General features: G+C 45.8%; 54 protein-coding genes and 1 other annotated feature (2 of these 55 running past the window's edge). Of the genes, 28 read left to right on the forward strand and 26 right to left on the reverse strand.

The window, feature by feature from the left end; translation table 11 throughout:
* Both FN782_RS07410 and FN782_RS07415 read right to left on the reverse strand, forming a co-directional pair.
* Positions 1-223, reverse strand: partial view of a CBS and ACT domain-containing protein gene (locus FN782_RS07410; protein ID WP_142505148.1) — the start only. 434 nt of this gene lie to the left of the window's left edge; 223 of the gene's 657 nt are visible here — the first part of the coding sequence; the start codon lies at positions 221-223; the stop codon falls past the left edge of the window.
* A gap of 26 nt (positions 224-249) precedes the next feature.
* Positions 250-882 (reverse strand): GNAT family N-acetyltransferase, encoded by a 633-nt coding sequence (locus FN782_RS07415; protein WP_142505326.1) that lies wholly within the window; start codon positions 880-882, stop codon positions 250-252.
* 266 nt (positions 883-1,148) lie between these two features.
* On the opposite strand from FN782_RS07415, the gene acsA reads away from it, so the two are divergent.
* Positions 1,149-2,861: an acetate--CoA ligase gene (gene acsA / locus FN782_RS07420; protein WP_425462696.1), complete on the forward strand. Its 1,713-nt coding sequence runs from the start codon at positions 1,149-1,151 to the stop codon at positions 2,859-2,861.
* A 135-nt stretch (positions 2,862-2,996) separates the two neighbouring features.
* Here acsA and FN782_RS07425 read toward each other — a convergent pair whose 3' ends face one another.
* Entirely contained in the window at positions 2,997-5,624 is a 2,628-nt protein-coding gene (locus tag FN782_RS07425; protein ID WP_142505150.1) for a transglycosylase domain-containing protein, read from the reverse strand.
* Positions 5,625-5,728: 104 nt separating this feature from the next.
* Positions 5,729-5,956: a binding site (T-box leader), on the forward strand.
* A 66-nt stretch (positions 5,957-6,022) separates the two neighbouring features.
* On the opposite strand from FN782_RS07425, the gene tyrS reads away from it, so the two are divergent.
* On the forward strand, positions 6,023-7,279 hold the full coding sequence (gene tyrS / locus FN782_RS07430; RefSeq protein WP_142505151.1) for a tyrosine--tRNA ligase: 1,257 nt from the start codon (positions 6,023-6,025) through the stop codon (positions 7,277-7,279).
* Between the two features lie 59 nt (positions 7,280-7,338).
* On the opposite strand, the gene FN782_RS07435 is transcribed toward tyrS, so the two are convergent.
* The 3 genes from FN782_RS07435 to trmB all read right to left on the reverse strand — a co-directional run bounded on the left by FN782_RS07435 (position 7,339) and on the right by trmB (position 9,411).
* Positions 7,339-7,737 (reverse strand): cytidine deaminase, encoded by a 399-nt coding sequence (locus tag FN782_RS07435; RefSeq protein WP_142505152.1) that lies wholly within the window; start codon positions 7,735-7,737, stop codon positions 7,339-7,341.
* A gap of 163 nt (positions 7,738-7,900) precedes the next feature.
* The gene (gene rpsD / locus FN782_RS07440; protein ID WP_142505153.1) at positions 7,901-8,500 is read right to left on the reverse strand and encodes a 30S ribosomal protein S4; all 600 of its coding nucleotides are present in this window, start codon (positions 8,498-8,500) and stop codon (positions 7,901-7,903) included.
* A gap of 260 nt (positions 8,501-8,760) precedes the next feature.
* A complete protein-coding gene (gene trmB, locus FN782_RS07445) occupies positions 8,761-9,411 on the reverse strand; it encodes a tRNA (guanosine(46)-N7)-methyltransferase TrmB (protein ID WP_142505154.1) in 651 nt (216 codons plus the stop codon).
* 184 nt (positions 9,412-9,595) lie between these two features.
* On the opposite strand from trmB, the gene FN782_RS07450 reads away from it, so the two are divergent.
* Entirely contained in the window at positions 9,596-10,063 is a 468-nt protein-coding gene (locus tag FN782_RS07450) for a hypothetical protein (RefSeq protein WP_142505155.1), read from the forward strand.
* Between the two features lie 11 nt (positions 10,064-10,074).
* Here the strand turns inward: FN782_RS07450 and FN782_RS07455 are convergent, their stop codons facing one another.
* Positions 10,075-10,632, reverse strand: a complete 558-nt coding sequence (locus FN782_RS07455; RefSeq protein ID WP_142505156.1) for a GNAT family N-acetyltransferase — start codon at positions 10,630-10,632, stop codon at positions 10,075-10,077.
* 152 nt (positions 10,633-10,784) lie between these two features.
* Here FN782_RS07455 and FN782_RS07460 point away from each other — a divergent pair, with 152 nt between their 5' ends.
* The 4 genes from FN782_RS07460 to FN782_RS16765 all read left to right on the forward strand — a co-directional run bounded on the left by FN782_RS07460 (position 10,785) and on the right by FN782_RS16765 (position 14,408).
* Positions 10,785-11,993, forward strand: coding sequence for a hypothetical protein (locus FN782_RS07460; RefSeq protein ID WP_142505157.1), 1,209 nt, complete (start codon positions 10,785-10,787; stop codon positions 11,991-11,993).
* A 22-nt stretch (positions 11,994-12,015) separates the two neighbouring features.
* Positions 12,016-12,633, forward strand: coding sequence for a histidine phosphatase family protein (locus FN782_RS07465; protein WP_142505158.1), 618 nt, complete (start codon positions 12,016-12,018; stop codon positions 12,631-12,633).
* A 117-nt stretch (positions 12,634-12,750) separates the two neighbouring features.
* On the forward strand, positions 12,751-14,199 hold the full coding sequence (cls, locus tag FN782_RS07470; protein ID WP_142505159.1) for a cardiolipin synthase: 1,449 nt from the start codon (positions 12,751-12,753) through the stop codon (positions 14,197-14,199).
* 59 nt (positions 14,200-14,258) lie between these two features.
* Positions 14,259-14,408, forward strand: a complete 150-nt coding sequence (locus tag FN782_RS16765) for a hypothetical protein (protein WP_185956122.1) — start codon at positions 14,259-14,261, stop codon at positions 14,406-14,408.
* Here the strand turns inward: FN782_RS16765 and FN782_RS07475 are convergent.
* Together FN782_RS07475 and FN782_RS07480 are read right to left on the reverse strand one after the other, a co-directional pair.
* Positions 14,400-15,287 carry a metal-dependent hydrolase gene (locus FN782_RS07475; protein WP_185956123.1) on the reverse strand — a complete coding sequence of 296 codons (888 nt, stop codon included), beginning with the start codon at positions 15,285-15,287 and terminating at the stop codon, positions 14,400-14,402. The two genes, FN782_RS16765 and FN782_RS07475, sit on opposite strands and share 9 nt — an antisense overlap.
* Positions 15,288-15,464: 177 nt before the next feature.
* Complete coding sequence (locus FN782_RS07480) at positions 15,465-16,169, reverse strand: Crp/Fnr family transcriptional regulator (RefSeq protein WP_185956124.1); 705 nt, start codon at positions 16,167-16,169, stop codon at positions 15,465-15,467.
* 196 nt (positions 16,170-16,365) lie between these two features.
* Here FN782_RS07480 and FN782_RS07485 point away from each other — a divergent pair, with 196 nt between their 5' ends.
* The 5 genes from FN782_RS07485 to FN782_RS07505 are packed head-to-tail and all read left to right on the forward strand — an operon-like array spanning position 16,366 to position 24,011.
* Positions 16,366-20,043, forward strand: coding sequence for a nitrate reductase subunit alpha (locus tag FN782_RS07485; protein ID WP_142505162.1), 3,678 nt, complete (start codon positions 16,366-16,368; stop codon positions 20,041-20,043).
* Entirely contained in the window at positions 20,033-21,511 is a 1,479-nt protein-coding gene (gene narH, locus FN782_RS07490) for a nitrate reductase subunit beta (protein ID WP_142505163.1), read from the forward strand. The genes FN782_RS07485 and narH overlap by 11 nt, the downstream gene beginning before the upstream one ends.
* Positions 21,511-22,071, forward strand: a complete 561-nt coding sequence (gene narJ / locus FN782_RS07495) for a nitrate reductase molybdenum cofactor assembly chaperone (RefSeq protein WP_142505164.1) — start codon at positions 21,511-21,513, stop codon at positions 22,069-22,071. Before narH ends, narJ begins: the two co-directional genes overlap by 1 nt.
* The gene (narI, locus tag FN782_RS07500) at positions 22,068-22,790 is read left to right on the forward strand and encodes a respiratory nitrate reductase subunit gamma (RefSeq protein WP_142505165.1); all 723 of its coding nucleotides are present in this window, start codon (positions 22,068-22,070) and stop codon (positions 22,788-22,790) included. The genes narJ and narI overlap by 4 nt, the downstream gene beginning before the upstream one ends.
* Before the next feature lie 30 nt (positions 22,791-22,820).
* Positions 22,821-24,011 (forward strand): MFS transporter, encoded by a 1,191-nt coding sequence (locus FN782_RS07505; protein ID WP_142505166.1) that lies wholly within the window; start codon positions 22,821-22,823, stop codon positions 24,009-24,011.
* A 236-nt stretch (positions 24,012-24,247) separates the two neighbouring features.
* On the opposite strand, the gene FN782_RS07510 is transcribed toward FN782_RS07505, so the two are convergent.
* The gene (locus tag FN782_RS07510; protein WP_142505167.1) at positions 24,248-24,766 is read right to left on the reverse strand and encodes a DUF2249 domain-containing protein; all 519 of its coding nucleotides are present in this window, start codon (positions 24,764-24,766) and stop codon (positions 24,248-24,250) included.
* A 193-nt stretch (positions 24,767-24,959) separates the two neighbouring features.
* On the opposite strand from FN782_RS07510, the gene FN782_RS07515 reads away from it, so the two are divergent.
* Together FN782_RS07515 and ric are read left to right on the forward strand one after the other, a co-directional pair.
* Entirely contained in the window at positions 24,960-27,275 is a 2,316-nt protein-coding gene (locus FN782_RS07515; RefSeq protein ID WP_142505168.1) for a nitric-oxide reductase large subunit, read from the forward strand.
* Between the two features lie 186 nt (positions 27,276-27,461).
* Entirely contained in the window at positions 27,462-28,190 is a 729-nt protein-coding gene (ric, locus tag FN782_RS07520; protein ID WP_142505169.1) for an iron-sulfur cluster repair di-iron protein, read from the forward strand.
* On the opposite strand, the gene FN782_RS17275 is transcribed toward ric, so the two are convergent.
* From FN782_RS17275 to FN782_RS17280, 3 genes are all read right to left on the reverse strand, one after another.
* Complete coding sequence (locus FN782_RS17275) at positions 28,187-28,315, reverse strand: hypothetical protein (protein WP_281285922.1); 129 nt, start codon at positions 28,313-28,315, stop codon at positions 28,187-28,189. The genes ric and FN782_RS17275 overlap by 4 nt on opposite strands.
* 73 nt (positions 28,316-28,388) lie before the next feature.
* Positions 28,389-28,754 carry a YybH family protein gene (locus FN782_RS07525; RefSeq protein WP_142505170.1) on the reverse strand — a complete coding sequence of 122 codons (366 nt, stop codon included), beginning with the start codon at positions 28,752-28,754 and terminating at the stop codon, positions 28,389-28,391.
* Positions 28,755-28,977: 223 nt separating this feature from the next.
* Entirely contained in the window at positions 28,978-29,106 is a 129-nt protein-coding gene (locus FN782_RS17280; protein ID WP_281285923.1) for a hypothetical protein, read from the reverse strand.
* Between the two features lie 193 nt (positions 29,107-29,299).
* Between FN782_RS17280 and FN782_RS07530 the strand changes: the two genes are divergently transcribed.
* The 4 genes from FN782_RS07530 (at position 29,300) to FN782_RS07545 (ending at position 34,289) form a co-directional block, all read left to right on the forward strand.
* Positions 29,300-30,694, forward strand: coding sequence for a sigma-54 interaction domain-containing protein (locus tag FN782_RS07530; RefSeq protein ID WP_342778370.1), 1,395 nt, complete (start codon positions 29,300-29,302; stop codon positions 30,692-30,694).
* A 338-nt stretch (positions 30,695-31,032) separates the two neighbouring features.
* Complete coding sequence (locus tag FN782_RS07535) at positions 31,033-32,457, forward strand: GntP family permease (RefSeq protein WP_142505171.1); 1,425 nt, start codon at positions 31,033-31,035, stop codon at positions 32,455-32,457.
* Between the two features lie 28 nt (positions 32,458-32,485).
* Positions 32,486-33,253 (forward strand): 3-hydroxybutyrate dehydrogenase, encoded by a 768-nt coding sequence (locus FN782_RS07540; RefSeq protein ID WP_142505172.1) that lies wholly within the window; start codon positions 32,486-32,488, stop codon positions 33,251-33,253.
* A gap of 127 nt (positions 33,254-33,380) precedes the next feature.
* Positions 33,381-34,289, forward strand: coding sequence for a hotdog fold thioesterase (locus FN782_RS07545; RefSeq protein ID WP_185956125.1), 909 nt, complete (start codon positions 33,381-33,383; stop codon positions 34,287-34,289).
* Between the two features lie 340 nt (positions 34,290-34,629).
* Here the strand turns inward: FN782_RS07545 and FN782_RS07550 are convergent, their stop codons facing one another.
* Positions 34,630-35,931: a DUF3238 domain-containing protein gene (locus tag FN782_RS07550; protein WP_185956126.1), complete on the reverse strand. Its 1,302-nt coding sequence runs from the start codon at positions 35,929-35,931 to the stop codon at positions 34,630-34,632.
* Between the two features lie 105 nt (positions 35,932-36,036).
* On the opposite strand from FN782_RS07550, the gene FN782_RS07555 reads away from it, so the two are divergent.
* Complete coding sequence (locus FN782_RS07555; protein WP_142505175.1) at positions 36,037-38,808, forward strand: DNRLRE domain-containing protein; 2,772 nt, start codon at positions 36,037-36,039, stop codon at positions 38,806-38,808.
* 44 nt (positions 38,809-38,852) lie between these two features.
* Here the strand turns inward: FN782_RS07555 and FN782_RS07560 are convergent, their stop codons facing one another.
* Both FN782_RS07560 and FN782_RS07565 read right to left on the reverse strand, forming a co-directional pair.
* The gene (locus FN782_RS07560) at positions 38,853-39,251 is read right to left on the reverse strand and encodes a hypothetical protein (protein ID WP_142505176.1); all 399 of its coding nucleotides are present in this window, start codon (positions 39,249-39,251) and stop codon (positions 38,853-38,855) included.
* Positions 39,252-39,878: 627 nt separating this feature from the next.
* Positions 39,879-40,376 carry a GAF domain-containing protein gene (locus FN782_RS07565; RefSeq protein ID WP_142505177.1) on the reverse strand — a complete coding sequence of 166 codons (498 nt, stop codon included), beginning with the start codon at positions 40,374-40,376 and terminating at the stop codon, positions 39,879-39,881.
* 102 nt (positions 40,377-40,478) lie between these two features.
* Between FN782_RS07565 and FN782_RS07570 the strand changes: the two genes are divergently transcribed.
* Positions 40,479-41,591, forward strand: coding sequence for an aminopeptidase (locus FN782_RS07570; RefSeq protein ID WP_142505178.1), 1,113 nt, complete (start codon positions 40,479-40,481; stop codon positions 41,589-41,591).
* Between the two features lie 62 nt (positions 41,592-41,653).
* Here FN782_RS07570 and FN782_RS07575 read toward each other — a convergent pair whose 3' ends face one another.
* Entirely contained in the window at positions 41,654-43,036 is a 1,383-nt protein-coding gene (locus FN782_RS07575) for an alanine/glycine:cation symporter family protein (RefSeq protein ID WP_142505179.1), read from the reverse strand.
* Positions 43,037-43,312: 276 nt separating this feature from the next.
* On the opposite strand from FN782_RS07575, the gene FN782_RS07580 reads away from it, so the two are divergent.
* From FN782_RS07580 to FN782_RS07590, 3 genes are all read left to right on the forward strand, one after another.
* Positions 43,313-44,368, forward strand: a complete 1,056-nt coding sequence (locus FN782_RS07580; RefSeq protein ID WP_142505180.1) for a M42 family metallopeptidase — start codon at positions 43,313-43,315, stop codon at positions 44,366-44,368.
* Positions 44,369-44,434: 66 nt separating this feature from the next.
* Positions 44,435-44,908 carry a PaaI family thioesterase gene (locus FN782_RS07585; protein ID WP_142505181.1) on the forward strand — a complete coding sequence of 158 codons (474 nt, stop codon included), beginning with the start codon at positions 44,435-44,437 and terminating at the stop codon, positions 44,906-44,908.
* A gap of 145 nt (positions 44,909-45,053) precedes the next feature.
* Positions 45,054-46,589, forward strand: a complete 1,536-nt coding sequence (locus FN782_RS07590) for an aldehyde dehydrogenase family protein (protein WP_425462693.1) — start codon at positions 45,054-45,056, stop codon at positions 46,587-46,589.
* Positions 46,590-46,683: 94 nt separating this feature from the next.
* Here FN782_RS07590 and FN782_RS07595 read toward each other — a convergent pair whose 3' ends face one another.
* The gene (locus FN782_RS07595; RefSeq protein WP_142505183.1) at positions 46,684-47,052 is read right to left on the reverse strand and encodes a molybdopterin-binding protein; all 369 of its coding nucleotides are present in this window, start codon (positions 47,050-47,052) and stop codon (positions 46,684-46,686) included.
* Positions 47,053-47,150: 98 nt separating this feature from the next.
* Here FN782_RS07595 and glsA point away from each other — a divergent pair, with 98 nt between their 5' ends.
* Positions 47,151-48,062 (forward strand): glutaminase A, encoded by a 912-nt coding sequence (glsA, locus tag FN782_RS07600; RefSeq protein WP_142505184.1) that lies wholly within the window; start codon positions 47,151-47,153, stop codon positions 48,060-48,062.
* 115 nt (positions 48,063-48,177) lie between these two features.
* On the forward strand, positions 48,178-48,471 hold the full coding sequence (locus FN782_RS07605; protein ID WP_142505328.1) for an Fpa/YlaN family protein: 294 nt from the start codon (positions 48,178-48,180) through the stop codon (positions 48,469-48,471).
* Positions 48,472-48,543: 72 nt separating this feature from the next.
* On the opposite strand, the gene FN782_RS07610 is transcribed toward FN782_RS07605, so the two are convergent.
* Positions 48,544-49,437 (reverse strand): LysR family transcriptional regulator, encoded by an 894-nt coding sequence (locus FN782_RS07610; RefSeq protein ID WP_142505185.1) that lies wholly within the window; start codon positions 49,435-49,437, stop codon positions 48,544-48,546.
* Positions 49,438-49,544: 107 nt separating this feature from the next.
* On the opposite strand from FN782_RS07610, the gene FN782_RS07615 reads away from it, so the two are divergent.
* The gene (locus tag FN782_RS07615; protein WP_142505186.1) at positions 49,545-50,639 is read left to right on the forward strand and encodes a citrate synthase/methylcitrate synthase; all 1,095 of its coding nucleotides are present in this window, start codon (positions 49,545-49,547) and stop codon (positions 50,637-50,639) included.
* 42 nt (positions 50,640-50,681) lie between these two features.
* On the opposite strand, the gene FN782_RS07620 is transcribed toward FN782_RS07615, so the two are convergent.
* Together FN782_RS07620 and cax are read right to left on the reverse strand one after the other, a co-directional pair.
* Complete coding sequence (locus FN782_RS07620) at positions 50,682-51,143, reverse strand: DinB family protein (RefSeq protein ID WP_185956129.1); 462 nt, start codon at positions 51,141-51,143, stop codon at positions 50,682-50,684.
* Positions 51,144-51,388: 245 nt separating this feature from the next.
* Positions 51,389-52,486: a calcium/proton exchanger gene (gene cax / locus FN782_RS07625; protein ID WP_142505188.1), complete on the reverse strand. Its 1,098-nt coding sequence runs from the start codon at positions 52,484-52,486 to the stop codon at positions 51,389-51,391.
* A 242-nt stretch (positions 52,487-52,728) separates the two neighbouring features.
* Here cax and FN782_RS07630 point away from each other — a divergent pair, with 242 nt between their 5' ends.
* Positions 52,729-53,103 carry an Asp23/Gls24 family envelope stress response protein gene (locus FN782_RS07630; protein WP_142505189.1) on the forward strand — a complete coding sequence of 125 codons (375 nt, stop codon included), beginning with the start codon at positions 52,729-52,731 and terminating at the stop codon, positions 53,101-53,103.
* A gap of 46 nt (positions 53,104-53,149) precedes the next feature.
* Here the strand turns inward: FN782_RS07630 and FN782_RS07635 are convergent, their stop codons facing one another.
* Entirely contained in the window at positions 53,150-53,491 is a 342-nt protein-coding gene (locus FN782_RS07635; protein ID WP_142505190.1) for a YugN family protein, read from the reverse strand.
* A gap of 273 nt (positions 53,492-53,764) precedes the next feature.
* On the opposite strand from FN782_RS07635, the gene FN782_RS07640 reads away from it, so the two are divergent.
* On the forward strand, positions 53,765-54,940 hold the full coding sequence (locus FN782_RS07640) for a M20 metallopeptidase family protein (RefSeq protein ID WP_342778371.1): 1,176 nt from the start codon (positions 53,765-53,767) through the stop codon (positions 54,938-54,940).
* Between the two features lie 48 nt (positions 54,941-54,988).
* On the opposite strand, the gene FN782_RS07645 is transcribed toward FN782_RS07640, so the two are convergent.
* The 4 genes in view from FN782_RS07645 to FN782_RS07660 are tightly spaced (at most 2 nt apart) and all read right to left on the reverse strand, a layout consistent with a single transcriptional unit that may run on beyond the window.
* Complete coding sequence (locus tag FN782_RS07645) at positions 54,989-55,942, reverse strand: ABC transporter permease (RefSeq protein WP_142505191.1); 954 nt, start codon at positions 55,940-55,942, stop codon at positions 54,989-54,991.
* Entirely contained in the window at positions 55,935-56,864 is a 930-nt protein-coding gene (locus FN782_RS07650; protein ID WP_142505192.1) for an ABC transporter ATP-binding protein, read from the reverse strand. The genes FN782_RS07645 and FN782_RS07650 overlap by 8 nt, the downstream gene beginning before the upstream one ends.
* A 2-nt stretch (positions 56,865-56,866) precedes the next feature.
* A complete protein-coding gene (locus FN782_RS07655; protein ID WP_142505193.1) occupies positions 56,867-57,583 on the reverse strand; it encodes an ABC transporter ATP-binding protein in 717 nt (238 codons plus the stop codon).
* Positions 57,570-57,671, reverse strand: partial view of a GntR family transcriptional regulator gene (locus FN782_RS07660; protein ID WP_142505194.1) — the 3' end only. Its footprint extends 294 nt past the window's final position; only the last 102 of its 396 coding nucleotides appear in the window; its start codon lies off the right edge, out of view; it ends in the stop codon at positions 57,570-57,572. Before FN782_RS07660 ends, FN782_RS07655 begins: the two co-directional genes overlap by 14 nt.

The following is a 57,671-nucleotide window of genomic DNA, read 5'->3' on the forward strand; positions in this document are numbered from 1 at the left end:
CGGAGACTGGGCGTTTCAATAGCTCCTGCAGTTCCTTGGGAGCGAGCGTAGAGGGGGAGGCGCTTCGCAGATCACGGTCGGTAACGAGTCCTACAAGTTGGTCTCCATCGATGACAGGAAGATGACGGACATGGTGTTTTTTCATTTGTTTTAGGGCTTCCTGGATGGAAGTACAGGGGGTAACTGAATAAATCTTTGAGTGCATGATCTCTTCTACGAGCATGATTCGTTCCTCCAATTTTCAGATATTTAATAAAAAAAACGGGAACGAAGACGAAGACGATCAAAGGTTTCAATGGATTCTGCTGGAACATTTTTGCCGATACGGGCCATCAAACAATTGGCGGGATGGGCAGTAATTTCCGGGTCATCGGTGGCAAACCACTCCAATCCGGCAGAGGACATTACCTTTTCCATGATATCCCGGTATTCCCAGATGGAAAGACCTGTTCCTTTCAGATCCCAATGCCAATAGTATTCTGTGGAGATAACAATATAGTTTTCCATAAAGGAATCCATAAAGGCAGTGTTCAAAAGGGCACGGGCAACGCCATATTTTCTGTACGGAGCAGCCACCTCAATGGCCCCTAGTTCCAAAAGATCCTTCATATTGCCCTCTGACCAGTATTCAAGCGGGTCTGGATAAAGAAAAGTAACATAAGCAACAATCTCTGTTGCCTTTCGGGTGATGATGATCCGTCCTTCGGGAAGCTGGGCGATTTCAGTGATGGCTTCCTGTTGTTCCCTTGGATGGCGGAAGGCGGTGAGCCCAGGGTGAAAGGAGTGTTTTTTTAGAGATTCCGGTGATACAGGTCCTTCCACAATCAGCTTTCCCTTGTCGGTTTGCAGGATTGTTTGATGATATTTCTTCTGATGCTCCATGGCAAATGATGCCACCTCCATCCGGGGCTGGGCGGTAATGTCCATATCATTTAGCATAATGTTATCACAATCCATTGTTTAACGATGGGTTCAATTATGGAAAAACAGTAAAGATTGTATTCCCTCGCAAGACTGGCAGTTTTCTGATACAATAAAGCAAAAACAGGTAACAGGGTAGTCTGGATCAGCGATGATTTTTCCCATAGTCTGAATGCGCTTTCATCTCATGCTTTTACAATAAGAGGAGGGAGTCTGAAATGAAACAGATGCAACCCCTAAAAGTGATGACCCAAGATAATAACCTGAGCTCTTACGAAGATACCTATAACAACTTTGATTGGAAAGAGGTTGAGAAAGCCTTTTCTTGGTACGAAACCGGAAAAGTGAATGCAGCTTATGAAGCGATTGATCGGCATGCGGAGTCAGAACGGCGCGACAAGGTTGCTCTTATTTACAGTGATGCCAACCGGGAAGAGCAGTACACATTTGAGAAAATGAAAGAGCAATCCAATCGCTTTGGAAACGTTCTCAGAAAAATTGGCATCCAAAAAGGGGATCGTGTATTTGTTTTCATGCCCCGCAGCCCGGAATTGTACTTCAGTTTATTTGGTATTATCAAAATCGGAGCCATTGTTGGACCGCTTTTTGAAGCGTTTATGGAAGCGGCGGTACGTGATCGTCTGGAAGATAGTGAAGCGGTTGCTTTAGTGACAACTCCCCAGCTTCTGGAACGTGTTCCAGTGGACGAATTGCCTGCTTTGAAGCATATCATTCTGGTTGGAGCGGAAGAAGAAAATCTCAAGGAAAATACCTACAGCTTTGAAAAAGAGATGTCCACTGCTTCACCTGAACTGGATATTGAGTGGGTGGACCGGGAAGATGGAATGATTATGCATTACACTTCCGGTTCCACTGGAAAGCCGAAAGGTGTTTTTCATGTTCACAACGCGATGATTCAGCATTACCAAACAGGGAAGTGGGTGTTGGATCTAAAAGGGGATGACATCTATTGGTGCACGGCTGACCCAGGTTGGGTGACGGGAACTTCCTATGGGGTATTCGCTCCGTGGCTAAACGGAGCAACGAATGTTATTCGCGGTGGACGGTTCAGTCCTGAAGACTGGTACGGTACCCTTGAAAAATATGGTGTTACCGTCTGGTACAGTGCTCCCACAGCGTTTCGGATGCTTATGGGTGCGGGTGCGGATGTGGTGAATAAGTTTGACCTGTCCAGCCTCCGTCACATTCTGAGTGTCGGCGAACCATTAAACCCTGAAGTGATTCGATGGGGATTGGAAACGTATAACCGCCGAATCCATGATACTTGGTGGATGACAGAAACGGGTGGAATCCTGATTTCCAACTATCCCTGCATGAAGATGAAACCCGGATCTATGGGCAAGCCGTTCCCAGGGATCAAGGCAGCGATTATGGATGATCAGGGAAATGAGCTCCCACCATACCAGATGGGTAATCTGGCCATTCAGGCTCCTTGGCCATCAATGATGCGGAAAATTTGGAAAAATGAAGCAAAATATAAGGAATACTTCCGTATTCCGGGATGGTATATTTCCGGGGACTCCGCTTACCGCGATGAGGAAGGGTATTTTTGGTTCCAAGGTCGAATCGATGATGTCATTAATACTTCCGGTGAGCGGGTCGGTCCCTTTGAGGTGGAAAGTAAGTTGGTTGAACACCCAGCGGTGGCGGAAGCAGGTGTGATCGGAAAACCGGATCCAGTCCGGGGTGAGATTATCAAGGCATTCATTGCCCTGCGCGATGGCTATAAACCTTCTGATGAATTGAAGGAAGAAATTCGCAGCTTCGTCAAGAAAGGACTGGCGGCCCACGCTTCGCCCAGGGAAATTGAATTTAAAGAAAAGCTTCCAAAAACCCGTTCCGGAAAGATTATGCGTCGCGTATTGAAGGCATGGGAGTTAGATCTTCCCACAGGAGATCTGTCCACTATGGAAAATTAAAAAGCAGTTGCAAAAAAATTGGAGCCCCCACAAGTCCTATGTTTGAGACCGGTTGGGGGCCGAGGGATCCGTTTTAATTTCCTTCGCTGTTTTCGTTCTCCATATTCTTGGTGTGCCCCTTTGGGCATGCCTTTTTTATGGAGAACGTTTGGGGGTGTTTAGGATTGATGGAATTCCATCTTCCGATTCCACTCCCGCTATGTCTACAGCACGAATGGTGTAATTTCCGGCTGGACCGGAATAGGACATTCTCTCCTGAAGCTGGATACTGGCTACATGTTTTCCGTCACGGTAAATCCGATAACCAACCACGGAGTAATCACCTGTATGGTTCCAAACGAGTCGAACGGCGTTGGGTTCAGAAATGGCGAAAACCTTGGGTGAAGTGGGTGTTCCCATGCTGGTTCGCGGGTCCCATTCCATGGGAAGCGTTGTTCCCTTGTAATGTTGATAACGTTCCTTTTCTTCTTCCGGAATTCTAAGACCTATTTTCTTTTCCGTTAAATCCTTTGGGGTTCGAGGATCGGCCAAATATTCCTTTCCTTGAAAGGTGACGACCCGTTCTTCTCCATGTAAGAGACAGATTTCATCAGGAATCTGGTTAACAGGAAATACCTCCATTACGGTACTTTTTGCTGATCGGCAAGCGTCGGTGGCGATTTGGCCGGTTATTTTGCAAATCTCCTGTTCTTCCAGCCCCTCCGGTCTCGCAAAATCCACCTCCTTGGGAGCCAGGTCAGGTCTTGTTTGGATGGCGGACCGGAAAACACGGGACCAGACGCGCTTGGCTCGCCTGTTGTTCGGAAGCGGATGATTCTGATCATATCCCACCCATACTCCGAGGGCCATTCGGGGAGTGTATCCTATAAACCAGACATCATATCCTTTTTGGGTGGTACCTGTTTTGCCGGCAAGGGGGGTTCCGGGAGTTTGGCTTTTCACCCACCGGCCGGTTCCGCGTTTCATGACATCCTGTAACATGTCTGTGACAAGCCAGGATGCTTGTACAGATAAGATTCGTTTGGATTGGGATGGATGTTTGTAAACAACGTTTCCTTGAGGGTCCTCAATCCAATCGATCAGATGAGGTGGATGATAAACGCCTTTATTTGCCAACATGGCATATCCTGAGGTGATTTCTTCCACAGTAAATCCACGGGTGAAACCACCAATCGCGGAAGCTTCTCCATCTTTCGGATCAAGGGGAAAATCAAGCTCTTTCAGGTAGGAGAAACCTTGATGAATGCCGATTGTGCGAAGCAGTTTGATCGCTGGGATATTGAGAGACCATTTCAGGGCTTCCCGTGCGGTAACCGGTCCTTGATATCGGTTGTTATGGTTTTTATATGTTTTATTGTCGCTTCCGTTGGCTGTCAATGGTTCATCCACCAGGATGCTGCCTGGTGTAATGTAATGTTGATCCAATGCCGGTCCGTAATCGAGAAGAGGTTTAATGGTGGACCCAGGTTGTCTCCTGCTGTTTAGAGCATGGTTTATCTGTGCTTGGCCAAAGTCTCGTCCGCCCACAAAAGCGAGAATTCCACCGGTACGAACATCGATCAATGTAACCCCCACTTCTTCCAATGCATGATGAATGGTCTTTTTTCGGTTTCCTGATTGCACCGTGTAGGTAATGGGGGAGGCATATAAGTGTTCATCTTGGGCTGCTTGGTTGATGGCTTGATAGAGCCTGGAGTCCAGCGTGGTATGGATTCGATAGCCCCCCGTCAAAATCCGTTTTCGATATTGTTCCAGTGTGGTTCGATAAAGTCCCTGCTGGCTCAAACGTTTTCCATCAAGGCCATCTGCTTTCATCAATGCGATGGCGGCTCTTTCTTCCACTGCTGACATCAGAAAGGGATGACGGGAATAGACATTTCTTTTTTTCTTTTTGGCCAATGAGGATTTCAAATCAAAATGCAGAGCTTCCGCCTCGGCCTTTGCTGTGATTTTTCCGGTTTTCCGCATTCGGGACAGGACGGTTTTCATCCTTTTTTGTCCCGCTTCAAAGGTTTGCTCCTTAAAGGGGTGAAAGGCTGCAGGTCGTTGAATCATCCCTGCAAGGTATGCCGCTTGGGCGAGGTTTAAGTCTTTGGCATCTACAGCAAAAATCCCTTGTGAAGCAGCCTGTACTCCTAAAAGGTTTCGTTGGTGGCTTCCTTTTCCAAAAAAGAGGCTGTTCAGGTAGAACGTCAGGATTTCATCTTTGTTAAACAGCCGCTCCAACCGTAATGCAATCCCCACTTCTTTGATTTTTCGTTCCAGAGCTTTTTTTCGGTTTTCAAGGATGACGTTTTTTACTAACTGTTGAGTGATGGTGCTTCCCCCGCTGGCAACTGTGCCCTTGGTGATATTTTGATAGGCGGCCCGAAGAATCCCCCGGACAGAGATACCCTGATGCTGATAAAACTCATGATCTTCTGTGGCAATCAAGGCATCGATCAATTTTGGACTGACCTCTTCTTTTTTCACCCATTTTCTGTCTGCGTCCGTTCGCATTGCTCCGATCAAGGACTGATCCTGATCATAGGCATAACTGGTTTGTGTCCAACTGTTCATTTGTTGTTGAATGGTTGCCTTGGTCTGAGTGGGTTCCTCTTTCATAATAGAGGCCATATAGCCAACTAGGAGACCGGTTCCTGCAAAGGTACATATTATAAGGAAAGTGAGCAAGAATACCCCAGTCATAAAGATACGTCGGAACCATTTAAGGTAAGGTCGGGTTGGTTTGCGATTGGAATCAGAAGGATATTTCCGTTTCATCCTTGATAACCCCCATTATTTTGGGTAAGATGAGTTTGTTAACTGCTATATGATACAAGCCCAAAATCTTTCAGGAACGCAGTGGATACTGTTTCATATATATTTTTCAGGCAATGATCAGGTCAAAGTAGTCAGACAAGGGTTTTTTCAGAGAGCTGGTGGTTGGTGTAAACCGGTAGCCCTGTCCGGATGAATTACAGCTTGTGAGCCTTCGTGCGGAGACTGTTATGTCAGCGCGCGACGGGTGAAAGTCCCGTTATCCAAAAAGTGGCAAGCTTGGTTACAGCTTTCAACAAGGGTGGTACCGCGGGCAAGACAACCTCGTCCCTTACAGGGGTGAGGTTTATTTTATGGAAAATGTCCCTTTTTTAACAAAATGATTGGCAGGTGAAGGAGCAATGGAACAAAATCAAGCGCTTACTGCTGAACAGGAACGAAAAGTGGAAGAGCAACTGAAGATTATTAGCCGGGGAGTTGCAGAGATCATTCCCAAGGCAGATTTGGAGACAAAAGTAAAACGCTCGATTCAAACGGGAAAACCATTAAAGGTTAAGCTGGGCCTGGACCCTTCTGCACCGGATATTCATATAGGACATACGGTGGTATTGAATAAACTGCGTCAATTTCAGGAATTGGGTCATCTTGTTCAGTTGGTGATCGGAGATTTTACAGGAATGATTGGAGATCCGACAGGAAAGTCGGAAACCCGGAAGCAGTTGACTGAAGAAGAGGTAAAGAAAAATGCTGAAACCTATACGGAACAACTCTTTAAAATCCTGGATCGGGAGAAAACGGAAATCCATTTTAACAGCAGGTGGCTCAGTCCCTTGGATTTTGCGGCGGTCGTTGAGTTGGCGGCCAAAACTACGGTAGCTCGGATGCTGGAACGGGATGATTTTGCCAAACGCTACAATAGCGGGCAGGCCATCAGTGTTCACGAGTTTTTCTATCCCCTGATGCAGGGGTATGATTCCGTCGCTTTAAAAAGCGATATTGAATTGGGCGGAACGGACCAAACGTTCAATCTGTTAATGGGACGTCAATTACAGCATCAATATGGTCAGGAAGAGCAGGTGATCCTCACCATGCCTTTGCTGGAGGGGCTGGATGGGGTAAAAAAAATGTCCAAGAGTCTTGGAAATTACATTGGAATTGATGAACCGGCACGGGAGATGTATGGAAAAGCAATGTCGATCCCTGATGAATTAATGATGAAATACTATGAACTGGTAACAGATCTAAGTTTGGAAGAATTGAATCAGTTGCAGCAAGGACTGAAGGAAGGAAGCATTCACCCCAGGGACGCCAAAATGAAACTGGCCCATCGATTGGTGGAAATGTATCACAATAAGGAAGCCGCTGATGAAGAGGAAAATTATTTTCGGCAAGTCTTTCAAAAGAGGGCTATACCGGAGGATATACTGGAAAAGAATATACCGGAGTCAGAGTTGGAAGACGGGGTGATCTGGGTGGTTCGTCTTCTCAGCTTGCTCGGTCTTGTTTCTACGAATGGAGAAGCCCGTCGCATGATAAAACAGGGAGCGGTAAAAGTGGATGGAGAGAAAGTGTCTGATGTGGATGCTCGCATCACCATCCAGGATGATATGATCATCCAGGTCGGAAAGCGAAAGTTTGCCAAAGTGAAACAGGGTTGAGAGAATATAGATCCGGATGGCAAAAGCGACCTCAATCAATGTGAGGTCGCTTTTATTTGTCACTTGTATGCATTCAACCAATGAAAGGGTTGGATTTCATCCAGTGTCTTGTAAGTCAGGTCTCCATTCTGTGAAGATAGGGCAGCTTTTACTTTGGGACCCCAGTAAAACAATCTTTCCTGACAAACCCCACAGGGCGTCAACACCTTGAAAGGAGACATTTCATCATCACGAACCACACAAATGGAATGAGTGATTCTTGTGTTCAATTTGTGAGCTTCCAATATGGCACCTGTTTCGATACACAATTCGGTTGAGGCATTGATCACTTCCGGTGCTACACTGGTTAAAATCGTTCCGTTTTCGGTGTACATTGCTGCTGCCCCACCCCAACCTTTCGGATATCTTCTTTGAATCAGTTCAATCGCAGCTTGATATAAACGTTGTTCAATATCCAATATTCCTCCTCCTCTGAAAAAACAATTTGCATGTTTAGAACGCGGGTGGTCAAGGAAAATGGTTATAAACTAATGATAAAATCCCCCCTGCCTAACTACACAGGGGGGACAAGACAAAAGGTGTCCTTCTTTTGAGACGAAGGTTGCTTACCTTTGTTTTTAATTACCGGGAGTAGAACTCAACGATTTGACGCTCGTTGATTTCAGCCGGAAGTTCTTCCCGTTCCGGAAGACGGGTGTATGTGCCTTCCAATTTATTTTCGTCAAAACTCAAGTACTCAGGAAGGAAGTTGCGCTCCTCCAGAGCTTCCTTGATGATGGTCAGGTTGCGGCTTTTTTCCCGCAGACCGATGACATCACCAGGTTTCACTTGGTAGGAGGGACGATCCATTTTCCGACCATTGATGGTGATATGACCATGAACGACCAATTGGCGGGCCTGTGCACGGGTCCTGGCGAATCCGAGACGGTATACCAGGTTGTCCAGACGGGATTCCAACAGCTTCATAAAGTTCTCACCGTGAACCCCTTTTAACTTGCCGGCGCGCTCAAAAAGGGAACGGAATTGTTTTTCATTCATTCCATACATAAAACGCAACTTTTGTTTTTCCTGAAGTTGCAAACCGAATTCAGAAAGCTTCCGTCGCTGATTGGGACCGTGTTGTCCTGGTGGATAGGGGCGCTTCATTTCTTTTCCGGTTCCGGAAAGAGAAATTCCCAAGCGACGGCTTAGTTTCCAACGAGGTCCTGTATAACGTGCCATTTATAAAGTTGCTCCTTTCTTTTCATGCATGCAGTTTATGTCGCAAAACAGGGGATGACGACCCGCTGAGGTTGCCCACGCTTTCCGGATAGCGGCGAAAAGAGGGACACTTCAGGGGAAAAATCAGCCGCTGTCCCTGAAGGCGGATCGTTGAGGGTGACGTTTCACCACCTGACTTGCTGGGCTATCCTCAAGTTCCCTTTATGAAAGGAACAATTTGAGCCATACAAAACCATATTATCTTGAATCAGAACCGGTTGTCAATGTGCACCTTTTACCGGTTGGGCTAAGAGATAATAAATGGGGAAGCCCTTGGCGACAAATTTTTCTTCATATTCAGTTGCAATATTTCCTTGTATATAGGGAGAATTGTAAAGATCGCGGGTGTACTCCAATATACGGAACCCCGATTGTTCCAACTCTTCTACGGAAAAGTCGAAAAGCAATTCATTATCCGTTTTCAGCAAAATGTGGCCGTCTGCCTTCAGAACGTTTTTATACCGCTCAAGAAAGCTGTGATGGGTGAGCCGTCGTTTGGCATGTCGTTTTTTCGGCCAGGGGTCACTGAAGTGGAGATGGATTTTGTCCACTTCCCCCTCATCAAATACTTCATCCAAATGGTTGACATCCATCCATAAAAAACGAAGGTTTGTACATTCCGTTTTATCTGCTTTTGCGAGGGCTTGAAGGAGAACTTCTTCAATTCGTTCCACCCCGATCCAATTCACATGGGGATCGGAGATGCAGGCATTGGATATAAATTGTCCTTTCCCTGTTCCCAATTCTAGATAGATCGGATTCTCATTTTGAAAAAGTTTCTTCCATCTGCCTTTGTAACTGACTGGCTCCATCACAACCCTGGGATGTTCACAAACCGCTTTTTTGGCATAAGGTTTTCGTCTGATGCGCATGGATTTCTCCTTCTCCTTTGTTTTTGGTCTCAATAGTATAGCCGATTTAATGGCTATACAGGGAAGCGATCTGTATCTTTATCGATCATGCCTTCGACTGTTGAGAGTGTCAAATATTCGTCAGCTTTGAACAGCAAAACTGTTTTATAATGAAAAATAAGGAGTGAAAAGGAGGACGAAATCAATGAAATGGTTAAAGTATATTTGGATGTTTTCATTATGCTTTATCTTGGTTGCCTGTGGAAATTCCCTCACTCAACCGAGTCTGGAGAGTGATTTAGAGGACGCCGTCTTAAAACTGGAAAAAAGCAAAGGGGGTGGACAGGGAAACGGGATTTTACGGATGAATTATGTCACCCGGTTTTCATGGGATCAGTTATTTATTTTTGGTCCGGGAACCTCCTTAGATAAGATGGAGCAGGCTTTGGGTTTTGAATGGCCTGATGGTGAAGCGTTAGCCGCCGACCTGAAAGAAGGCGAAGATCTCCTTGTTTTTGTAAAGGAAGACAAAGTGGTGCGTTATGTACACTTTAAAGGAACACAAGGGGATTTTGCTGAGTGGCCCAAATCTTTGTCTCCTTCCCATGCTGTCTTTCAGGGTGTAAGCGAGAAGGGAAGTATGGTGATCCGACCGGTCAGTTCCTTTGAGTGAAGGGTCCGGGGTTATGGATTAGCGGGTTCGGCAAACTCTGAAGAAAGGAGACCATAGATGATCAAATCGTCCGTTCCCCGTGCGGTTTGAAGGGCTTCCCGCAGGATTCCTTCTTCACGGAAGCCGGCTCGAATGGCCACATGCCGACTGGAGTGATTGGTTGCCTCAGTCCGGATTTCCAACCGATGCATCCTATGCTCTTGGAAAAGATAGGATGCAATCCCTTGAACAGAACGGGTGACGAGACCCCGTCCGGTTTGATCGCGGGAAAGCCAGTATCCTAGCTCCGCTACTTTGTTGAAGTGATCCATTCGCTCAACCGTGATGGACCCGATCAATACGCCCTGATTCCAGATTCCAAAGTGTGCTTCATGGCCTTGGCTGAAAGAGGTGAGCGAACGTTGAATATAGCCTTTGATTCCGTTTATATCTCTTATTCTTCGTATCCAGGGAAGCCACGGTTCCAAGAGCGAGCGGTTCTTTTCTATCAGGTGAAATAGGGCGGAGGCGTGATGTGACTGAAATAAAATCAGATATAGGTTTTCTCCAGCCTGTATGGTAAGGTTCATGGTGACTCTCCATTTCCGGCTTTTGGTTTAGTTTTTTACAGAATTTACAGCTGTATGCCCATACTGAACGGAAATCAATCGAAATTGGACGATAGTCAAAAGGGGCTTGGTTTCGTTAAGATAGATATATTACGGATGGGGAGTGTGGCATTGTGCCGCGATGGGTGAAAGTTGGCCTTCTGATCTGTCTGGTCGGATGTATTCTCTTTTTTTTGAGTCAGGAGAATGGTTTCTCGGCTCTGAAACCCTTGCTTGGATTTGATAAGAAATACCGGATGGAGGAATTTTTGCAGGATCAGCATGGAGTTCCCCGACTGAGAAGTTTAGTCGGACAGGATGAATTCAAGAAATATATTAAGGATAGTCCATATCTACTGGGATACAGTTATGATGGAACCTATGTGGCTGTTATGGTTTATGATCCAAAAGCAAAAGCGTATCGCATCAATCTTTTTCATACGGGAAGGCAAAAAAGCGAGGAGACCGTTTATGCACCGCTCAAGCAACCGAGTCAGCAAACAGAAGCTTCTGAGTCCAGTGTGAAACATCCAAATGCACAAGAGGAGCTCTTGTCTCTGACTCAAGAAATCCTGGACCTGGGTTATCAGATTAAAGTTCCTTCCAGCCCTCGTGAGGTTCCGGTGAATGAATCAATTGCGGTAAAAGGAGAGAAGCCTTGGGAAATATCAATCAAACAGGATGACCGTTTTGCTGTTTTAACCGCTCAGCGGGGAAAAAATCAGTGGGAGTTGGTTCGGTTTCCATTGGAGGAAGATGAAGTGCTAGCCCCCCGCTGGTCGATCAGCTCGCCTCCTTCTCCCGGAAATAAAGTGACCGTAATCGCCGGAGCACGTTCATCCAAGCGAGGATTGCGATCGCTTGTTTATACCATTGATCCTTCTCTGTTATCCTCCAGCTGGTCGGAAAGTCATTTAAATGAACGATTGACAAAGGTGTTGGGGAAATCGGCCCGAATTGTACATAGGGGAGAGATTGAAAACCGCCAGGGACCTCAGTCCATTTTGGCTGTTCAAGGTGGAAAAACCTTACCCTCTGATTCAAAGGAAATATTGTATCGGGGAATAGTGGACCGATTTGTCCTGTTGGATCAGAAAAAGAATGTTTATTTTAAAGGGACACCTGATGGTCTGGTCGGGAAAAAAGATCACTTTTTGGACCCTTCTCTTTCACGGAGTGGTAAAGCCCGGTTTCGATTGTTACTGATTGGAAAAAAAGTAGACGGGGAATCAGTCCGGATCTTAACAGTGGATCAATTGAATGGTCAGGGACAAACGATTAAAACATATGAATTGAAATGGAACGTGGAAAAAAAGGTGTTTCAATGGATAGGCAAAGGGTGAAATCATCAAGGAGGAAAAGGGTATGGAGACAGAGATCTTTCTGATTCGGCATGGACAGACACACTGGAATAAGATCAAGCGTGTCCAGGGGCATCAGGATGAGCCCTTGTCTCCGGAAGGGATGGAACAGGCCCGGCTTTTGGGGAAGTTTTTGAGAAGTGTTACCTTTCATGCCATTTATTCCAGTGATTTGAAGCGTGCGGTTCAAACAGCGGAACAGGTAGCCACAGGGAGAGATCTGTCGATACATACTTCTTCTTCTCTTCGGGAGCGATGTATGGGAGAGTGGGAAGGACGTATGCTCGAAGAAGTCAAGGAGAAGCATTCTGATGATTGGTCGACTGTCTGGTATATGGGTGGAAAATATGGAGTGGAGGCTGCCGAAAAGATTCGGGCTCGAATGTTGGCTACATTGGATCACATTGTTCGCGAGCACACAGGACGGCGCGTCGCTGTCATCAGTCATGGAGGAAGTATCAACACCGTATTACAGGCGATCAGTGGTGGACTTTACGGTCCTGGGCGCAACCGGATTCAGAACACATCCGTTTCCCATTTGGTGCATCATTCAGATACGGGATGGCGTGTGGAAAAAGTGAATGATGTGGCACACTTGAGGTCAGAGGGGACCTCCATATAATGATGATACGATTCCGGTTCGTTGATCGAGCCGGCTTTTTATTGATAAAGAAGGTTATTCCATTTTTTGAAGGGAAACGTGATATACTATAGGAAATAAATCAAGAGAGGACCAGAGATGGATTTTATTACTATACTGTTGAGTGTTTTATTTATACTAAACTTGCTGTTTGCTGCAATTGTAATCTTTATGGAACGAAGAGATGCCAGCTCGACATGGGCCTGGTTGTTGGTGATGTTTTTTATTCCGATTTTGGGATTCATTTTGTACCTTATTTTTGGACAAAACCTAAGCCGCAAACGATTGTTTGACTGGGAAGATATCAATAAGATTGGGATTGAAGATTTGATATCCAAGCAGATTCAATCGTTGAAAGACGGCAGTTTTCATTTTCTGGATCGCTGTGCAAAAGAAAACCGGGATCTTATCTATATGCAATTGATCAACAATGAAGCGGTCTTAACACAAGATAATCATGTAAAATTGTTTACAGATGGAAAGAAGAAGTTTCATGCATTATTTCGTGACATCGAAAGGGCAAAAGAGCATATTCACCTGCAATATTATATTTTTCGTAATGATCGTCTTGGGAAGAAACTGATTCAAACCTTGACCCGAAAAGCGAAGGAAGGGGTAAAAGTCCGGATTCTTTATGATGATTTGGGATCAAGAAAGCTGACGAAACGGGCTTTTCGCCAATTGATAAAAGCAGGGGGAGAGGTAGAGACATTTTTTCCTTCCCGGATTCCGTTTATCAATCTTCGGCTGAATTACCGTAACCATCGTAAACTGGGGATCATTGACGGAGAGATTGGTTATGTGGGAGGCTTTAATATCGGCGATGAATACCTTGGATTAAAGCCGAAATTTGGTTACTGGCGGGATACGCATATGCGTGTAGAAGGAAGAGCGGTCCATGCGTTGCAAACGCGGTTTATCCTGGATTGGAATCAAGCGACGGAACAGCATGAGATTCGGTATTCTGCTGGGCTCTTTCCGGAGTCTCAGGTAAGTGGAAATGTGGCGATGCAGATTGTTTCCAGCGGTCCTGACTCCGAGTGGGAGCAGATTAAAAACGGATATATCAAGATGATCTCTTCCGCCAAGCGTTCTGTCTATATTCAAACGCCGTATTTTATTCCGGATGCCAGTTTGCTGGATGCACTGCGTATTGCGGCAATGTCCGGTGTAGATGTTCGTGTGATGATTCCAAACAAACCGGACCATATGTTTGTTTATTGGGCTACATACTCCTATATTGGGGAACTTCTGAAAACCGGCGCGAAAATCTATATCTATGAAAATGGATTTATTCATGCGAAGACCATTATGGTGGATGAAGAAATCGGATCTGTAGGAACGGCGAATATTGATGTACGGAGCTTTCGATTAAATTTTGAAGTGAATGCTTTTATTTATAATCGACCGACTGCAATGCAAATGGCCTCTATTTTTCGAAAGGATATGGAGCAGTCGCGTGAGTTGACATTGGAAGACTATCAGCAACGTTCGCTGAAGATCCGGTTTAAAGAGTCGATATCCAGGCTGTTATCACCCATTCTGTAAGAATATGAATCTCTATCTGGTTCGTCAAATAAAGGCCGAACGGGTGGTCGTTGTTACCCATGGCGGCCTTTAACGTTCTGTTAAAATACTTCGATGTTGAAGTTGGATTTGAACAGTGGAGTGAGCTTACCAATCCTAATGTGTATGAAGTAGGATGGCCTGATTTCACAGTCAAGCGAATTTGGGAAGAAGAAAAAATCTCATTTTGATGGTTCTTCCTTTGGCACCTTGACTTCCGTGCTCAATAAAAAGGGGTTTTGCAACCGGAAACGGGGATCGTAGAACAGGACCTGATAGGCTTTTTTCGTTTCCTTGACTTCTGTTCCGTAGACGGAGAGGAAACGGGTCAAGGCTTTAGCTTCCCCATTGGAGGCCAGAGCTTTTTTTACTGCGGGATGATTTTCTGTTCTGGTTTTACCTACTTTTTGGAGACCGTTGAGAAAGGAGCCGTCGTAATAGTGGAATTCATCCCCTTTTTGTGCCACCATATGGTATTGGGTAGGCATTAGCGTGGCACTGACAGTAACCGAATCAAATCCGTCCAATTGGGACTTCAACCAGGCTGCGTGTCCTGCTTGAAAAACGATGTAAAGGATGAGAGCGACTCCAACACCCCGAAAGACCCAGGCGGTTTTAAATTTCCGCTTGAGTAGAAAGCCGACGGTAAAAATCAGAAGGATGATCACATCAACAATGGGAAGGATTCCAAGGGAATAGCGCTCTTGGACAAGAGGTTCCAGAAGACCGGTTCCCCAAGTATTGGCCCAATCGGAACCAATATGCGTCAGGGTGGCGACCCAGGCCAGTAACCATGCTTTTCCCCATCGCAGTGATCGATTAAACAAAAAGACAATCGCAACAGCCAGCAAGGCGATCACGGGAGAAAATAGAATGGAATGGGTAAATGCCCGGTGCCAGGTGAGATAAATTTCCGGTCCCATGAAGGTAGTAAATCCTTCAATATCCGGTATTTCCGCACCGACTACTGCAACCGTTGCATATCCCACCTTCTCTTTGTTACTTTCCTCTTCTTTGCTGGAGGCTGCATAAACCATATACCCAAGAAGACCATGCGTCAGGTTGTCCATTGTGGCCCATCTCCTTTTCGATGTTGATTCACGCCACATCAGGCAAATAATGTTTACAGTTAAAAGCCGCGAAGAACCCTCTTCGCGGCTTTTGGCTGTATTTCAAAGACCCGTGGAATGCAGCCAATTCTATTATATCGCAATACAGGGATGTTCAGCAATGAATAGGAAGAAGGGTTATAATACGCAGATATCGATGGGGCACTCTTCACATTGAATGAGGTCTTTTAAGTATTGAATGTTATGAATGAAAATGCATCCGTTGTTTATAGACAGTACCTGATCAGTCTTCCATTTTCCCAAAATTCGGTTGACGCTTTCCCGCGTAGCTCCAATAAAATAAGCTAGGTCCTGATTGGTAAGCTTGATATCGATATAAATCCCATCTTCAGTGGGGGTTCCAAAGGTATTGGCAAGGCGGATCAAAGTGGAACAAAGGGCCCCGGATTTACCATAGAGCATCAGATCGCGCATTTTGGATTGCATAATCCGTTGTTCCAGTGCCATCCAACGCATAAATTCAACGGACAGATCCGGATATTGACGCCACAAATTTTCTAAGTCTTGGAATCGGATCACTCCGACAACTGTATCCAGGAGCGTCAGAGCAAAACATGTACAGTACTGTGTCCCCCAGAAGGCGGACGTTTCCAATAAATCACCAGCCTGTTTCAGAGCAAAGGTTAATTCCATTCCTTGATCGGTAATCTTGGTGACTTGAACCCGACCGTCCACGATTAAATACAGATTATTCGTAAGATCCTGGTCATGAAACAGGTAATTTCCAGCTGGGATATTTTTAATGGTCATGATTTCGGTTATTCGTTCCCGATTTTTAGGCGTTAGATGATCCATAAACCGCTTGGGCTTTTGATTCTGCATTCCACCACTTCCTTTTTTATGGATCTCTTTCTGAACAGTTTGTGACCATTCAGATATTTCATTGGATCGAGAGGATAGATTGTGAAAAAAATCACAGATGCCATTGCGAGACCTGTAATACGCTGTTACTAACCAATTTATCATATCCAAATTGGTTGACGGCAGATTGGATCTGTTTTTGGAAGGGGAATCATCAATGAAAAAGAAACGGGCGATTTCAAGTCCACTTCGTTTTTTCAAAGAGCGGGAACGAATGGCAAATCATTGGAGTGAGATATCTGACCGAGGAAGAAATTGGGAAGAGGTATACCGCAGACGCTGGCAACATGACAAGGTGGTTCGTTCCACTCATGGAGTCAACTGTACAGGTTCCTGCAGTTGGAATATTTATGTGAAAGATGGACTGGTCACTTGGGAGGGACAACGAACCGATTACCCTTCCACTGGACCCGATATGCCTGATTTTGAACCGCGGGGATGTCCTCGGGGGGCCAGCTTTTCCTGGTATTTATACAGTCCCCTTCGTGTGAAATACCCCTATATACGCGGATGTTTGCTTGAAATGTTCAGAGAAGGGATGGAAAAAAAAGGTGATCCGGTGAAGGCTTGGTCTTCCATCGTAGAAGATCCGGAAAAGGCCCAGCGTTTTAAATCTGCCAGAGGAAAAGGCGGATTGGTTCGAGTGACATGGGAAGAAGCGTTGAAACTGATTGCTGCTTCCATGATCTATACCATAAAAAAGAAGGGGCCGGATCGGATTGTTGGATTCTCACCAATTCCTGCGATGTCGATGGTGAGTTACGCATCCGGGGCACGTTTTCTCTCGTTGATCGGCGCCCCGCTGCTAAGTTTTTACGATTGGTATGCGGATTTGCCACCCGCTTCCCCTCAGATATGGGGGGATCAGACAGATGTTCCGGAAAGCAGTGATTGGTACAATGCCGGGTATTTGTTGGTTTGGGGTTCCAATTTACCGATGACCCGGACACCGGATGCTCACTTTATGACAGAAGCTCGATACCGGGGCGCAAAGGTGGTTTCCATCAGTCCGGATTATGCGGAATACGTAAAGTTTGCCGATCAGTGGCTGTCCATCCGTCCAGGAACGGATGGAGCACTGGCAATGGCCATGGGGCACGTCATATTAAAAGAATTTTATGTTGAAAGGGAAACTCCTTCCTTTATTCAATATGCAAAAGATTATACGGACTTTCCTTTTCTTATTACTTTAAAGCCTGACGGAAATGGTTTTGTGGCCGATCGATTCCTTCGGGCCAGCGATTTGGATAAGAAGATGGATCATCCAGAGTGGAAAACAGTCGCGGTTGATGAAAAAACGGATGATCTGGTAACCCCTCATGGAAGTATGGGGTTTCGTTGGGAGGAAGGGGGCAAGTGGAATCTAAAGCCCTTGGATGCAGAAAGCGGGAAAGATGTCAATCTGCGGCTGAGCTTGCTCGGTGTGGAAGATGAGCGGGTGATGGTAAAAGTGCCTTGTTTTGATCCCAAAGGGCGCCGTATTGTGGAACGGACGGTTCCTGTAAAAAGGGTGGAGAAAGAGAACGGATCTCTGCTGGTAACAACCGTGTATGATTTGACTTTGGCTCACTATGGAGTAGACCGGCAACTGGGTGAAAAGGACGAACAGGAACCGGAGAACTGCCCCTATACGCCCGCTTGGCAGGAGGCAATTACAGGGGTGGACCGCGAAATGGCGACACGGATTGCCCGCGAGTTTGCCCAAAATGCGGTGGACACGGGTGGAAGATCCATGATTATTGTCGGAGCGGGAATCAACCATTGGTATCACTCGGATACCATCTACCGGGCCGTTCTCAATCTAGTGCTGATGACAGGGTGCCAAGGGGTGAATGGAGGCGGATGGGCTCATTATGTTGGACAGGAAAAACTTCGCCCGGCAGAGGGATGGCAAACACTCGCTTTTGCCAGGGACTGGACCGCCCCACCACGCCTTCAGAATGGAACATCATTCTTTTACTTTGTGACGGATCAATGGCGTTATGAAGAAACACCCGTTGAAAAACTTGTCTCTCCTCTGGAAAAAGCGCGGTATGCTCATTATGCCGACTATAATGTGATGGCTGCACGACTGGGCTGGTTGCCTTCCTATCCGCAATTTAATCAGAATTCATTGGAACTCTACCGGGAAGCTGAAGAAGCAGGTGCGAAAAATGTGAAAGAAGTGGGATCTTATGTGGCAGAAAAGTTGAAGAAAAAACGTCTCCAGTATGCCATCGAAGATCCCGATGATCCAGACAATTTTCCAGGTGTTCTCTTTGTTTGGCGCGCCAACCTGATTTCCAGCAGTGGAAAAGGACATGAGTATTTTTTGAAGCATTTGTTGGGCACCAGCCATGGATTGATGAATGATGATGAAACGGGGTTGCGTCCGAAAGAAGTGAACTGGCGCGAGAAAGCAGCTGAAGGCAAGCTGGATTTGTTGGTTGATGTGGATTTTCGGATGTCAGGAACCGCTCTTTACTCGGATGTCATTCTTCCGGCAGCGACCTGGTATGAAAAGCATGATATGAGCAGTACGGATATGCACCCCTTTGTACATCCCCTCAATCCGGCAGTGGCACCGCAGTGGGAGTCCCGCTCGGATTGGGATACGTTCAAGTCGTTGGCCAAGGTTTTTTCAGAGATGGCAAAAACGCAATTTGCCGGTCCACAACGGGATGTAGTGGCGACACCGTTGTTGCATGATTCACCGGGTGAACTGGCTCAACCTCTTGGTCATATTCAGGATTGGAGTCAGGGGGAAGTCGATCCCATTCCAGGTGTTACCATGCCTCAGATCCATATAGTGGAACGGGACTATGCCAAGGTATTTGAAAAAATGACCTCTCTGGGTCCCAATGTAAAAAATAAACCGATCGGCATCAAAGGGATTTCCTGGATGGTGGATGAGGAATATGAGAAGCTGAAGCGGTTGTTGGGAACAGTGAAGCGCGGAGCGGGTCAAGGGTGCCCGGACCTCTCCACGGATCGGCGGATGTCAGAAGCGATTCTGGCTTTATCCAGCACGACCAATGGGAAGTTGGCGGTAAAAGCTTGGGAGGCGTTGGAGAAGAAAACGGGACTAACCCTTAAAGATCTTGCCGAAGAGCGAGCAGAGGACCAATTTACATTTGAGAAAATTACGGCACAGCCTCAGACGGTGATTACCTCCCCGGCATTTAGCGGGTCGGAAAAAGGAGGGCGCCGATATTCTCCCTTTACCACCAATGTGGAGCGAAAGATCCCGTGGCGTACATTAACCGGTCGGCAACAATTTTATTTGGATCATGAACTGATCAAAGAATTTGGTGAGCAAATGGCTACATTCAGGCCAACCTTTATGCATGATCCCTTTCATCCTGAAGCGAAACGGCCGGTTGCAGAAGGAAAGGAAATTACACTCAATTATCTGACTCCCCATAACAAATGGTCGATACACAGCATGTTTTTTGACAACCAGCATATGCTTACCCTGTTTCGCGGGGGTCCTACGGTTTGGATGAATGATGGGGATGCTAGGGAAATTGAGGTTCAGGACAACGACTGGATTGAGTGCTTTAACCGGAATGGAGTGGTTGTCGCCCGTTCGGTGGTCTCCCATCGAATCCCTAGGGGGATGGCCTTTATGCATCATGCCCAGGATCGACATATTAACGTACCAGGAAGTAAGCTGACCCAAAATCGGGGTGGGACGCACAACAGTCCGACACGGATTCATGTGAAGCCGACGCATATGATCGGAGGATATGCCCAGCTGAGTTACGGATTTAATTATTATGGTCCCACAGGGAACCAACGTGATTTAAATGTGGTGATTCGAAAGATGAAAGAGGTGGACTGGCTTGAAGATTAAAGCGCAAGTCGCCATGGTGATGAATCTGGATAAATGCATCGGTTGCCACACCTGTAGTGTGACCTGTAAAAATACATGGACCAATCGGCAGGGTGCCGAGTATATGTGGTTTAACAATGTGGAAACCAAACCGGGGGTCGGTTACCCAAAGCGTTGGGAGGACCAAGAACAATATGGGGGAGGCTGGGAACTAAAAGGTGGGAAACCGGAACTTCGTTCCGGTTCCCGTGCCCATCGTCTGCTCAATCTGTTTCATAACCCCTATCAACCTACGATAGAAGATTACTATGAACCTTGGATTTATGATTATGAGAAACTGACAGACAGCCCTCAAAAGCGGCATCAGCCCGTTGCCCGACCACATTCGGTGGTTACTGGAGATCCCATGGAAATTCTGTGGGGTCCCAATTGGGAAGATGATTTGGCGGGAGCTCATGTTACCGGAATGGAAGACCCGGATATGAAGGGGCTGGAAGAATCTATCCGGATGGATTTTGAGCAAGCATTTATGATGTACCTTCCCCGGCTGTGTGAACACTGTCTAAATCCGCCCTGTGTGTCTTCCTGTCCATCTGGGGCGATGTACAAACGGGAGGAGGACGGGATCGTTCTGGTGGATCAAGACGCCTGTAAAGCGTGGCGCTACTGTGTGTCCGGATGTCCCTATAAAAAAGTTTATTTTAACTGGGAAACGCATAAAGCGGAGAAATGCACCTTGTGCTTCCCCCGGATTGAGGCGGGAATGCCCACGATTTGCTCTGAAACGTGTGTCGGTCGGATTCGCTATATGGGATTGCTTCTCTACGATGCAGACCAGGTGGAATTGGCTGCTTCCGTTACAGACGAAAAAGACTTATATCAGGCTCAGCTGGATGTATTTCTTGATCCCTCTGATCCCAAAGTGATCGAAGCGGCTCGGAAAGAGGGGATTCCAGAGGATTGGTTGGAAGCAGCCCGCCATTCGCCGGTATACAAAATGGCTGTAGACTGGAAGATCGCTCTCCCATTGCATCCTGAATACCGGACGTTACCAATGGTCTGGTATGTTCCACCCCTGAGTCCGATTCTGCAATGTTTTGAGGGGGAAGGAAGTGATGCCGAACCGGAAGATTTGTTTCCGGGAATTGATCAGATGCGTATTCCGATCCGTTACCTTGCCAATTTGTTGTCAGCGGGGGATGAGCAAGTCATCCGGACAGTGTTGAAGAAAATGGCAGCGATGCGAATCCACATGCGTGCACGCAATCTAGAACAGGAACCGAAGATGGAATGGTTGTCGGAAACGGGTCTGGATATGGAGACCGTGGAAGAGATGTACCACTTGTTGGCAGTGGCGAAGTACAGCGACCGCTTTGTCATTCCGCCAGCTCATCGGGAAGAGGTGTCCGATCTCATGTCGGAACAGGGAAGTTGTGGTTTGGACTTTGCGAGTGGTCCAGGTTCCTGTGCTGGAATGGGGGATTGGTGATGGATTTAGAAGCGATTCGTCGCGTCTTTCAACTTGCCTCCTTTTTTCTGTTGTACCCTGACCAAAAGTGGTGGACCTCCCTGGACTGGGTCAGGAAAGAAGTGAATGACCTACAGGAATGGCCTGAAGTCTTTTCTTCCTTCAACCAGTTTCTGGACAGGTTTGCTCAGGTTGAACAAGACGAGTGGTGTGCCCGGTATGTCCAGACGTTTGATTTTGGACGTTCCACCAATCTGTATGTAACCTATGCCCGTTTTGGAGAACAGCAGGAACGGGGTTCGGTACTTCTGAAAATGAAGCAAAAATATCGTTTGGCCGGATTGGAACCCACAGAAAATGAACTGTCAGACTATCTACCTCTTATGCTGGAATTTGCTTCGGCTGTAGACGTCGATACGATTTCCGACGTTTTTGGTGAACATGTGGAGACAATTCGTTTCATTCGGGATGAGCTGGATCAAATGAAAAGTCCTTATGTCCATGTGTTGGATGCATCGATTGCTGCTTTGGAGGCTGTGGGTGTTTCATCCACGGATCGAAAGGGGGAAGGGTGCAAATGAGTGGAATGCCGCTGTTTCTGTGGGGAGTGTACCCCTATCTAGTGCTGACCGTATTTGTGATCGTGTTGATCGTTCGCATGAGAAATGATCCCTTTGGTTGGACATCCAAGTCCAGTGAATTCCTGGAGAAGAGATGGCTTCGTTGGGGCAGTCTGCTGTTCCATTGGGGAATATTGTTTGTTGTTGCCGGGCATGTTGCGGGTCTGTTAATCCCGATACAGTGGCATCGGGGAATGGGCATATCGGATGAAATTTATCACGCCATAGCTGTATGGGCAGGAAGTTTGGCCGGCTTGGCGGCGGGAGTTGGAGCATTGATCCTCTTGTTTCGCAGATTGCTGGATCGCCGTATCCGCGTAACCAGTACCCCAGGGGATCTGTTGTCCATTGTCATGATTACTCTGGTAATCATGACGGGGATGACCGCAACTCTCTTCAATGGTTTAGATCATTCCGGATTTGATTACCGCGAGACCATCAGTCCCTGGTTGCGAGGTGTCCTCCTTCTTCAACCAGATCCGTCATTGATGGAGACCGTGCCGATCACCTTTAAAATCCATATTGTGTTGGCTTTTGCTCTGTTCGCACTCTGGCCCTTTACTCGGCTGGTTCATGCGTTCAGCTTTCCGCTCTGGTATTTACGCAGAAGTTATGTCGTTTACCGACGTCGAGGTCATCGCCCTTCTTCTCAATCAATGGAGAAAAGCGTTACCCACTGATTTCCAATGAACGAAACGGAGGGTTTATCAATGGAAACATTGAAGGGACGGACGTCCGCACTCTGGTTTTCCACAATCGCTATGGTTGTATCCTTCGCTGTTTGGGCCGTTTTTTCTCCAATGGCCAATACATTGCAGGAGATATACAGATTAAGTGCTACGGAAAAAAGCGTTTTGGTTGCCACGCCCGTTTTGCTTGGTTCCATCATGCGGATTCCGCTTGGAATTCTAACCGATCGGTTTGGAGGCAGACGGGTTTATACCCTGATGATGCTGTTTCTAACCCTTCCCATGGCGGGAGCGGGATTTGCTGATTCTTATGCAATGCTTCTCTTTTGGGCCTTTTTCATTGGGATGGCAGGGACCACATTTGCGATCGCCATCGCCTATGTTTCTCGTTGGTATCCTCCAGAAAAACAAGGGCTTGTTTTGGGGATCACTGGAATGGGAAACTTTGGGACGGCCGTTGCCGGTTTTACAGTTCCCACCATTGTGGCCTCACTCGGTGTCTCATGGGCATTCTGGACTTGGGGGATTTTGGTGGGGATGATGGCTCTCCTTTTCTGGTTGGTGACCCAGGATTTGCCCCGGCCCCCAAAAACCCGTACCTTGAAAGACGCCTTATCCGTTGTCCAAATCCGTGATACATGGGTGCTTTCTTTCTACTATTTCCTCACGTTTGGAGGGTTTGTCGCATTTGGGATCTATTTACCCACGTTATTGCAGGATCTGTTTTATCTGACGCCTGTAGATGCGGGACTTCGTGCAGCCGGTTTTGTCGCCATCGCTACCTTTGTCCGTCCGGTAGGGGGATATCTGGCGGATCGGTGGGGGGCTGGAAAGGTTTTGACCGCCCTGTTTGCCGGAATTTTGAGCTGCGCTTTGCTGATCAGCTTTTTTACAGAAAATATCATCGCGTTTACCTTAGGCTGTCTGATTGGTGGTGTGATGCTTGGAGCGGGAAATGGAGCTGTCTTTAAACTGGTTCCTGAAGTGGCACCCGAACAGACGGGAGCGGTAACAGGGATTGTGGGAGCAGCTGGTGGAATCGGTGGATTTTTTCCGCCGATCCTGATGGGAATGGTAAAAGATATGACTGGTAATTACTTTCTTGGATTTGTTCTGTTGGCGGTTTATGCGTTGATCTGTCTCATTATGAATAGGCGTTTGTATGATCGTCACCATGGAAATGACTCCCAGATAAAAGCAAAATGGGGATAGAGGATAACCATTTGCTTGAAAAAACGATGACAAAGTGGTGAAGGCTTCAACAAAAAGAAGTGGAAACAGTCCGCTTCACCTCCTCCGGTCCCAACCAGCGGACAAAATATCCGCTAAACGGTGATCTCCAGGGGTTCTGCTGGGTCGTCGAAAAAGAATACTTCACTGGAAATTTCCCTCTTAATTACCTTTGTCAGCAGTCTCACGATGCCAATCGGCATCGTCTTTGTTTATCGTTATCTTTCTGGGACTGCCAACTTTTTAACCGTTAAGTAAGAGGGTTGATTCGTTTTTTGTTCAATCCGGCATTCCACTCCCAAGGACTCCAGTTGTTCTTGGAGGGAATCGGAAATCTGATTGACAGGAAAGGAACAGCTGTCCCCAGGGTTTGCACGTTGAAGAAACTGAATGATCCTGGCAACCGCTCCACAAGGGTTTTGCTCGCTTGAGCGGATGAGATCGGCTTCCGAGGGCAACGATGAAGAGGCTTCATATTGATCCGGGTGCTGTCGGTTTTTATGAACAAATGTGGTGATCCAGTGCTCTGTTGTCACTTCTTTGGAATGACCGCCATACCCTTTCATCTCCATCAGGCTGATTAATGGGTATGGCTTAAAGGTGGTATGGAGAATAAATGTTTGGTGCTCCTGCAACTGTTTAACGCTGTCCATGATCTTATCGAACGGGTCTTGTCCATTTTTCAGTTCCATACGAACATCTAATTCCAGCCTTTCGGATTGATTGGTGAAAACCATGATCTTTCCCCTCCTTTAAAAGGTCCTGCAACTATCTTACACGTTATGAGGCATATATTTGTGATTTTTTTCACAAAAATGGTGTGGCAGATTGATGAACCTTTCTCCATTGTGCTGTTCATCACAGCTTCCCCTTTTCATTGTTACCTATACTCAAATGGAAAGCAAAACCATTCCTAAGGGGGCGGGGGAAATGGAAACCCGGTTGAACACTCAGCCGCAGAAAAAGCGGCTGTCCATTTTGAAACAGTCCCTGATCCTGACATTGATTTTTGGTTTTTCCGTGTTGCTGTTGGGAGGCTATTGGATTTATGAGTCCAAAGCTCCACGACCGACGGAGGTCGTCGATCCGTCTGGCGAAGTGGTAATGACGGTGGAAAGTATCAAAGGCGGGCAAGCGGTTTATCAAAAATACGGTTTGATGGATTATGGCTCGGTGTTGGGGCATGGTTCTTACCTAGGACCGGATTATACAGCGGAGACATTACACCTGATGGTGGATGGCATGCGGGAGTATCATGCGAAGAAAGATTTTCAGCAATCCTTTAAGGAACTGAATCAAGCGGACCAGTTGGTGATTGCTGAGAAGGTGAAGGAAGAGATCAAGAAAAACCGATACAATTCGGATCAAGACCGCCTGACGTTGACTGCATCCCAAGTATACAGCCTGGAGAAGATCCGGGATCATTATGCTGAACAGTTTACGGATGGAGACGGGTATGGGATTTTGCCGGGGCTGGTGAAGGAAGAACATATGCCTGTTGGTGTGCGGGCATGGGTGGCAGAAGGAAATCAATTGGAGCAAATTGCGGATTTCTTTTTCTGGACAGCTTGGCTGTCGGGAACGGAACGTCCTGGAGAGGATCACACATATACAAACAACTGGCCCTTCGATAAGGAAGCCGGAAATGGAATGGATTATTCGGCCGTATGGTGGAGCGCTGCCAGTGTGGCTCTTCTGATCGGGTTTGTTGCCTTGATCCTCTACCTGTATCAACGATATCAACTGGATATGCACGATGCCTATGAACCAGGGAAGTTTCCGACATTTAATCTAGATCGGATTCCTGTTACAACAAGTCAAGTGAAGACGGGGAAATACTTTGCGGTTGTGGCGGTTCTCTTTTTGATCCAAGCCACCTTTGGGGGATTGTTAGCCCATTATTATCTGGAGCCAGACAGTTTTTACGGTTTGGATCAAGTGGCAGAAATCATGCCCTTTAACATCGCAAAAGGTTATCACTTGCAACTGGCCATTTTCTGGATTGCAACGGCTTGGCTGGGAATGGGGATCTATGTGGCTCCCTTGGTCAGCGGGCGTGAACCTCGAAGGCAAGGCCTTCTTGTGGATATTCTGTTCTGGGCTTTGGTGGTTCTGGTCTTTGGCAGTATGATTGGTGAATGGTTAGGAGTAAAAGGGTATCTTGGAAACCAGTGGTTTTTATTTGGTCATCAAGGATGGGAATACCTGGAGTTGGGTCGTTTCTGGCAGTATCTGTTGGCGGCAGGAATGGGAATTTGGCTGGTCATTGTCTGGAGAGCACTGAGAAGCTCCTTGCGAAGTGAATCAGACAAAGGCGGGCTGGTTCACTTACTATTCTATGGGGCGATTGCTGTTCCGTTGTTCTATGTTTTTGCCTTTTTGATCAACCCAGGAACCAACATTACCTATGCGGACTACTGGCGTTGGTGGATTATCCACTTGTGGGTGGAAGGTATATTTGAAGTGTTTGCGGTGATTGTGATTGGCTTTTTAATGGTTCAAATGGGACTGGTGACAAAGAAATCCACCGTTCGTGCCCTTTACTTTCAGTTGATTCTCCTTCTGGGCAGTGGAGTAATCGGGACGGGTCACCACTATTACTGGATTGGAGCTCCGGAAGCCTGGATTGGGTTGGGTGCCGTCTTTTCCGCACTGGAAGTGATTCCTCTTACGTTGTTGATCTTGGAGGCCTATGGACAATATCGGGTACTGAAACAGGGAGGCGTTCACTTTCCTTACCGGGCGTCCTTCTGGTTCTTGATCTCCACGGCCATTTGGAATTTAGTGGGTGCTGGGGTTCTCGGTTTTCTGATCAATCTCCCGGCCGTTTCCTATTTCCAGCACGGTTCTTGGCTGACCCCCGCCCATGGTCACGGAGCATTGATGGGCGTATATGGGATGTTTGCCATCGCGGTATTGCTGTATACGTTGCGAAACTTGGTAAAACCGGAGAAATGGAATGATCGGATCTTAAAGGTTTCCCTGTGGGGACTAAATCTGGGATTGGCAGGGATGATCCTTATTACGCTGTTGCCGGTAGGAATGATCCAATTGGAAACCTCCTTTACCCAAGGGTTTTGGGTGGCGCGTGATCCTTCTTTCTACCAGGACGGTATGGTCCGTCTGTTTCTATGGCTGAGAATGATCCCGGATGTGGTCTTTTTGCTCATCGGGGTGGTTCCACTTGTCTGGTTTTCTCTCCGGGCGATGTTTTCTCTCCGAAAGCCTGAATCACCCAATGGATGAAATTTATCTCATTACCTGTGATCGGAATCACTGTTTTGGTTTAATTGGTATGGAACAATAAGGGCGGAAGGGTTGGTCTTGGTTTGAAACAGTTTCTCTACGTTTCCATGTGTTTATTAAGCAAAGTGAAGACGGAATCAGGCCCATGCTACATTGCCTTGCGATTCTCTCAGGAGGGGATATGAAATGAGTGTAAAATTTAACGGAAATGAGCCCATCGGAGATATTGTTACCGTCTTTCCCCACGCGGCGGACCTCTTTAAAGCGCATGGAATTGATTTTTGTTGCGGTGGACACCGCACTTTGCAGGATGCACTTCAAAAAAGCAGTGTGGATCAGGAACAAATGCTGGCCAAACTAAATGATGCCTATGCAGAATGGAATACGAATCATCAGGAAGTGGACTGGACTCAGGCAGATCTTAGCCGTCTGATCGATCATATTGTGGACGTACATCATGCATATACGGTGAGAGAACTTCCTCTGATTGAAGCCTGGATGTCCAAAATTACCAAGGTCCATGGTCATCGTCACCCGGATCTTTATGAAGTGAAGCGTCTGTTTGATGAAATGAATATGGAATTAAGTTCCCACTTGGTAAAAGAAGAAAAAATCCTCTTTCCATTGATTCGTCAGTTTGAAAAAGAGGCATCGTTGCCTATTCTGAACCAAGTGATTGTCATTTTGGACAAGATGGAGGCAGAACATGATGAAACGGGAGAGAACTTAAAGACGATCAGGAAAATTACCAATGGCTATCAGGCACCTTCAGATGCATGTCGGAGTTATCAAGTGACTTATGGAAAACTGGAGGCTTTGGAAGAAGACCTTCATCGACATATTCATCTGGAGAACCATATTCTCTTTAAACGATTGCGTGATCAACAGATGTCGGATGCTGAACGTGCTAACTAACTGACTGCAAAAGAAAAGAAGCCGAATTTTTCCGGCTTCTGAGGTTCATGACAAAGTGGTGAAGGGGAGATATCCGTTTCCGCATCTCTATCCTCCAGCAAGGAAGTGGAAGGAGTCTGCTTCACCGGATATCCCCCTCTTATTTTCCTTTGTCAGCAGTCCATAAAAAAAGAAGCCGGGTTTTTCCGGCTTCTTTTTTTATGGACTGCTCAAGTGCTCATGAATGAGCTTCCATGCCCCATCGTTATCTTTTACAAAAACATTTGTTGCTCTCCCACGACCCGAAACAAAATTCCCTTTATGATAACCTTCGTAATGGTAGGTATACGTACAGGTTGCCGAGTTTTGATCCGTAACGAACCAACGTACATCCGTTGCTGAATACACTTCATCTTGAATCATATCCCAAGCATTCTTAAAATAGTTTTCAATTTCTTCGATTGTTGTACAGGTTTGATCTGTAAACCAATATAATGCCTTTTCGTGCAATACTTTTTTTACATTTGCAAAATCATGTGTATTTGTCGCTTGGATATATTCATCTAGAGCCTTTTGATAACCCATATTGACCCTCCTTCTTACAATTTGGACTGCAAAGGTATGCCTTCCACCCGTCCAACCATCATCACCCAGCACATGATCCCCTGATGACCATCTATAACTTACCAACCCCCATTTGTCCTCTTCTCCATTTTCCAATTCTGAGAAGGGGAATAAAAAGAGATGGCACAAGCCATCTCCTATAGATATAACATCCTTCTATGGGTATTGGAGAACATTTTTTGACTTAATCAAGTTCAAATTCAATTCCATCTTCGCTGATTTCAATTTCAAAATCACCAATTTCAATTTCCAATTCTCCGTCTTCAATTTCCACTTCAATCTCATCGTTTGGGTCATTTACCAAGTAAATCATGCGGAATCACTCCTGTAACTTTTGGTTAGCCAGTTGATGAATGTTTTACGAGTGTTTACCCGTTATTTTCATACTATCAAAAGCTTATCAATATTAAAAGAAAGGGTTTTCTTTTTGTGAATCACCAAGGGTTCCCCATTTCTGAAAAAATAGATAATATGGGATTAAACGTTGATAGGGAAAAGGTGATGTTGTGAACTCCCTTGAACAAGTACTGGATGCATATAAAGCGTGTAGGAATTCCAAGGAGATGATTGAAGCCGCTTTTGAAAGTGCCTATGAAGGGATTATCATTACCGATCCCAAAGGGTTTGTGCGAATGCTCAACCAGACCTATGCGAAGTTTTTACAGGTGAACGTGGAAGATGCCATCGGCCGCCATGTGACAGAAGTGGTGGAAAATACCCGTATGCATATTGTCGCCCGAACGGGTGAAGCGGAGATTGCCCAGATACAGAAACTGCGGAACACAAATATGCTGGTACACAGAATCCCCATTACCAGAGATGGTAAGGTGGTTGCCGTGGTAGGAAAGGTGTTGTTCCAGGATGTAGGTGAATTGCATGCCCTTTCCGCCAAGGTACTTCAACTGGAAGAGGAATTGGATTACTACAAGGGGGAGTTGATCAAACATCTGGGGGTCAAATACGGGTTGGAAGACATTATCGGACGCAATCCAAAGCTAAAAGAAGTAAAGGCTGTTGCCCGGCGTGTGGCCCCCAGCGACTCCACGGTTTTTATCGGTGGGGAGAGCGGAACAGGGAAAGAATTGTTTGCTCATTCCATCCATCGACTGAGTCGCAGGAGTTCAGGGCCGTTTATCAAGGTAAACTGTGCTGCGATTCCAGAAACACTGATTGAATCGGTGCTGTTCGGATATGCGGAGGGCGCTTTTACCGGTGCGGTCAAAGGAGGGCGGAAAGGGAAATTTGAAATGGCGCACCGGGGAACGATTTTCTTGGATGAAGTTGGAGAATTGCCCGTAACCATGCAGGCCAAGCTGTTGCGGGTATTGCAGGAAAAAGAGATTGAACCCGTGGGAGCTGTTCATCCGATAAAAGCAGATGTTCGGGTGATTGCGGCCAGTAACAGGGACTTGGAAGAGATGGTTCGGGAAGGCCAGTTTCGGGAAGACCTGTTCCATCGGTTATATGTTATTACGTTGTTTGTTCCATCGCTTCGGGAACGCTCTGATGATATTCCGGAATTGGTGATGCATTTTTTGCAAGAGCTGGCTCAGGAAGTGGGGGTTCGTGTAAAGGGAATCGATCCGGAAGCCATGGAGTCCTTGTTTCACTATGATTGGCCGGGAAATGTAAGAGAATTAAAACATGTACTGGAACATGCTTTACATATGATAGAAACAGATCAAATTCGGCAGGAGGATTTGCCTGCACGTATTGTGGACGGAAAAACAAAAAAGCGCTTTCCCTCCACATTGAAAGAAACGGTAGAGAAAGCGGAACGGGAGGCAATCCTTCGTGCATTAAAGGTCAATAACGGGGATCGGGAGCAAACGATCCGCATGCTGGGGATCAGCCGGTCTGGATTTTATCAAAAAATGAAAAAATATGGAATAAAAGGGTAGGCATAAATGGAAGGATTTTGATAAATAAGGTGGGTTAAGTACATACTCTAATCAATTCATTAAAATTTCGTCGTTCAAGCTTCATACGAGGTATAAATACAGATGGATTAAGACAAACATTCGTAGGTTGTCTTATTTTTTTCTTGTCTTGGTGTCCATATTTTTGGATGAAAGTCCATAATATTGGACATTTTTTCTGTCTTTTTCATGGCTACTTTCGTTTCGAATTCTATTTCCGTCCAATATCTTGGAAGTGGTCAACGAGGCATGGGCCAGGATGAATTGGTACAATATTTGCTCTTTTTAACGGGTGTATTGAAAATCGCAGAAAGGGGGAGATCGTAGTGGATGTTCTGGGTATTTTTATTGCATTGGGCTTGTTGATGTTTATGGCATATCGTGGTTTTCCTGTGATTCTCTTCGCTCCACTTTTTGCTTTGTTGGCGGTATGGATGGCAGGGTATCCTCTGTTGCCAACTTACACAGAGGTATTTATGGCGAAAGCTGTGGGGTATGTCAAGCTGTATTTTCCCATTTTCTTGTTGGGGGCGGTATTTGGAAAGGTGATGGAAGACAGTGGGGCGGCGCGTTCCATTGCAAAAGGTCTGACAGGAACATTTGGACGGAATCAGGCGATTCTCGCTGTTGTACTTACCTGTGCCATTCTGACCTATGGAGGGGTGAGTCTGTTTGTGGTGGCTTTTGCCGTTTATCCCTTTGCTGCCGCTTTGTTTCGGGAAGGAAATATTCCAAAGCGGTTGATTCCGGCGACGATTGCCCTGGGTTCATTTACATTTACGATGGATGCCTTTCCAGGAAGTCCGCAAATTCAAAATATCATTCCTACCTCTTACTTTAAAACCACAGCCTTTGCTGCACCTATTCTGGGAACGGCGGGTGGATTGTTTGTAGCAGGTTTGGGTTTGTGGTGGTTATACCGACGAAAAAGCCAGCTCATGAATCGCGGGGAAGGATACGGGAAGCATACAATCAATGAACCGGAGGTGTTTGAAGCAGAAACCTTACCTTCTGTTTGGCTCTCTCTGATCCCCCTTCTGCTTGTTCTTGGCGGGAATGCCCTGTTTACGTATGTGGTGTTGCCCGATTGGTATCCGGAGTCCGTGATCCAACAGTATGATGGGTTGGATATCAAACAGGTGTTGGGAATCTGGTCATTAATTTTGGCTCTCCTTTCAGGGATTGCTTTTGCTGTGTTGATTCGCTGTATCTATTGGAAGCAAAATCGGGAATTCCTAAAGGAAAACGGAACAGATTCAACACTGAACCTGTCTCGGACACTGACTGCGGGAGCAGCCGGTTCTCTTTTGGCAATTATGAATACAGCTTCTGAAGTGGGATTTGGGAATGTGATCGCTTCATTGCCTGGATTTAAAACCGTGGCCGATTATTTGTTGCATATGAATGCCAATCCGTTAGTCTCAGAAGCCTTATCCATTAATATCCTCGCCGGAATCACGGGTTCGGCTTCCGGTGGAATGAGTATCGCTTTGGATACCATGGGAGCAAAGTACCTGACATGGGCTCACTCTGTGGGGGTGGACCCTGAACTGTTGCATCGGGTCGCTTCCATGTCAGCAGGAGGGATGGATACGCTCCCCCATAATGGCGCGGTGATTACACTGCTAGCGATTTGTGGCTTGACCCATCGTCAGTCCTATCCGGATATTTTTGCGATTACGGTCATTAAGACATTGGCTGTTCCAGGGGTTATCCTGCTGGCTTTTCTGACGGGTTGGGTGTAAAACAAAATCAGTAAAAAGGGTGAACGGGATGAAAAAACGTACGGTTTTGGTGACAGGAGCGGCTCAAGGAATCGGGTACAGTATCGCTGAGGCTTTTGCCGGAGAAGGGGCTCACACAGTGATTGCCGATTTAAAGGAAGAGGAGGCCATTCAGGCTGCACAGCGGATTGCAAAGGAGACGGGAGGCGATGCAGCTGGTTATGGTGTGGATGTGGCGGATGAAGAGCAGGTAAAAGGGTTGATCGATCGGATCTCGTCTGACTACGGAGGAATGGATATACTCGTCAACAATGCTGGATTGCAGTATATCGCCAAGGTGGAAGACTTTCCCCTTGAAAAGTGGAATCAATTGATTGGTGTCATGCTTACCGGACCGTTTCTCTTGACGAAATATACGGTTCCATTAATGAAAAAACAACGGTATGGACGGATTATCAATATTTCCTCCGTTCATGGAAAAACGGCATCTCCTTTGAAAGCAGCCTATATCTCCGCCAAACATGGAGTGATGGGCTTGACGAAGACTGTTGCATTGGAGACAGCAGAGTATGGGATTACCGTTAATGCAATTATGCCGGGGGTGGTGAATACTCCACTGGTTCAAAACCAACTGGAGCATTTGGCAGCAGAAGAGGAAATTTCAAAAGAGGAGGCTTTAAACAAACATTTACTTCATAAGCAGGCTCTGAAGCGCTTTATCAAACCGAACGAAATAGCATCGTGTGCCCTCTATCTTGCTTCCGACGGAGCTTCTTCCATAACCGGAGAAGGAATCAGCGTTTCGGGAGGATGGTAAGGAAATAACCGCTGACAAAAGGTCAGCGGTTATTTCATGAGATTTGCTGTCGGTTTTCCAAAGTGCAGGTTTATGGTACTGTGTATGGGATGGTTCTATGAATGATGTGGAAAAGAGGACAAAAGATATGACACTGGAAAAACTGTTGAATGAATTGAACGATTTAACATCAGATGAGTTGGCAACCATACACAAACAAATGCAGGCATTGAAACGGACGCGTGTAAGTCCTTTGGCCTACATTGAGGAAATGATGAACTTTCAGTCCCTGGGGGTTGAAGAAGGGACAGAAGTATATAGGCATCAAATGTACGTTACGGATGAGCTGAAAAACCGATATCAAATGTTACACGGGGGGATCATGGCTACATTTATCGATACAGCGATGGGTTCCACGGTGTTTCAAGCAATGGGTGAATCCCGCCGTTCGGTTACGTTGGATCTGAATGTGAGCTTTCTGAAACCGGCGAATAAAGGGTGGTTAACATCTTATACAGAGGTCATTAAAAAAGGAAAAACCATCATTGTTCTGGAAACCAAGGTGAAAGATGAACAGGGAAAGACGATCGCTCGCGCAGCAGGTACGTTTTTCCGTCAAAGCGAATCATCCCCGGATCGGGGAGTGGAGAAACCGTATAAGATCGCAGCCAAGGCTATTATTTTTGATGAGGAACGGGTGTTGGTTCTCCGTAAATCCAAAGCGGAACGAAGCGCAAAAGATACACATGGTTGGGATTTTCCCGGTGGCGGATTGGAGCCGTCCGAGCCGTTGATGGAGGCACTCTACCGGGAAGTGAAGGAAGAGACAGGGCTTCAGATCAAGGTGGTGGGACCGGCATACATCTATGATGATCTTCAGGATGAGAAGCATCTCATTATTATCAAGTTTGCATGTCGAGACCCCGTTGGAACAGTTGAGTTGAGCGCAGAACATGATTCCTTTCAATGGACGGAGTTGGAAGCATTGCATACCGCTCCCTATCCGGAATGGATGAAAGAAGAGATCCGCCGGGCGTATCGAATCTATATGGAGTGAACTAAGGGGTTTTCAAAACCCCTTAGTTGATCGTGGATCAATCAATATTTTCCTGTACAATCCAGGAGAAATCTTCTAGATATTTTTGATCATTGTCTTCCCGCTAATCTGCCTCTTATTTTCCTTTAAATCAAGAGTTTGTCTGACATTGTTTCCCCTGTTGGTTTTTGAAATGTGGTCAATTTCTTTCACGCCACGATCCGTTGTTGAGTTTCGGGATCAGTAAAGATTCTTTTTTTCAATGCTGGTTGCGGAAAATAAAAAAATATCTTGAAATTCAAGGTACATCTTTCTTGCTCACCCTACTGAACATTCAAATATTTACCCCTATAATTACTCTCTACCACATATCAAAGCATTTTTGGGGAAAGCCAAAAAGGTATTTAAACCCTTGATTTGAGTGTCTATAAATTTCTCGGATGGTATCCCCAGGATAGGTTGCAATATAGATCTCATGAGATGGGGCTCGATCATGACAACCTGAGATGCTTAAGTTACCATTTTTATAAATGATCGCATCATAATCATAATCAATCGCTGGAGAGGTTAGCTCACTGTAAGGGATTTCAGCTTCATGCTCCAGTCGATAACTAACATTGTCACTACCAACGTGTTTATAATCAAGACGTATATTTTTGTTATCCGCTCTGTCCCTAAAAAGAAGTCGTTTATGTTTATTATAAAACGTTGATGTGCCTATTCGTCTTCTGGAAGAATCAAATCTTGTTCCTTCAGGATGAAAGGTAACAATCATATCTGTTTGGGTTCTGTACGATCCAAAGAAATTAAACCCTCGATTATCCCCACCAAAGTAATAAACACCGTCAATATATTTACTAACCCTTCTGTAAGGGTTCTTAACAAGTTTATTTGGAATGAAGGTATTGTAGCGAACCATGTAACCTGGAGCATAGACGGGTGATTGGATCTTGGCTTCAGATTCTAAATTGGTGGACAAGGTTTCAATGTATTTTCCAACGGAATAATCTGTGTAATAAGTATGTGGTTCATCTTCTTTTTTTATTTTAATCCCTTGCTTCTTGGCTTTTAATTGCACTTCTTCGATTTTCGTTTGGTGAAGCTTTTTTTTACCAAGAATTTCATAGCGATATCTCTGTTTGGGTTTTATTTCGGTGTCAGTGAAAAAATTGGTCCTTGTTTCCCCGATTTTTTTACCATTACGAAAGACATCATAAACTCCATCACTGTCAGGAATGTGTCCGGACCAATTTAACTTCACTGAGTCTATACTTACTTCAGCATTTAAGTAGACATTTGCAGCATCGTTTTTATATTTTTCTTTCATTATCTTTTTTTCCTTAGGATTAGGAGGGGTTGCAATATATAACACTACAACATCATTAACCTTTCCGGAATCGTTTTTGTTTACAACCTTTACTTCGTGACGATATCCAGGTTTCAGTTTATCAAGGGAGAATTCTTTTCCTTTACCTTCCCATATTTTTTTGTCATCCATAATAATTTCTACAAATTGCCTATTTTCCCATTTCAATTGTATTTTTCCGGCATCATATTTACTGTGTTTTACTTTAAACTTTGGATTGGCAGATAGTTCTCTATGTACGAAGAAAGTAGTAACAGCTAGACACATTGCTACAGTAACTATGAGTAGCTTTCTCATGTTAACCTCCCGAAAAAGTTGTAATTTTCCTTTTAAAAGCATTATAATAGTAAATGGTATAAAATTCAAATTAAAAATAATAATGGGAGGAGTCGTGAAACAGGAATGAAAAAAAGAACATATCTGGTTTTTACTTTGATTTTTGGATTGTTGGTAGTCGTTGCAATGCCTCCAACTATTTATGGCCTATCAGATAAGGAAAGCCACGAGTTAGTAGAGCTCAGAACTCCGAATTCAAAGACTTATTTCATGGGAGGGGGTACATATCGGTCAGTTCATTATATGAAACCCATCCATTATGAAAAAGATGGTCGAATGGTTGAGATTGATAACAGCATTTCAACAGTTCAGACTCAAAACGCAGTAGATAAGGATCTCCCGTATCAAAATAAAAGAAACCGATACCGTGTCGGGTTTGCACAAAACAGTCAAAATGAGAAAGTCCTCCGTTTTCAAAGAGGTAAATATACTATTGAACTGGACTTGTTGAAAGATGTGAAACCAACAGTAGCAGAATACAAGGGAAATCAAATTACCTATCCCGATGTTTATCAAAATGTGGACCTTATCTTTTACACAGGAAGTAATGGGGTTAAGAAAGAGTGGAAAATAGACAGATATAATGGGCAAGAAAAGTTCAGTTTTCGTATAGACACACAAGCTTTGAAACCCGAAATGCAATCGGATGGTTCAATACACTTTTTGAATTCGAATGGGGATTTAATCATAAAAGCGTCTCGTCCGTCTATGATTGATAAAAATCTTCGTTATTCAGATGGGGCCAAGTATAAATTGAGGAAAGAGAATAGTGTAACCTATCTAGATCTTATTTTGGACGAATCGTGGTTAAAAGATAAGAAAAGATCCTATCCAGTAAGTGTTGATCAGGTTTTTGAATTACAAGCAGAATCGACAAACCAGGATGCGTTTGTGGGGAGTTTAAATGATACAGAGAAATCTAGAAACTATGGTAGTGCTACTTATATGACAGTTGGAAACAACCCTGACCATGGAATCAGTCGATCTTTCCTTCAATTTGACTTGAACTCTCTAATAGGGATCAAAGGGGCAAAAATATCGTCTGCTCGGTTGCACTTATGGCAAACCAATATATCTAGTACAACTGAGAAAGAAAATATACATCCTGTGACCAAAAGCTGGAACGAGGGAACAATAACCTGGAATAACCAACCTACTGTCGGGGATGTACTTACGACAGAAAACGCGACAGACGCTGGCTGGTACGAATTTGACCTCACTTCTCTTGTAAGACAATGGTATAACGGAGAAACAGCTAACTATGGGATTTCTGTCCGTCATCAAGATGAATCCAAGAACAGAAAATCTTATTTCTCTAGTGAATATTTGAATAATACTAGCAAAAGGCCAAAGTTGATCGTTGACTACGCGCTGGATGGCATTGAATATAAGGGAAAGGTGAATGAATTTCGGACGCATCGGTACCAACTATCTACGACCGGAACAGGAACGGTAAATGTGGTAGCAAACCATGAAAATTCAAGTGTTAATTACTTACTTTATCAGGAGGAACCCGAGTTCAAAGAGTTTGTTAACGGAGACGAATTACCTGCTGGCAAATATTATTTTGAAGTAAATACAACCTCCAGTAAGGATGTTTCGTATTCATACCATCTAACAGGGCTACCTGGGATAGAGAATAATATCAGTACATTGCCCACGTTAACCGTTTCTGAGCCTTCTCAACACATTCCAAGATTGAGTAAAGGTACTAGTAGCACTAAATTTTCTGGGACAACCAATGGAGAGAATGCTTTTTTAACGAAAGGTATTGATGCCCCAATTTCCTTAACCAGTGTGTTTTCAAAAACAGTGGGATTAACAGAAGGACCCAATGTAGTTACCTTGAATGCAATGAAGAAGTCCAATGAGGTATTAGACTTTTATAATCCAATCTCACCTGGAGTTAAACGTTTAGACGGTAGAACGCCAGCTGAAGTTTCTGTAAGCGTAAGTAAAGAGATTAGCAGTTTAGGATACAAACCTAAGACGGTTTTACTAACCTCTGATCAAGCTTGGGTTCATGGGTTGAGTGCCGCTCCACTAGCTGCTCAAGAGAAAGCCCCTATACTTTTAACGGATCCCACTACTTTATCTACAGTAACTAAGTCTGAAATTCAACGAATTGCGCCTGAAAAAGTGATTATTATTGGAGGGCCTGGTTCAGTTTCAGACGAAATTGAAGCTAATGAACTGCCGGCATTAGGAGTCGAGAATATAGAACGAATTTGGGGAACAACTCGTTATGATACGCCTCCACTGATCGCAGAACGAGTAGTAAATTCAGACAATAATTCAGAGACTACGGGTGCTTTTATTGCGACTGGAGAAAACTTTGAAGATGCTTTAAGTCATGCCAGCTTAGCTGGAAATATGGGACTTCCTATTCTCTTGGTGAAAACTAGCTCCATACCAGACGCTACGAGGAATTTCTTAAAAAGAAATCCCCGAATTGAAACCCTCTATGTTGTGGGGAAAACTGGATCTATAGACGATAGCGTAATCACCACTTTAAATAAATATGGTAATGTTGAAGATTTAAGGGGCGCAAGTCGTTATAATGGTAACGTAAATTCCTTATATCACTTTTGGCTTCGTCCAGATCATGTAACTGTAACTCATGGATGGACCTTTCAAGGAATGTTAACGAGTAGCTCTCTAACGGCCATACAGGGAGGAGTTACAGTAATTAGCAATAAAACAAGCCTGTCAGATCCTGTGATGGTTTATCTGTACGATAATAAGGATAACCCATTGAATTACATGTATATTCCGGGAGGCACTGATTCAATTAGCTCAGAGCTTGAAAATGATTTGGATCAGTATATTCCGGATTAAATAACAAGAAAAACCACCTAATGATGGTTTTTCTTGTTATTGAGTTATTTTCTCGCGTATCCTATTTTCCATTTTATAAGTTCATCCACCAACCAAAAAATTGTTCCTAGTATGGCACTTAAAGAAGACAACATTGTACTTCCATGATTACCGTATGTTAAAAGGATAACCCCTCCAAATGCAAGGCCTGTGTGGATAAGAAAAGCCCAAAAGGGACGTATGGGGAGTTTTTTCGTAATTTTATCGGACAAAATCGAGACGGGGATTCCAAACAATGAAAGCGCAATTCCACTATAAAATGCTGCGGCAAGGCAGTATACAAAGACGTCTCCCCAAGTTTCACTTATGGGGTCAACTGCAATTCGCTCCCACACAAAACTTCCTATAAAAAAGCACATGAACAATCCCCAGGTAATGAAAAAATCATACAGTTTGTACCTCACATCCTACCTCCTTTATGTGATTAGATGATATATCTACATTTTATATCCGACTGCTATAGAGACTACTCCCCTCTCTGCTTAGTTGATCTTATCCAGTCAGGAGAGGGTTCTTTTTTTCTTCCCATCACCCGATCATAGGTTCGTATCCTGTTGATGGAGGCACTTGATCGGGAAGTGAAGGAAGGCATACATCTGTGGATGATCTTTAGGATAAGAAGCATCTCATTATGTCGAGACCCCGTTGGAACAGTTGAGTTGAGCGCAGAACATGATTCTTTTCAATGGACGGAGTTGGAAGCATTGCATACCGCTCCCTATCCGGAATGGATGAAAGAAGAGATCCGCCGGGCGTATCGAATCTATATGGAGTGAACTAAGGGGTTTCCGACTCCCATAGAGATCTAGTGAAAAAAAGAGGGGGATTTCCGGCGGAGCATCCTTTTCCGACGCCTCAGCAGAACCCCCAAAGGTACCAACCATTCAGCGGATATTTTGTCCGCTGAATGGTTGGGGTCGGAGGGGGGGAGCGGACTCATATCGCTTCTTTACTGGAGGAAAGAGATGCGGAGACGGAAATCCCCTCTCCTTGATTTTGTTATGAACTTTTAAAGGGGTTTTCAAAACCCCTTATTTGATCGTGGACCAATCAATATTTTCCTGTACAATCCGGGAGAAATCTTCAAGATATTCTTGGTCGGTTGTATCAAATCGATTGGGCTCTGGGCTGTCAATGTCCAATACTCCCACGATTTGATTGTTGGCCCACAGAGGAACCACGATTTCGGACCGGGAAGCTGCATCGCAAGCGATGTGGCCAGGAAATTGATGTACATCGGGAACCAGTTGAGTCGCCTGTTTCTTGACAGCAGTTCCACATACACCTTTTTCAACAGGGATGCGGATACAGGCCGGAAGTCCCATAAAAGGGCCGAGGACAAGTTCATTTCCCCGCAGGATATAAAACCCCGCCCAATTCACCTTTTCCAGCGTGTGATATAAGAGAGAGGCGGCGTTGGCCATATTGGCGATCCCGTCGCGTTCATCCTGTAAAAGATTTTGTGCTTGGCTCAATAAGCTTTGATAGCGTTTTTCCCGGTTACCGTTCTCCTGTTTTAACTGAAACACGTTTATCCCCCCAGTGATCATTGTTTCCCCATTTTAAAGCTTTTTACCTCTGCAGACAAATGGTAGAATGAGCGTTGAGTACATAATAAAGGGGTATGAAAAATGCATGATGCAAGAGTGAGTGATTTGGCCCGTTTATTGGTTCAGTATTCAATGGAAGTGAAGCAGGGTGACAAGGTTCTTGTAGACTTGTTCGGAGGGCGGGATGAACTGGCACGTGCCTTGATTGATGAGGTGTTTCAGGCAGGAGGGTATCCCTTGGTTCAGTTAAATCATGATGCCCTTCTTCGTAGACAACTTCTTTTTACATCAGAGGAACATATGGATTTACTTGCCAAGTATGATCTGGCCCGGATGCAAGATATGGATTGCTATGTAGCGATTCGGGGGCGGCAAAATATCAACGAATTGGCCGATGTACCACCGGATAAGATGAAAGCTTATACAGAGCGGTATCATCGAGTGGTGCATAATGAGCGGATTAACAACACCCGGTGGGTGGTTCTCCGATATCCCAATCCATCAATGGCCCAACTGGCAGGAATGAGTACGGAAGCTTTTGAGGATTTTTACTTTAATGTTTGCACAGTTGACTATCAACGGATGGATCAAGCGATGAAGCCACTGGTGGAACGGATGGAAAAAGCGGACCACGTTCATATCAAGGGACCGGGAACGGATCTTACTTTTTCCATCAAAGGACTTCCAGCTATCAAGTGCGCTGGAAAGGCCAATATCCCTGATGGCGAAGTCTTTACGGCACCGGTGCGGGAGTCCGTCAATGGTGTGCTAACCTATAACACTTCCAGTGTATACCAGGGAACGACATTTGAAAATATTCGGTTTGAGTTTCAGAACGGAAAGATTGTAAAAGCGACTGCCAATAACACAGAAAAACTGAACCATATTCTGGATACGGATGAAGGAGCCCGTTATATCGGAGAGTTCAGCTTGGGAGTAAACCCACATATTCATCATCCGATGCTGGACACGTTGTTTGATGAAAAAATCAATGGAAGTTTCCACTTTACTCCGGGCCGGGCGTATGAAGAATGCAACAATGGTAACAAGTCAGCGATCCACTGGGATATTGTCAATATACAACGTTCCGATTATGGTGGCGGTGAAATATATTTTGACGGCGAACTCATCCGTAAAGATGGTCTTTTCACCGTTTCTGATCTGGAGCCTTTAAATCCGGAAAATTTGAAGTAAACATTCAATCAGCAAACGTAAAAAAATCCCCGTTATCATTCAAACGGGGATTTTTATCTGTCTTACGAGGTCTGCTTTTCCTTTAATTTCTCCTGCATCACGATTTTTTGGAAGTCTTTCGTTTCGGAAACAACCACGCTAGACAGGAATAGGAGTCCGACCAAGTTGGGAAGTGCCATCAGTCCATTCATGGTATCTGATAATGTCCAGACCAAATCGATTTGTTGCATGGAACCGATAAACACAGCAAGAACAAATACAGTCCGGTAGAAGATGGCGGTTTTGTCGCTGAACAGATAGGTGAAGCATTTTTCACCGTAGTAGGACCATCCCAAAATCGTGGAATAGGCAAACAGAATCAACCCGATGGAGACAATGAGACCGCCAATGGTGGGAAGAACGGTGTCAAAGGCAGCCACGGTAATCTGCGGTCCTTCCAAACCCTTATTATCATAGGCTCCGGTCATGACAATGGCAAGTCCGGTAATCGTGCAGACAACAATCGTGTCCAGAAAGGTCCCGGTCATGGAAACCAGCGCTTGCCGTCCAGGATGGTCGGTTTTGGCGGCTGCAGCAGCGATAGGAGCCGATCCAAGCCCTGCTTCATTTGAGAATAGACCACGAGCTACCCCCATCTTGATTACTTGTCCAAGCACACCACCGGCCATGGCCTGTCCGGTGAAAGCGTCTTCAAATATGAGGGCGAAGGCTTTAGGAACAGCATCAATGTTAAGCAGGATAATTGTGATTCCACCCAAGATATAAAACACAGCCATGAAGGGAACGACAAAGGAAGTGATCCGGCCGATGGAGCGAATTCCACCCAGTAGAACCAATCCGGTCAGGATTGCCAGAACCAGTCCTGTAACACCAGGTGAGATGGCGTTTCCGGAAACCTCTGTCAATGCGCTGGCGACGGAGTGGGACTGAACCATGTTTCCGATTCCGAAGGCAGCAATGGAACCAAACAAGGCGAAAAGGATCGCCAGCCATTTCATTCCCAGCCCTCGTTCTATATAGTACATCGGGCCTCCGGAGATTTGCCCCTTTTCGTTGGTGGTTCGATATTTTACCGCCAGAATGGCTTCTGCATACTTGGTTGCCATTCCAAATAGAGCCGTGATCCACATCCAAAAGATGGCTCCCGGTCCACCAGTGGCTACGGCGGTGGCCACACCTGCGATATTACCGGTTCCGATTGTGGCCGCCAAAGCTGTCATCAGAGACTGAAAGTGGGAGATGTCTCCCTTGGCGGTTTCATCCTTTTTATTACGGGAAAAGACGAGCTTTAAAGCATAGGGTAATGTACGGACCTGAAGGAAACCCAACCGTAAGGTCAGAAAGATTCCGGTACCCACAAGCAGGATCAGGGTGGGCCATCCCCATACATACCCATTCACTTCGCCAATCCAGGTAAGAAGTGTTTCTTCAACTGATTTCCACAAGGGATCATCACCTTCTTCGATTTTATGATTGGATTTATGATTACCTGTTATCACATTTTCGACACATTCTTATAAAACCCTTTAATTAATTAACAGGATAATGTATCCAATACCATAGGAAGAAGTAGTGACAGGTTCAAGTATGTTGCTGGAAGGTAAAGGTAGGGAGACGGGAATCACTCCTCTCCCTCATTTTGTCTGCTACTTTTGTGGTAATCTCCTCCTGACTGGTATAATTTAAATGGGAATTTGATATGCAGGAGAGGAGCAAAGGTTATGACGACAATCCATTCAGTGGACGCAATGGTTGATCATTTGATCCGTTTGGTTCGCATTCCCAGTCCAACAGGGTTGGCCGATGAGGCGGTTCAATATTTAAAGAATCAGCTCTCTCCCTATGAAGGGAAGCTGAAGATGGTGGAACCGGCAAAAGGAGGGCTTCTCGTTACGGTAAAGGGAGAAGATACGGCTGTCCATCGGTTTTTGACTGCCCATGTGGATACACTTGGCGGGATGGTAAAAGAAATCAAACCAAATGGTCGATTGCGCCTTACCAACATCGGCGGGTTTACCTGGCAATCTGTGGAAGGGAATTATTGTACCGTACATAGCCGTTCCGGCCGGAAAACCACAGGGACCATACTGGCAACCCACACATCTGTCCATGTCTATGGGGATGCCGGGAAACAGGAACGGAAAGAAGAAAATATGGAAGTCCGTCTGGATGCCAGAGTGAGACATGAGCAGGATGTGCAGGGACTGGGGATCGCCGTAGGGGATTTTGTCACGTTTGACCCACGGGTTCAGGAGACGGAAGCAGGCTTTATCAAAGGACGGCATATGGATGACAAAGCAAGTGCGGCCATCCTGCTGGAGTTGATTATTCAGATTATGGAGCAGGGGATGAAGCTGCCTCATACGACTCATTTCTGTTTCAGTACTTTGGAAGAAGTGGGCTTTGGGGCGAACTCCAACATTCCGGAACGCGTTCGGGAGTATTTGGCGGTAGATATGGGTGCGATTGGCAAGGGACAAAGCACAGATGAATTTTGCGTCTCGATCTGTGCCAAGGACTCCAGTGGTCCCTATCACCATGGATTGAGAAAAAAGTTAACAGAACTGGCGGAGAAAGAGAAATTAAACTATCAAGTGGACATCTATCCACGGTATAATTCTGATGCGAGTGCCGCGGTCCGGGCGGGCTATGATATCATCCACGGTTTGATTGGTCCTGGTGTGGATGCTTCCCATGCTTTTGAACGAACACACCGTGAAGCACTCAAAAATACCTATGCCCTGCTTTATTCTTATATCCAAACTCCTTCTCTCTGATTCATCCACTTCATCTGAGTGGGCGGTTTCCGCCCGCTCTTCCATTTTCTTCAAGGAGGTTTAATTATGGAAGGTTTAAAAGACGCACTGATGGAAGTGATGCAAAACGGATCGGAAGAGGAAAGGGAAATATTGCATCTGGCTATGAAAGCGATTCACCAAAAACGGGAACGAGGGAGTGCTTACCCCTCAGGATTTCTGGGCCTGTCGGGGGAATTTACAGGGGAGCGGACGTATCGTTTTCAAGTACCCATCACTGTCTATATGCTGAATCGGGGTGGGGTTGTACATGGCGGAATCATTGCCTCATTGGCTGATTCCACCATGGGTTCGCTGATTAATAAAAGTCTCTCCGAAGGAAAAGTGGCTGTAACAGCGGAAATGAAGGTAAACTATCTGGAGCCGGGAAGAGGAAAGGAATTGATTTCTGAGGCTCGGTTGATTCGGCTGGGGAATACATTGGCATTTGCCGATTGCCGTGTGGAAAATGACAGAGGAAAACGGATTGCTCATGCGACAGGTACCTTTGCGGTTATCTGAATTCCCGATACAAAATAAGTGGTGGTTTCGCCGCTTATTTTTTAAGAGTGAAGAATATCATAGACCGACTGACATTTATGGTTCCATAAATCAGAATTTTGAATGATCGATCATTCATTTTATGTAACGGAAATTGGAGGGGATGATGGTGAGTACATTAAAAATGCGCAATCCGGCCACTGCGGAACTGTTGGGGGAAGTGAAAGAAGCGACAAGGGAAGATGTTCAAAAGGCAATGACGGTTGCACAATCTGCACGTTCCATATGGGAAGGTGTATTGTTAAAAGAACGGTTGGGCTATATGAAACGGTTGCGGGAGAATATTGTGGATCAAGCAGATGAATTGGCAGATCATATTGCAAAGGATACAGGGAAAGTGAAACTGGAAGCCTTGATGTCGGATATCTATCCTACAGTTGGAATGATCCGATATTATGAGCGAAAAGCGGCGTCCATTCTGAAAACCAAGCGGGTTCCCACACCGATGATCCTGATGGGGAGGACATCCAGGGTTGAGTACCGCCCGATGGGGGTGGTCGCAGTGATCTCACCCTGGAACTATCCGTTCCAATTGTCCATGGTTCCCATTGTATCCGCTTTAATTGCCGGAAACGTTGTCCTTTATAAACCTTCAGAGATTTCCTCTTGGACCGGTAAAGTGATCGAGGGACTCTTCTCCTCTCTTGCATTGCCAAAGGGGGTGTTCCAAGTTTTGCAGGGAGGAAAGGATACAGGTCGTCATTTGGTTGATTCCCACCCGGATAAGATCTTCTTCACCGGAAGTGTCGCAACCGGAAAAAAAATCATGCAATCCGCATCGGAAGGATTGATCCCGGTGGAACTGGAACTGGGAGGCAAAGATCCAATGCTCGTCTTTGCTGATGCGGATTTGGACCGGGCGGTTAACGGTGCTCTTTGGGGGGGATATACCAATGCCGGACAAACCTGCATGGCAGTGGAACGGGTTTATGTGGAGTCCTCCATCTATGATGAGTTTGTCCGGAGAGTAAAAGAGAAAACGGAAACATTGCGCATGGGGTGGACGGATGAAGCAGATCTGGGGTCAATGACAAGTCTCCAACAGATAAACATTGTGGAGTCTCATTTGCGAGATGCCGTGGAGAAAGGGGCGCGCATTCTATGCGGCGGAAAGCGGATAAACCGAGAGACGCTCCATTTTCAACCCACGGTTTTGGTGAATGTGGATCACTCCATGCGAGTAATGCAAGAGGAAACCTTTGGGCCTGTGCTTCCAATCATGCCCTTTTCTTCAGAGGAGGAAGCGGTTGAACTGGCCAATGCAACACCATACGGGCTAAACGCCAGCATTTGGTCAACAGATATGCAAAAAGCGAACCGGATTGCAGCGAAAATGGACAGCGGAAATGTTTGTATCAACGATGTAATGGTCGGAGTTGCCAATCCCCATCTTCCTTATGGCGGAAACAAGGAGAGCGGGGTCGGTCGGTATCATGGTCCCGAAGGGCTTCTTACGTTTGTTCATCCTACTTCCGTGGTTACACATCCGGGTAAAAAGACGAGAGAGATGAACTGGTTTCCCTATTCCAAAGAACAATACGAGGCGGTTTTGTCCCTCATCCGACTCTTCTATGGGAGCAATCCGGTTCAGGGGCTGAAGGGATTGAAACAGATCGTCAAGGAGTTTTTTCGATCTGAATGAGAATCAAGGGAGTCTTCAGGGAATGGTCACCTATATCCTTTATACACAAAAAACGGTTCCTTTTTGGGAACCGTTTTTTTGTATACTGATGGGGTTAAATCAGTTCCAGCTTTTCTATACAGTCGATGGGAGAGTCTTGGTTGCTTCCGTCCGCAAGATACAGCAGGGCTGGGCCGTTCGGGCGGATCGGTTTTCCATCTTGGGCAAATTGGAGCACGGCGGAGGATGCTTCATCCAATGAAAGTTTCACTGTTTGACCATCCCGCTGGTGAATGACAACAGCTTTAGCGTCTTCTGTTGGCTTTGCATTTTCTAGAAAGGGTCCCAGCTCCATTCCCAGTCCATTGACACCTGCAAACCGTTCTTCCATCGAAAAGCGACGCTCATCAAAGATCCAGATGGAAGGGTCCAAGTTGATTTGATAGTTGGTTTTCCCCATAATAAGAATGACATTATTCATCATTAAATACGCTCCTGTTTATATCAATTTTTTCTCATTATACATGATGAGCGGTTCAGGAAACAAAATATAGGGGATAGAGCCATGCGAGGAGGTAAATGATGCAATCATTTTTGGAACAATTGGTGGAAAAGCACAAAACGGCAGCTCATGAGGGAAAATTGGCGGATTATATCCCGCAATTGACGGAGCAAAACCCTTTGGCTTTGGGTATTACGGTACGCACCTGCGATGGTGACGTTTATACTGCGGGTGATTGTCCGATCCAGTTTACACTGCAAAGCATTTCCAAGGTAATCACTTTAATCCTTGCTCTGATGGATCAAGGTGAGGATGAAGTATTTAAACGTGTTGGAATGGAACCGACCGGAAGTCCTTTCAACTCTATCTATGATCTGGAAGTAAAGTCTCCCGGAAAGCCGTTTAATCCGATGATCAATTCCGGTGCGTTGGTCGTCAGTTCTCTGATTCAAGGTTCCACGGTGGATGAACGGTTGGAACGGATTCTGGGTCTGGTTCGGGATATGGCTGAAAATCCGGAAATTGAAATTGACCAAGCCGTTTACCATTCCGAAGGGGTTACCGGATATCGAAACCGTTCCATGGGTTACTTTTTGAAAGAATTTGGAATTATTGAAGACGTGGAATCCACCTTGGAACTCTATTTTAAACAGTGTGCCATTTCTGTTACCTGTGATGACTTATCTAGGATGGGGTTGTGTTTGGCTCGAAACGGAAAGAATCAGGCGGGGGAACAGGTCATACCCCAGCCTCTCGCCCGACTGGTGAAAACCTTTATGGTTACTTGTGGAATGTACAATGCTTCCGGAGAATTTGCGATTTTAGTCGGAATCCCGGCCAAAAGCGGGGTTTCGGGTGGAATCATGGCCTCCGTTCCAGAACGGATGGGGATCGGGGTTTTTGGTCCGGCTCTCGATGAGAAAGGGAACAGTTATGCGGGAGTACGAATGCTAAGAGATCTTTCAAGGGAATGGAATTTAAGCATCTTCTGAAACCGACTGTAAGGGTGCGCTTTGCAAATGCAAGGGGGACGTGTTACACTAAGTCTGAGCGCATGTGGAACCGTTTGGGAACCGAATGGTTGAAATGGGGGGGTAAACCTTGACGATGCCGGCTCAAACCGACTTGACCCAGCGCGCCGAACAGCTGCTCAGGGAAGACGCAAAAAAAATCGAACAGCTGATAGCCGTTCAGTTGGAAAACCTTACAGCACCCAAGTGTCCATTGTATGAAGAGGTGTTGGATACCCAGATGTTCGGACTTTCCCGTGAAATTGATTTTGCCGTGCGTGCGGGGCTGATCGACCGGGCGCAGGGCAGGGAGATTATCAGCGACCTGGAACGGAAGTTGGCTGATCTGTACTCCCAAGTTCTTCCCTCCCCGAATTGGAAGCAGGGTTAGCGCTATATGAAGTGTCCATTTTCCATAGACAAAAAAGACGGAGACTCCTGGAAGGGGTCTTTTTTTGTTGTATTATAACCAATCATCTTCAAATGGGTGGATTCCTCGAATGTCATCCAGTAGGCGACGAAGAGCGGAAGAAAGATACCGTTCTTTCGGGTAGAGAAGAACGATGGGCAATTGGGTTTTAAGACCAGGAACCCGAAGTTGGCGTAGATCCTGATCAACGATTGGGTCAATACAGAACCGAGGAATCAGAGCGAGTCCCAGGCCTTCCCGAACCATACGCTTTACTTCTTCCAGGCTGGACAATTCGATGGAAGATTCCGGATGAATATTTTTTTCATGCAGGAGTTGATCAATCAGCCTACGCTCCGTTGCTTCAGGAACCAGAGAAATGATCGGCGTATCTTTTAGGCGGTCCAAGTGAAAATAGGACTCCTTGGCTGTAGGATGGTCTCGCGGAGCGATCAGGGTGAGCGTATCATAAAAAAGGACCTGACTATTCAATAGTTCTATGGGCTGGATCTGGTAGGTAATTCCCGCATCCAGCTGCCCTTCCAGCACGCCTTGTATGACTTGATCGCCGGGCAGTGTACGTACAGTCACCCGAAGTTGGGGACGGGTGTCCCGAAAGTAAGTCAGCAGACGGGGGAGGATGGTGATCGCAGCTCCCGAAGTTGCTCCGATAGTAAAATTCCCTTGCAGGAGCTCTTCCGTATCCTGGACGGCTTGTTTTCCTTCTTCCCAAAGCGTTGCCAACTGACGGGCGTAGGGAAGAAATGTTTTACCAGCAGCACTGAGGCGGACTCTCTGCCGAAGGAAAAGAGGGGCTCCGATTTCTTCTTCCAGAGAACGGATTTGGGCGCTGACAGCAGGTTGGGTCAACATAAGCGCTTCAGCGGCTTTCCGGAAACTGTTCTGTTTGGCAACTTCCAAAAAGGTGAGGATCTGTGTTGAGTTCATCGGCTCTCTCCCTTAATTGATAAGTAATATTTATCAACTTCATTATAATAATAAATTGGAATTTTCATAAGGGGGGAGGTATGATAAACACAAGGGAGGGAGAACGGATGAAAGTGATACCCGGTTTGGAAGGCATTGCAGTGGCCGAAACCGATTTGTCATTGGTGGATGGTCAAAAGGGTTTATTGCTTTATCGGGGGCATTTGGTAAAAAAGCTGGCTGTTTCCCACAGTTTTGAAGAGGTTGTCTATCTTTTGTGGATGGGACAACTTCCATCGGAAAAAGAAAGAGAAGACTTTCAGAGGTTGTTGTCGGAAAATCGTGCGTTACCGGAACATATATATAAGTTAATCATTCAGATTTCATCCAGGGCGGATTTAATGACGGTGTTGCGAACCGCAATCTCTGCCTTGCCGTTGACAAATGACTGGCCTCCCACGTTGGAGCAGGGAGCAAAGGTCTTGGCTGTGATTCCCACCATGATTTCCTGTTGGTACCATCAGGTTCAAGGAACGGATATCCCGGTGATCCGGCAGGATCTCAACCATACGGCCCATTATCTTTACCTGTTGAAAGGACAAGAGCCTTCTGAAGCGCATGTTCGCGCTTTGAATGCCTATCTGATTTTGACTGCTGAGCACGGAATGAACGCCTCTACCTTTGCCGCAAGAGTGGTAACGTCTACCCAGTCTGATCTCTTATCGGCATTGACGGCGGCGGTAGGAGCATTGAAAGGACCGTTACATGGTGGAGCTCCGTCGGAAGTGGAAGAAATGCTGGACGAGATTCGCTCCGCAGAAAGTGCCGAGTCGTGGATGCGGGCGCGATTGGAGTCTGGAGAACGACTGATGGGATTTGGCCATCGTGTATATAAAACGCAAGATCCACGGGCACAGGCTTTGCGGCAGATATCAGAGGAGCTGTCGGTAGAGGATGATTGGTTTCAACTAGCGCTGGAAACCGAACAGACGGCTCTTCGCCTGTTGGAGGAATACAAACCGGGACGCCGATTATATACCAATGTGGAGTTTTTTGCAGCAGCTGTCCTGCGCGCTGTTGGTCTGCCCAAAGCGTTGTATACGCCTACTTTTGCCTTGAGTCGAACTGCGGGATGGTGTGCTCATATTTTTGATCAAGCGGATCACAATCGAATTATTCGTCCTCAATCTCTCTATACTGGAACCATTCCGCAGGAAGACTGACCATTCTGTAAAAAACCGAGCGCTTTAGCTCGGTTTTTTGTGTTACTCAAATAGAGGAACCTTCACATTTCCCATATGTTCATCGATCAATATTTGCAGTTGACCGCGATGGTGGTAAAAGTGGGCGACAATCTGCACCAGCCATTCGCAACGTGTATATTGGACACCCCAGTATGAAGTGGTGGTTTCCATCAAATCATGGGGATCATAGTGAGCAATTTTCTCTTCTAGAAATTGAAAGCTGTCGTTTAACTGAAAGCGGATTTCCGCAAGTGTCTGTGGGTTGTTTTCTTTATAAAACAACATCATGTCTTCTTTTGACGCTTCGTTCATTATGAAATAATCGGCTTTACATAGCACAGAAATATGGGACAGCAACTCCCGGAGAGAGCGTTTGTCTGGAGAGGGACGGAGATCCAGTTCTTCTTCCTTTAACTGATCGATGATGTTTATCAGAGACTGTACAGCGATTTCAATCTGGTGAATGACGGCTTTGGTATACAAAACGAGGCACAACCTTTCTTTAGATCACACAAAGTTTTCTTTTTACAGAGTAATCTTTACTCTTTCAAAATACAAGAAAAGGAGAAGGATATATACAATTGGGATTTTAGAAGGGATGGGACCTCGTTCAACGGCTCCTTTTATCGAATCGAGCGAGTATCCGTATGGTGCATCATGTGAAGATACTCCGCTCCAAAGAAGCCATTAGACGATGATAAAATGGTGGAAGTTCTTAAAAGATCTTCTTAGACTAAGAAAAAGGCAGTACCGAGAATGATGTAAACAATCAGGAGCAGAATGCCTTCAAACCAGTTGGTTGAACCGTCACGGGAGATGGATTTGGCAATAAAGGCAGAGACTGCAATGGCCACCATCTCCGGACCAGTAAATACCAGGTTCATTGGTTTTTGAAATAAAAGGCTGATAAAGACCAGAAAGGGGGCGACAAACAAGGCAATCTGGAGGCTACTGCCTATGGCGATTTCAACAGCAGCACCGATGCGGTTTTTCATGGCCAGGAAGATGGCAGCACTGTGTTCCGCAGCATTTCCAATGACCGCGATCAGAAAAGCCCCAACAAACAGTTCCGACCAGCCGAGCGAATGAGCGACCACCTCAATGCTTTCCACCAGCCACTCGCTTTGAACAGCGACAAAAACGGTAGATAAAAGAAGAAGGAAGACAGATACATTGCGGGACCATGAGGGTTGTTCTCCGGAGATGGGAGGAGTGCCCAGTGCATCCTTTTCTGCTTGTTTCGCAACAGGTTCCTGGTTTCCGGGATGTGCCAACTCTTCTTTGTGGGTAATCATGGAGAAGATTAACCATAGGAGATAACCAGCAATCAGGAGAGCGGAGATGATCAGGCTGAGAGTTTCCAATTCGCCAGATGGAAGATATGTGGAAAAAGAAGCAGGAATAAACAGCGCAATGACGGCTAGCAGCATTAAAGAGGCATTGTGCCCAGCCAGCATAGTGTTAAAGGATTGCACTTTGAATTTCACGCCTCCAGCGACAAGGCTTAAACCCAGTACCAAGAGAAGATTACCGATGATCGATCCAGTGATGCTGGCTTTCACCATATCCAGTAACCCTTCCCGGATAAGAAATACAGCAATGATCAGTTCGGCGGCATTGCCAAAGGTGGCATTTAAAAAACCCCCCAACCGTTCTCCGGCATAGTGAGCTACATTTTCCGTCGCTTTTCCAAGAAGGGCTGCCCATAAAAGAAGGGATAGAGAAGCGAATATAAAGCGGAATGTTTCATTGAACCCAAACCAGTGGACGAGACCGCTCAATAAAGTAGCAATGATTAATAATGGATAAAACCAACGGGCATTCATTTTTCTCACTCCTTTTCTCCATTAGGGACTAGGCTTTCCAAAATTGGAGAGAAACATTGTTGAAAGAATTTTTGAGGTATTTCCATCATATCCTGCTAACAATGGATACGATCTGCTTTGACGGGTGAAAACATATATCCGAGCGGTTGGGAGTATGGTTTTTCCATGATATAATATTGACAGAATCGTTTGGGACGCTTGATATGATTGGCTACATATGTTTACAGTCGGGAGGTATGGATATGGAGAACGGATCAGATGGTTTCATACGTATTGCTGATGATGTTGTGGCTGTAATTGCAGGTTTGGCCGCCTCCAAAACCCAAGGGGTGGCAGGTATGTCCGGTGGGATCACAGAAGGCTGGGCCAAGCGGGTGAGCGGAAAAAATGTTACCCGTGGAGTGTCTGTTGAAGTGGGACAGGTGGAAGCAGCCATCGATCTTCGGGTCATTGTAGACTATGGAGTGAAAATTAACGAAGTTGCCCAATCACTGCAGGAAAACGTCAAAGAGACAGTGGAAAACATGACGGGTCTTTCTGTGGTGGAAGTGAATGTGAAGGTAGAAGGGGTTGACTTTAAGGAAGAGAATTTGAACGAAGAAAAGAGTGTGAAGTAACGGTCACAAAAAGAGAGTCGGCATCAGCCGGCTCTCTTTTTAGAGATTAGTTGGATAGATGATCGATTACGTGTTGGATGGCATGTTGAACGTCTTCCTTGAATTCCTCCGGAATCTCATCTTCCTTTTCAAGACCATGTGGAAAGATGTGACGAAGAAAAACAGGATCTTCTAGCCGAACAACCGCTTTGGAATCCTCCAAACGTCCTTGGACGACATGGGCTTGAATACGAAGATAATAATTGTTTGTCTCTCCTGATAACTTCATATCAAAGCTGGCTTTGGAGTAATCCCAAGCTCCTCCGCGAACAAAGCCCGCTTCAAACATTACTCGCTCCACTTCACCGAAGGGTTTGGTAATATCTTTCAGTCCTGTCTCGTCGAGCATTGATGCTCCTCCTTTTCCAGTCTCGAACTATCGGCCCGTCCTCATCATGATAGTATGTCTTGCTCTATTGCGCAATATGGGGAGGGTGACGTTTCTTTCACGTTTTGATTGGTCAATCCATTTTAAAATGCAGTTTGCCAGATCTGTTGGCTGGAATCTGACCTTTTTTGAAAGGGAATAACGGGAACCTGTCAGATGCCTGAAACAATCACTATTGGTCTGATTCATTATATACGTTATACTGATCTCGTAGAAAAAAGAAGGTGAGTCTTAGTGAAGAAAGATTCCTTAAAAAGTGAGATAGAAGCTGTGTACCCTCGAATGGTGGAGCTTCGACGCCAATTTCACCAATTTCCTGAATTATCCTTCAAGGAAGAAAAAACGTCAATGCAGGTCGCTTCCATCCTGAAGGATCTGGGGTTGGATGTTCGGACTGGAGTGGGAGGAAATGGAGTGGTTGCGATCTTGGAAGGTACCCTTCCTGGTCGTACTGTTGCGCTTCGAGCGGATATGGATGCACTGCCCATTCAGGATGAAAAGACTTGTGACTATCGGTCCCAGGTGGATGGTGTGATGCACGCCTGTGGTCATGATGCCCATATGGCTTCACTGTTGGGAGTCGCTCAGATTCTTCAACAAAGAAAGGAAGAAATCCGGGGACGGATTGTGTTTCTGTTTCAACATGCAGAGGAACAGATTCCGGGAGGGGCAGCCCAAATGATCCGTGCCGGTGCATTGGACGGAGTGGATGCTGTTTATGGAGTTCATCTGTGGACTCCATTGCCCCGTGGTGTTGTCGGGATTCGGGAAGGTACCCTGATGGCCGCTGCGGATTCCTTTCAGATTCAGGTGACCGGAAAAGGAGGACATGGTGGTCTTCCCCATCAAGCAGTAGACGCTGTGGTGACTGCATCTCATCTGGTGGTAAACTTGCAAACCATTGTAAGCCGTCAACTGGACCCGTTGAAATCCGGGGTGATTTCCGTTGGCAAACTGCAAGGTGGGGAGAGCTTTAATGTGATCGCTGAATCTGCTGTTTTGACTGGAACGGTTCGTACATTTGATCCGGAGATTCGCTCAGATATTCAGCGACAGATCGGAAAAGTTGCTGAACAGACCTGTCAGATGTTTGGTGCCCAATGTGATTATCGTTACCAGTGGGGATATCCGGCAGTGGTGAACCATCCGGCAGAAGCCTGTCAAGTGGCTGAGGTTGCCCGCTGGATGCTTGGTAAGGATCAAGTGTGGGAGATTTCGCCGATGATGGCGGGTGAGGATTTTGCTTACTATCTCCAGGAACGGCCGGGGGCTTTTTGTTTTGTGGGGGCAGGAAATGAGCAGAAAGACTTTGTTTATCCCCATCATCATCCCCGATTTGATCTGGATGAAGAAGCGATGAAAATATCTGCTGAACTGATGATTCATACTGCTCTAGCGGCTCTTAAATAATGGATGTCATCAAAGAAACCGTTGCCGATCGGCAACGGTTTCTTTGTTTTAAGCGGCCACATCCCGTTTGTTGAATACAATCCAGGAGATAATGTTAAAGATAACAAAGTAGACCGCAAGAACGGTAATGGAGAATGAGAGGGTCATTCCTTCCATCAGAGGGGCACCTTCTAAATAGAGACTTAAATTGGTATTGGCAAAAAGAGTATATTTGACCCATTCCACCTTTTGAATAGCGAGAAATGACACGACTGTGTTTCCTGAAAACATCAGGAAGATAGCTAACCCGATGGCCAGGGAGCTGCTTCGAAAGACAGTGGAAATCATAAAGGCGAAGGTGACCATCATCAACAGATCAACGCTTTGTAGGCCATACATGCCGAAGATGTGAAGAATCCGGTTTTTCTCAATGACGTTTCCATCCTCCACCATCAGGTGTGGGCTGTCCCAGCCGCTCACACCGAAGAAGACAGAGCCGACCAACATGCTGAAGAGGAACAGACAGCCCAGCATCGCCAAAGCGAACAGCAAGGTGGACAGGTATTTGGAAAGCAAAATCTTGGAACGGCTGGCAGAACGGATTAAAAGCAGTTTAATCGTTCCCCAGGAAAATTCTCCAGCAACGCTGGTTCCGCCAACAATAATGGTAAACAGGATGATCAGTGAAGACAGATAAACAGAATCATATATAAAACCCCACAGGGTTTCTTTATCTGGAGCGATGGAGTGGTCAATTCTGTATTGCTTGATCTTGATTTCCTCTTCCACTTGTTTCCTTATGTTAGGGGCAAGAGCATCATTTTGCAACATTTTTTGATCCTGTTGAATCTGCTTTTGTAGATCTTCTTTCCATTGATCCTTTTCCTGATCTCCGTATATATTGTTAAAGACTAAACCGGATACAACAGTTGCCAGCAGCAACAACCCGATCATGACCCATGTCCCGACCCGTCGAAAGATTTTCATGTTTTCGTTTTGTACCAAACGGATAAAATTAAACAATTTGCTCCCCTCCAGTCAGCTCCAGGAATTGATCTTCCAATGTTCGTGCAGCGGTTTGTATGGAGAAAACCTTGATGCCCGTTTCTACCAATCGTGCATTGATATGAGGAATCTCTTCTCTTGCAACCGTTATTTGAAATCCTTCCGATGTCATTTTTAACGGATGATCGGAGAAGTGTTGTTGCATGTATTCCTGGGCCTCGGCTACCGGTTCCACCGCAAATGTCACCGTTTGTTGTTTCTGTTCGCCACCCACAAATTCCCGTACATTTTTGACATCGATCAGTTTTCCGTTTTGAATGACACCAATGCGATCACACATCAGTTCCATTTCCGACAGAATATGGCTGGAAACCAGCACAGCAATGTTTTCCTCACGGGACAGCGTACGGAGATGGTCGCGAAATTCTCGGATTCCGGCAGGGTCCAGCCCGTTGGTCGGTTCGTCCAATATCAACAAGGATGGAGAATGAAGCAAAGCTTGAGCCAAACCCAACCGTTGGCGCATTCCTAGGGAATATGTTTTCACCTTGTGATGGATACGGTTTTTCAGTCCAACGAGTTTCACCACTTCATCGATGCGACGTTTGGAAACTCCACGGGTCATCCGCCAGTAGTGAAGAAGGTTTTGGTATCCGGTGAGAAATTTGTACATTTCCGGATTTTCCACAATACCGCCGACACAGGAAATTGCTTTTTCAAAGTTTTGTTTCAGATTGATTCCGTTAATGATCACATTGCCTTTCGAGATGGAAATCAACCCGACGATCATTCGAATGGTGGTCGTTTTTCCGGCCCCATTGGGTCCCAGGAATCCAAAGACTTCTCCGGGATAAATGTTCAGGGATAGGTTGTCTACAATGTTCTTTTGACCGATTGTTTTGGTTAAACCCTGGATTTCTAAAACCGGTTGTTTCTCCATTGTTATGCCTCCTTCGATTGGTTGGCGTTGTCTGAGTAAATTGAAGTCATCCATTCTACCAGGCTTACTCCCTCATTGAGACGGAGCTCATCCAATTCCACCACCTTCACGATTTTCCCATTTCGGATGGCGACAACTCGATCCAAAAGCGCTTCCACTTCATTGATTTCATGTGTGGTGATGACCACAGTCTGCTTTTCCAGATCGACAAACGAGATCAGTCCTTTGATAATGGAGTTGCGGACGATAGGATCTAATCCGGAGAGTGGTTCATCCATCAGAATGTAGGGAGCATCACGAGCCAGCGTAACCACCAATTTCACACGACCCCGGTTTCCTTTGGAAAGGTTTTTCACTTTTGCTTGGGGGTCCAATTGCATAAAATCCATCATTTCCCTTGCCCGTTCCCGGTTGAAGTCTGCAAACTGGGTTTCGTAAAAGTCCACCGTTTGTTGGACCGTAAAGAAAGGGTAGTAGGTTTCCAATTCCGATAAATACGCGACTTTGCGGGCGATTCGGCGGTGACTGGGCTCTTCATCCACCAATACCCTTCCTTTGCTGGGGCGTACGAGGCCGGCGATCAATTTGAGCAGGGTGGATTTCCCGCTCCCGTTTTCCCCGATCACTCCGATAATCTCTCCCTGAGGGAGTTCCAGGTCAATTCCCTCTAAAGCGGTTTTGGTGAGGTACTTTTTGGTTACCTGTTCAAACCGAATCACGATTGTTCCCTCCCTCTTCCTGTTCGATCAAGTACTCTTTCAGTCCGGAGAGGATTTCCTGGGGGGAAAATCCCATCTCCCCCATCGC

The sequence above is a fragment of the Melghirimyces algeriensis genome (genome assembly GCF_900182565.1).
Taxonomy (GTDB): domain Bacteria; phylum Bacillota; class Bacilli; order Thermoactinomycetales; family DSM-45169; genus Melghirimyces; species Melghirimyces algeriensis.

Coding starts and splice junctions, on each gene's coding strand:
- FN782_RS07505 (WP_142505166.1), top strand. CDS start 22,821: ATGGAAACATTGAAGGGACGGACGTCCGCACTCTGGTTTTCCACAATC.
- FN782_RS07590 (WP_425462693.1), top strand. CDS start 45,054: ATGGTGAGTACATTAAAAATGCGCAATCCGGCCACTGCGGAACTGTTG.
- FN782_RS07650 (WP_142505192.1), bottom strand. CDS start 56,864: ATGGAGAAACAACCGGTTTTAGAAATCCAGGGTTTAACCAAAACAATC.
- FN782_RS07455 (WP_142505156.1), bottom strand. CDS start 10,632: ATGAACCTTACCATACAGGCTGGAGAAAACCTATATCTGATTTTATTT.
- cls (WP_142505159.1), top strand. CDS start 12,751: ATGGATTTTATTACTATACTGTTGAGTGTTTTATTTATACTAAACTTG.
- FN782_RS07605 (WP_142505328.1), top strand. CDS start 48,178: ATGCCGGCTCAAACCGACTTGACCCAGCGCGCCGAACAGCTGCTCAGG.
- FN782_RS07425 (WP_142505150.1), bottom strand. CDS start 5,624: ATGAAACGGAAATATCCTTCTGATTCCAATCGCAAACCAACCCGACCT.
- trmB (WP_142505154.1), bottom strand. CDS start 9,411: ATGCGCATCAGACGAAAACCTTATGCCAAAAAAGCGGTTTGTGAACAT.
- FN782_RS07510 (WP_142505167.1), bottom strand. CDS start 24,766: ATGGTTTTCACCAATCAATCCGAAAGGCTGGAATTAGATGTTCGTATG.
- FN782_RS07480 (WP_185956124.1), bottom strand. CDS start 16,169: ATGCAGAATCAAAAGCCCAAGCGGTTTATGGATCATCTAACGCCTAAA.
- FN782_RS07555 (WP_142505175.1), top strand. CDS start 36,037: ATGAAAAAAAGAACATATCTGGTTTTTACTTTGATTTTTGGATTGTTG.
- acsA (WP_425462696.1), top strand. CDS start 1,149: ATGCAACCCCTAAAAGTGATGACCCAAGATAATAACCTGAGCTCTTAC.
- glsA (WP_142505184.1), top strand. CDS start 47,151: ATGCAATCATTTTTGGAACAATTGGTGGAAAAGCACAAAACGGCAGCT.
- FN782_RS07465 (WP_142505158.1), top strand. CDS start 12,016: ATGGAGACAGAGATCTTTCTGATTCGGCATGGACAGACACACTGGAAT.
- FN782_RS07525 (WP_142505170.1), bottom strand. CDS start 28,754: ATGGGTTATCAAAAGGCTCTAGATGAATATATCCAAGCGACAAATACA.
- FN782_RS17280 (WP_281285923.1), bottom strand. CDS start 29,106: ATGATTTACTTGGTAAATGACCCAAACGATGAGATTGAAGTGGAAATT.
- ric (WP_142505169.1), top strand. CDS start 27,462: ATGAGTGTAAAATTTAACGGAAATGAGCCCATCGGAGATATTGTTACC.
- FN782_RS16765 (WP_185956122.1), top strand. CDS start 14,259: ATGGCGGCCTTTAACGTTCTGTTAAAATACTTCGATGTTGAAGTTGGA.
- cax (WP_142505188.1), bottom strand. CDS start 52,486: ATGAATGCCCGTTGGTTTTATCCATTATTAATCATTGCTACTTTATTG.
- FN782_RS07415 (WP_142505326.1), bottom strand. CDS start 882: ATGGAGCATCAGAAGAAATATCATCAAACAATCCTGCAAACCGACAAG.
- tyrS (WP_142505151.1), top strand. CDS start 6,023: ATGGAACAAAATCAAGCGCTTACTGCTGAACAGGAACGAAAAGTGGAA.
- FN782_RS07475 (WP_185956123.1), bottom strand. CDS start 15,287: ATGGACAACCTGACGCATGGTCTTCTTGGGTATATGGTTTATGCAGCC.
- FN782_RS07630 (WP_142505189.1), top strand. CDS start 52,729: ATGGAGAACGGATCAGATGGTTTCATACGTATTGCTGATGATGTTGTG.
- FN782_RS07580 (WP_142505180.1), top strand. CDS start 43,313: ATGACGACAATCCATTCAGTGGACGCAATGGTTGATCATTTGATCCGT.
- FN782_RS07610 (WP_142505185.1), bottom strand. CDS start 49,437: ATGAACTCAACACAGATCCTCACCTTTTTGGAAGTTGCCAAACAGAAC.
- FN782_RS07585 (WP_142505181.1), top strand. CDS start 44,435: ATGGAAGGTTTAAAAGACGCACTGATGGAAGTGATGCAAAACGGATCG.
- FN782_RS07550 (WP_185956126.1), bottom strand. CDS start 35,931: ATGAGAAAGCTACTCATAGTTACTGTAGCAATGTGTCTAGCTGTTACT.
- FN782_RS07595 (WP_142505183.1), bottom strand. CDS start 47,052: ATGATGAATAATGTCATTCTTATTATGGGGAAAACCAACTATCAAATC.
- FN782_RS07570 (WP_142505178.1), top strand. CDS start 40,479: ATGCATGATGCAAGAGTGAGTGATTTGGCCCGTTTATTGGTTCAGTAT.
- narI (WP_142505165.1), top strand. CDS start 22,068: ATGAGTGGAATGCCGCTGTTTCTGTGGGGAGTGTACCCCTATCTAGTG.
- rpsD (WP_142505153.1), bottom strand. CDS start 8,500: ATGGCACGTTATACAGGACCTCGTTGGAAACTAAGCCGTCGCTTGGGA.
- narJ (WP_142505164.1), top strand. CDS start 21,511: ATGGATTTAGAAGCGATTCGTCGCGTCTTTCAACTTGCCTCCTTTTTT.
- FN782_RS07615 (WP_142505186.1), top strand. CDS start 49,545: ATGAAAGTGATACCCGGTTTGGAAGGCATTGCAGTGGCCGAAACCGAT.
- FN782_RS07485 (WP_142505162.1), top strand. CDS start 16,366: ATGAAAAAGAAACGGGCGATTTCAAGTCCACTTCGTTTTTTCAAAGAG.
- FN782_RS07515 (WP_142505168.1), top strand. CDS start 24,960: ATGGAAACCCGGTTGAACACTCAGCCGCAGAAAAAGCGGCTGTCCATT.
- FN782_RS07450 (WP_142505155.1), top strand. CDS start 9,596: ATGAAATGGTTAAAGTATATTTGGATGTTTTCATTATGCTTTATCTTG.
- FN782_RS07540 (WP_142505172.1), top strand. CDS start 32,486: ATGAAAAAACGTACGGTTTTGGTGACAGGAGCGGCTCAAGGAATCGGG.
- FN782_RS07635 (WP_142505190.1), bottom strand. CDS start 53,491: ATGCTCGACGAGACAGGACTGAAAGATATTACCAAACCCTTCGGTGAA.
- FN782_RS07545 (WP_185956125.1), top strand. CDS start 33,381: ATGACACTGGAAAAACTGTTGAATGAATTGAACGATTTAACATCAGAT.